This is a genomic window from Bradyrhizobium sp. AUGA SZCCT0169, assembly GCF_018130085.1.
In the GTDB taxonomy this organism is placed as follows: domain Bacteria; phylum Pseudomonadota; class Alphaproteobacteria; order Rhizobiales; family Xanthobacteraceae; genus Bradyrhizobium.
The window spans coordinates 1-56618 of the sequence record NZ_JAFCMC010000036.1; the positions used below are offsets into that span (position 1 = coordinate 1).

The window sequence follows — 56618 nt, forward strand, 5'->3', positions numbered from 1 at the left end:
CCGAAGTGTCACAATATGAATCACACAAAATGCCGATTCGGGAATCCCCGACATCAGATGTGTGCATGCCCTAGGGCGAAGGCCGGGACCCATAGCCACAGGGCATCATGAGTAAAGGAAGTCGTCGACCAGCACCCTTAATCAGAACGGCCGCGGCGTATGGGCCCCGGCTCAAGGCCGGGGCGACAAGAAAAGCTACCGCACCACGCCGGAGGTAAACCCGGCCTTGCGCCGCGGCGGCTTGATGTCTTTTTTCAGGAAGCAATGGCCTTCCTTGCCGGCGTAGCCCGGCCGCGCATAGGTCCAGGCCCGGCACTTGTTGTCGGCGGTGCAGGCGGCCTTGCAGGCGTCGTCGCCGTCCTTGCTCTTGACGTCGAAATTCTTGTAGTCGCCGCCGAAGCGGTCGATCGAGGTTTCGATCACGCTGTTCCTCGGCTCGACCACGCCGGCACCGCGCACCCCGGAGACGCAGCAACTGTCCTGGACGCGCGCCGGAACGTTGCTCTTGAGCCAGCACACCGCGCCGCTGGTCAGGTCGGTCGGATAGTTGAAGCTCCACGACCGGCAACGCTTGTCGCGTTCGCACACCAGCGCGCAGTCGGCCGGATCGCCCGAGATCACCGGCGAGCTCAGATAATCGCCGCCGGGGCGGTCGAAATTGGCCTGCGCCGCGGCCGGGCGCGCGGGTGCTGCCGCCGCCAAAAAGCCGAGCGTCACCAAACACGCCCTGACGAGGCGGCCTATCCCCATATGATTGCTTTCGAATGCGCGCGTTCCGAAGATTGCCATTGGAGCGGCATCAACCTGTACGGCGGATGAACGGCCCGGAAACGCGGCAACGAACCGAGCGTGATGATCCCATCACGCTCTATCCTTTTGTTTGCGCATGATCTTTTCGGAAAAGCCGGCACCCACCCCGCATCAAGCGCGGGGCAGCTTTACCGGATCGCGCGTTAGAAAGCGTATTCCTTGTAGGCCGGTTCCACGGAGCCGCCCCAGGCGCCGTTGAATTTCTCCAGCATCTCTTCGGCCGGCGTGCGGCCGGATTCGAGGATCCGCTCCAGGGGCTCGAGGTGACGGCTTTCGTCGCGGCCGAGATGATCGACATGACCACGCCGCCGCAGGCCCGCATGGGACAGCTTCAGGCATTCCTTCGCGATCTCGAACAGATAGCGGTCGCGGATCCGGGCCTTGAAGCCGAAGCGCGGCACGTCGTCGCGCAGCGCCTGACGCTCCGCCGCCGTCCAGTGCTTCACGAGATCCCATGCCGCGTCCAGCGTGGTGTCGTCGTACAACAGGCCGACCCAGAACGCCGGCAGCGCCGGCAAGCGGCCCCACGGCACGCCGTCGGCGCCGCGCATTTCCAGATAACGCTTCAAGCGCACTTCCGGGAAAATCGTCGAGAGATGATTGGCCCAATCCGACAGCGTCGGCCGCTCACCCGGGAGCGCGTTACTCTTGCCGTCGAAGAAGGCGCGGAACGACGAGCCTGACACGTCGATATAGCTGTCGCCGCGCTTGACGAAATACATCGGAACGTCGAGCGCATAGTCGACCCAACGCTCAAAACCCATGCCGTCCTCGAACGCCCACGGGATCATGCCGGAACGCGCATTATCGGTATCGCGCCAGATTTCGGAGCGGAACGACAGGAAGCCGTTGGCCTTGCCTTCGGTGAACGGCGAATTGGCGAACAACGCGGTCGCGATCGGCTGCAGCGCCACCGATACCCGCAGCTTCTTGACCATGTCGGCTTCGGAAGAGAAGTCGAGATTGGTCTGCACGGTACAGGTCCGATACATCATGTCGAGGCCGTACTGGCCGACCTTCGGCATGTAATTGGTCATGATCCCGTAGCGGCCCTTGGGCATCACAGGGATTTGCGACCGCGACCATGACGGCGTCATGCCGAGGCCGAGAAAGCCGATGCCGAGCGGGGTCGCGATCTCGCGCACCTGCGCCAGATGCGCCATCAACTCCGACTGGGTCTGGTGCACGGTCTCGACCGGCGCGCCCGACAATTCGAACTGCCCCCCGGGCTCCAGCGAAATCGCGCCGCCGCCGGTGACATCGTACAGCCCGATAATGTTACCGCGCTCCATGATCGGCTCCCAGCCGAGCAGGAGCTGCATGCCCTCCAGCAGCGCGCCGATGCCGCGCGCGCCTTCATATGGCACGGGGTGATAGCCCTCGAGCGTGAACGGGGTCTTCTCGTGCTCGGTGCCGATGCGGAACTCCGACGGCGGCTTTACGCCGGCCGCCAGCCACGCCACGAGTTCGTCGCGCGATTGCAACGGCGTCATATCGATTTGGTCACGCGCCATAAAAAACCCGGATCTTTGGCGATTCGACCGAACGCGCCGTGTGGCAGGGAGCATTGCGGACAGCGTTATCCGCAAAAACGATAAGATGAAGGCGTATCATCGGGCGGGAACGCCGTCTCGCACAGCGGCCGCCCTGACCTCGCTGCACGAGCAGCCCAGCCGGTCGAGCAGACCGCAGAGCTTGATGGCGTCGGTGTCGGACAGTTTGGAGCCGACGTGCTTTTCGATCGCGGCGGAATAGGCGCTCCACATTTTCTTTTGCAGCTCGCGTCCCGTCTCGGTGATTTCGACGAACTGGCCGCGCTTGTCGATCTTGCATTCGCGCCGCGCCGCCAGCCCTTCGTCGACCAGCCGGTCGATCAGGCGCGAGGTCGAGTATTGCGGGATCAGCATCTGCTTCTCCAGCTCCACGGGACGCATCTCGCCGGACGGCGCGCGCGACAATTCCAGTAGCGCGTCATACCAGGCGAGCGGCGGGAAGCCCGCCTTCTTCAGATCCTGCTCGACGGCGTCGAGCACCCGGCTCTGCACCCGCATCAGGCGGATCCAGGCGTTGGTCGCCTCGGTCGATGGTTTGCGTTTCATGGTCTGGTCCGTATCCGTCACAGGTCCGTGTCTGTCACAGGTTAGTGTACCGCACTAAATGCAGCTGCATCAATCTTGACTATTACATGCAGATGCATTTAGTCGTTCCGCGGCCCCAAGCCAAGGTTTCCAAAGACAAGAACTTCCAAAGGGAGAAAATCCAATGAAATTGTACTATTCGCCAGGCGCCTGCTCGCTGTCTCCCCATATCGCGCTGCTGGAGGCCGGTCTGCCCTACGATCTGGTCAAGGTCGACCTGCGCGCCAAGAAGCTGGAAAACGGCGACGACTATCTGACGGTCAACCCGAAGGGCCAGGTGCCCGCACTGGCGCTCGACTCCGGCGAATTGGCGACCGAAGGCCCGGTCATCGTCCAGATGATCGCCGACAAGGCCGCGGACAAGAATCTTGCCCCCAGCCGCGACCATGCCGATCGCTACAAGCTGCAGGCCTGGCTCACCTATATCAACAGTGAACTGCACAAGAACCTCGGCCCGCAATTCGCCCCGGCGCTGTCAGATGACGCCAAGGCCTTCTTCAAGGATCGGGTGATGGGCAAGTTTAGGTATGTCGATGGCGAGCTCGCCGGGAAAGACTACCTGATGGGCAAGCAGTTTTCGGTCGCCGACGGCTACATGTTCACGATGCTGTCATGGGCCGAACGGATGAAATGGGATCTCGCCGATCTCTCCAACCTGATGGCCTACAAAGCCCGCGTCGGCGCACGCCCGAAGGTGCAGGAAGCGTTGACCAAGGAAGGTCTGCTCAAGGCGGCGTAAGCGTTTCGATACATAAAATGAGAACGGGGCCGGATCGATGATCCGGCCCTTTTTATTTTCGATTTGATCGTCGATCAACAAAATCGTCCGTGACGTGGCGATCGTCCAGGCAGACCGGAACATTGGCCGGGCTGATGAGTAAGTCTCCGGTCGAGAACGTGTTGCGGGTTCCGACCGCCGGCAGAGTGGTTCCGTAGTGACGGTGCTTTGGTCATCCGGAATCTCTGCGCGAAAAACGTCACAAGAAAATCCCGAAAAAAATCCCGAGAAAAACTCCAGAGGCACCACACCAATGGACAATTGGCTTTCGTACGTCGTCGCCCAGATCGAGCGGATTCCATCCTGGGCGATCCTTGCCGCCATTGCCGGCGTCGCGATCCTCGCGGCGCTGGCGGCTCACCGGCTGGTGTTCTTTTTGCTCGAACGGCAGTTGCGCGACAGCGAACGATTCGCATGGTTGCTGATACTGAAGAAATCGAAGGCACCGTCAGCTTTTGCCGCCGTCATGGCGGCGCTGAGCCTCTCGCTGCAATTGGGTCCGATCAGCGGAACCGCGGCGACCGGACTTACGGCATTGATGCAGATCGCATTCATTACCCTGCTCACATGGCTTGCCATTGTCACGACCGAGATATTCAGCTCCGTCTATCTCGGCCGCTTGCAGAGGGACCTCGAGGAAAACCTGCTCGCGCGAAAGCATGTGACGCAGATCAGAATCCTGACGAGGGCGGCGGTGCTGATTATCGCGCTGATCGGCCTTGCATCCGCGCTGATGAGTTTCGACGCGGTGCGCCAGTATGGCGTCAGCCTGTTTGCCTCCGCCGGCGTCGCCGGCCTCGCCATCGGTCTTGCAGCACGGCCGCTGCTTTCAAACCTGATCGCGGGCGTTCAGATCGCAATGACGCAGCCGATCAGGATTCAGGACAGCGTGATCGTCGAAGGAGACTACGGCACGATCGAGGAGATCAACTCGACCTACGTCGTGGTGCAGCTTTGGGATTGGCGGCGCCTGATCCTGCCGCTGAACTATTTTATCGAAAAGCCGTTCCAGAACTGGTCGAGGGACAGCGAGTCGATCATCGGAAGCGTGATGATCTATGTGGACTATTGCGCCGATGTCCCGGCGATCCGGAAAAAGCTCGAACAGCTCGTGAAGACGATGCCGTTGTGGGACGGCAAAGTGGTCAATTTGCAGGTCAGCGATGCGACGGAGACCTCGATGCAGCTGCGCATTCTGGTCAGCGCGCGAACCGCGGCATCCGCCTGGGACCTCAGATGTCTGGTCAGGGAAGCCTTGATCAGCTTTGTGAGCAAGGAACTGAGATATTCCCTGCCGCAACCGCGCCGACAGATCGCCAGTCACGTCTGGCTTGACGAGGCAAGCCTGGTGCCGGAACACGCGCTGCCGTCGAAAGCCCGGGCCGGGAATGGCTGAAGCGGCGTTTCTGCCGGCGACCGCCGTCGCGCGGATTTCAGGAGCTGATGCGTTCCTTCGCCGTGAAGGTCACGGCTTCGATCTTGTTGCCGTCGAGGTCGCGGACAAAGGCGCCGTAATAATTGGCATTGTATTTTTCCCGAATGCCGGGCGCGCCTTCGTCAGTTCCGCCACTGGCAAGCGCGCTTTCGTGAAATCGCCTGACCGTTTCCCGGTCCGGCGCCAGAAAGGCAATATGGACGCCATTGCCCGGTGTTGCGGGCAAACCGTCAGCCGGGGTTTCAAGACTGAACACGATCTCGGATGCGCCGTAATGAGCGGCCTTCTCGGAAGTTTTGAGAAGCCGGAAACCGATGAGAGACATCAGCGGATCGTAAAACGCCTTGGCCCGCGTGAGGTCATTGGTGCCGACCGAAACATGATGGATCATCGGTGCATTCCCGCGTCGAACTTTTTGGGCCAGCACAGATAGGCGCGAGGCGGCGGGTTGGTTCCAAAAATCCCGTGAGAGAAAACCTGAAGGGCCGGATCGATGATCCGGCCCATTGTTTGTTCGTCATTGCGAGCGAAGCGAAGCAATCCATCTCGCAGCATAACAGATGGATGGATTGCTTCGTCGCTACGCTCCTCGCAATGACGGGGCTTATACCGCAACCGCTCCTACAGCGCGCGAAGCCATCAGAACCGCGCAGGACTGAAAGCCATCGCGTCGGTAAACGTCGCCTCGCCGCTCATCATCTCGGCCAGCAGGCGGCCTGTGGTGGGGCCAAGGGTGTGGCCGTGATGACCATGCCCGAAATGCATCCACAGGCCTTTGTGCTTCGGTGCAGCTCCCACGACCGGCAGCATGTCGGGCATGCAGGGGCGGACCCCGCTCCAGGGTTCGGCCTCCACCGCCGTGCCGAGATCGACAAGCCGCCGTGCCGCCTGTTCCGCCCGTTCGAGCTGGCGCGACTGCGACGACCTTTCCGGTCCCATCAATTCGGCGCCCGACGTAATCCGCAACCCCTTCGCCATCGGCGCCATGGCGTATGCGAATTCGGGGTCGTGCAGCGGCAGATTGAGCCTGCCGCCGCCGGTGAAATGCCGATGGTAGCCGCGCTTGCGCAGCATCGGAAAACGGTAGTCAAACTTTTGCAACAGATCGGGAGACCACGGACCCAGCGATACCACGGCCGCCTCGGCGTCGATCGGGCCATCATCCGACTGAACCGTCCAGCCGGCAGGACTCGGCGCCAACGTGGTCGCATCCCCGTTGACGAAGGTGCCGCCTGCGCGTGTGAACAGATCGGCATAAGCGGATACAAGCCCGCCCGGGTCCGAGACCGTCCATGGGTCGCGCCAGTGAACAGCCCCCGCCCCGGTCTCGTTAAGCCCGGGTTCGGCCGCGGCAAGCTGTGCCGGGCTGATAATTTCCGATCGCACACCGAATTCAGCCGCCAGCGACTCGGCGACCAGCGCCACTTCATCCAGCGCAGCCTGGGTGCGGCGCAGGGAATGATAGCCGCTTCGCTGCACCAGATTGTCCGCGCCGGCTTCCCGGATCAGCACGTCATGCTCGCTTGTCGCGCGTGCGATGATCCGCGCGTAGGCCTGCGATATGCGCTGGTGCCGATCCGGCGCGGAATGCCACCAGTACCGCAGCAAAGGACCAAGATGCCGCGGCAGCCATTTTACGCGGTAATGGACATCGTTGGCGCGCCCCGTTGCGATCGCCGCCAGCGTCGCAAGATCGCGCGGCATCGGATAGGGCCGCACCGCTTCGGCCTGGATGAAGCCGGCGTTGCCGTAGCTGGTCTCGCGGCCGGGCTGATTGCGATCGAGCAGCACGACCGACCAGCCGCGGCGCTGTAACTGCAGCGCGGTTGCAACCCCGACCATTCCGGCACCGAGAACGATAACACTTGGCATTGTCGCGATCACCTTTGCATACGTCAGCGACCTGTCGCCAAGTCCTGCTTCAACTAATCTACGAGCAGCTGCAACAGATCGCGACAGTGGAAAAGGCGCGGATGCCCTGCGCAGAATGACGCTTGACGCTCAAGCCGCGCCGGGTCGCGTGAGCTCGCTCAAAAATCTATTCACAAAATAAGGGCCGGATCGATGACCCGGCCCTTTATTGTTTTGCTCAGAACTTTCAACACGTCGTCCCGGCCTTGAGCCGGGACCCATAACCACGAATGCTCGTGGTGAAAGAACGCTGCCGTTGTGCCCATTCCATAGGACACGGCGTATGGGTCCCGGCTCAAGGCCGGGACGACGATTTCCCTTACGCCGCCAGCTTCTTCGGCGGGAAGCGACCGTAGAACGTCTCGCCCTTGGCCGCCATGTCCTCCAGCAGTTTCGGCGGCGTGAAGCGGGAGCCGTATTTGGCTTCCAGCTTGTGGCAGAGTTCGACGAACTTCCTGGTACCCATGAAGTCGATATAGGACAGCGTGCCGCCGGTGAACGGCGCAAAGCCGAAGCCGAGGATCGAGCCGACGTCGGCCTCGCGCATGTCGGTGATGACGTGATCCTCGACCGTGCGCGCGGCTTCCACCGCCTGCACCACCAGGAAACGCTGCTTCAGCTCCTCGATGTCGAGCGTGTCGGGGTCGAGCTTCTTCGGCTGCAGATCGGCAAGTCCGGTCCACAGGCTCTTCTGACCCTTGCCCTTCTCGGGATAGTCGTAAAAGCCCTTGCTGTTCTTGCGGCCGAGACGGCCCTGCTTCTCCACCAGCTCCACCATCAGTTTCTTCTGATCCGGGTTGATGGAGTTCGGCCCGAGATCGGCCTCGGTTGCCTTCATCACCTTGAGCCCGAGGTCGAGCGCGACCTCGTCCGACAGCGACAGCGGGCCGACCGGCATGCCGGCCATCTTGGCGCAGTTCTCGATCATCGCCGGCGGCACGCCTTCGAGGAACATCTCGTTGCCTTCGGCGATGTAGCGGCCGACGCAGCGGTTGGCGTAGAAGCCTCTGCTGTCGTTGACGACGATCGGCGTCTTGCCGATCATCCGCGTGTAATCCAGCGCGGTGGCAAGCGCGGCATCGCCGGTGTTCTTGCCCACGATGATCTCGACCAGCATCATCTTCTCGACCGGCGAGAAGAAGTGGATGCCGATGAACTTGCCCTGGTCCTTGAATTCCTCGGCCAGCGAGTTGATCGGCAGCGTCGAGGTGTTGGAGGCGAAGATCGCGCCATCCTTCAGGAGCGGCTGCGCCTTGGCATAGGTTTCGGCCTTTACTTTGCGGTCCTCGAACACGGCCTCGATGACGAGGTCGCAGTCTTTCAGCACGCCATAGTCGGCGGTCGCGCTGATGCGCGACATCACGGCGTCGCGGTCGCTTTCCTTGGCGCGGCCCTTCTTGATGAGATCGTCGATCACGGTCTGGGCGTGGCCCTTGCCCTTGTCGGCGCTGGCCTGATCGCGGTCGATCAAGACCACGTCGATGCCGGCGCGCGCGGAGACGTAGCCGACGCTGGCGCCCATGAAGCCGGCGCCGATCACGGCGAGCTTTTTCACCTTGGTCGGCGGCACGTTTGGCGGCCGGCGTGCACCCTTGTTCAGTTCCTGCATCGACAGGAACAGGCTGCGAATCATCGCGGCGGCTTCGTTGGAGCGCAAGATCTGCGTGAAGTAGCGCGACTCGACGCGGAGCGCCGCATCGATCGGCAACTGCAGGCCTTCATAGACGCAGCTCATGATGGCGCGCGCCGCCGGGTAATTGTCGTAGGTCTCGCGGCGGTAGATCGCGTTGCCCGCCGGGAACATCTGCATGCCCGCCTTGGAGAACACCGGGCCGCCGGGAAGCTTGAAGCCCTTCTCGTCCCAGGGGGCGATCGGCTTGCCGCCGCCCTTGATCCAGTCCTTCGCCGCCTTGATCATGTCGGCGGGCGGGACGATGGCGTGAATGAGGTTGAGCGCCTTGGCCCGGGTCAGGTTGATCGCCTCGCCCTTCAGCAGCAGCTGCATCGCATCGGCAGGCTGCACGATACGCGGCACGCGCTGGGTGCCGCCGGCGCCGGGGAACAGGCCGACCTTCACCTCGGGCAGGCCGAGCCGGGTCTTCGGGTTGTCGGCGGCGACGCGGTAGTGGCAGGCCAGGGTCAATTCAAAACCGCCGCCGAGCGCGAGACCATTGATCGCGGCGACCCACGGCTTCCCTGAAATTTCGATATTACGATAAACCTGCGAGAAGCGGCGGCTCTGGTCGAACAGCATCTGGTTGGCGGCCTCTTCGCCCTTGGCCTTGAGCAGATCGGCATATTGATGGGCCATGCCTTCGAGCATCGACAGGTCAGCACCGGCGCACAGCGCTTCCTTGCCCGAGGTGATGACGACGCCCTTGACGGCGGCATCGGCGGTGGTCTGCTTGACGATCTCCTCGAGTTCGGTGGCCGAGGTCTCGTCGAGCACATTCATCGAACGGCCGGGCGTGTCCCAGGTGACGAGCACGATGCCGTCGGAGTCGGTTTCCAGCTTGAAATTCTTGAAGGCCATGTTGGTCGCTCCCAATGCGATTGCTGCGTAGGGTGGGCAAAGGCGCGCTTCGCGCCGTGCCCACCATTTTCATTCGGTGCTTGTGATGGTGGGCACGCTTCGCTTTGCCCACCCTACGAATTGCCGTCGCCTAGACCCGCTCGATGATGGTCGCGGTGCCCATGCCGCCGCCGATGCACAGCGTCACCAGCGCGGTCGACTTGTTGGTGCGTTCGAGTTCATCGAGCACGGTGCCGAGGATCATCGCGCCGGTGGCGCCGAGCGGATGGCCGAGCGCGATCGCGCCGCCATTGACGTTGATCTTGGAGCTGTCGATGTCGAAGGCCTGCATGTAGCGCAGCACCACCGAGGCGAAGGCCTCGTTGAGTTCGAACAGGTCGATGTCCGACTTCTTCATGCCGGAGCGCTCGAACAGCTTTTCGGTGACGTCGACCGGGCCGGTCAGCATCATCGCGGGCTCGGAGCCGATATTGGCAAAGGCACGGATTTTCGCGCGCGCCTTCAGGCCGTGCTTGACGCCGGCTTCCTTGCTGCCGAGCAGCACGGCGCCTGCGCCGTCTACGATGCCGGAGGAATTGCCGGCGTGGTGCACGTAATTGATGCGCTCGACTTCGGGGTGCGACTGGATCGCGACCGCATCGAAGCCGCCCATCTGGCCCATCGCCACGAACGATGGCTGCAACTGGCCGAGCGACTGCATCGTCGTGGTCGGGCGCATGTGCTCGTCCTTGGCGAGGATGGTGAGGCCGTTGATGTCCTTCACCGGCACCACGGAATTCTTGAAGCGGCCCTCGTCCCAGGCTTTCGCGGCGCGCTGCTGGCTCTGCACCGCATAGGCGTCGACGTCATCGCGCGAAAAACCGTATTTGGTGGCGATGAGGTCGGCCGAGACGCCCTGCGGCATGAAATAGGCAGGCACCGCCATCGAGGGATCCATCGGCCAGGCGCCGCCGGAGGCGCCGATGCCGACGCGGCTCATCGATTCGGCGCCGCCCCCGATCACGAGCTCATGCTGGCCGGCCATGACCTGGGCGGCGGCAAAATTCACGGCATCGAGGCCGGAGGCGCAGAAGCGGCTGATCTGGACGCCGGGGACGGCCTGGCCGAGGCCGGCCTTGAGCGCCGCAAAGCGCGCGATGTCGGAGCCGGCCTCGCCGACCGGATCGACCACACCGAGCACGACGTCGTCGACGACGTCGACACCGAGATTGTTGCGCTCCTTCAGCGCTTGCAGCGGCACGGTGGCGAGCGCCAGCGCGGTCACTTCATGCAGCGAGCCGTCGGCCTTGCCGCGGCCGCGCGGGGTGCGAACGTGATCGTAGATATATGCCTCAGGCATGGTTTTCTCCCGTTTCGGTCTCGGCTCTCCTCGAGCCAGACGAATTTTCAGATTATTCCACCGTCATTGCGAGGAGCGTAGCGACGAAGCAATCCATTCTTTCTTTTCGCGGCAAGATGGATTGCTTCGCTGCGCTCGCAATGACGAAAAAGACTTATTGGACGCTTCAGAACGCTTCCGCCGGCAATTCCATGGTGGTCGCGCAGCCGGTCTGGATGCGCGCAAGGTGCACCGTCGTTTCCGGCAGCATCCGCTCCATGAAGAAGCGGCCGGTCACGAGCTTGGTGGTCAGATAGGGCGTGGCGCCAGAGGACGCAATCTTGTCCTGCGCCACCTTAGCCATCCGCGCCCACATATAGGCGAAGGTGACGAGGCCGAACAATTGCATGTAGTCGGTGGCGGCGGCACCGGCATTGTCGGGCTTGGTCAGCGCGTTCTGCATCAGCCAGCCGGTGGCCTGCTGCAGATGGCCGAGCGCGGTCGAGAGCGGCGTCACGAACGGCTTCATCGCCTCGTCGGCGCCGTGCTCCTTGGCAAACGCCCCGACCTCGCCGAAGAACGCCATCACGGCGCGGCCGCCGTCGCGCGGCAGTTTGCGCCCGACGAGGTCGAGCGCCTGAATGCCGTTGGCGCCTTCATACAGCATGGCAATGCGCGCATCGCGCACGAACTGCTCCATGCCGTGTTCGGCGATGTAGCCGTGGCCGCCATACATCTGCTGCGCCAGCACCGAATTCGAGAAACCGACATCGGTCATCACGCCCTTCATGACCGGCGTCATCAGGCCCATGTGGTCGTCGGCCTCCTGGCGATCCTTCGGGTCGCTTGAGCGGTGGGCGACGTCGCTCTTCAGCGCGGTCCACACCACCATGGCGCGGGCCGCCTCGTTGAAGGCGCGGATCGTCAGCAGCACGCGGCGCACGTCGGGATGCACGATGATCGGATCGGCCGGCTTGTCCGGATCTTTGGCGCCGGTCAGCGACCGGCCCTGCAGGCGCTCGCGCGCGTAATTGACCGCGTTCTGATAGGCGACCTCGGATTGCGCGAGGCCCTGCACCGCGACGCCGAGGCGGGCCTCGTTCATCATCACGAACATGCCCTGCATGCCCTTGTTCTCTTCGCCGATCAGCCATCCGGTGGCGCCGTCGTAATTCATCACGCAGGTGGAATTGCCGTGAATGCCCATCTTGTGCTCGATCGAGCCGCAGGACACGCCGTTGCGTGCGCCGAGCGAACCGTCGGCATTGACCAGCACCTTCGGCACCACGAACAGCGAGACGCCCTTGATGCCCGCGGGTGCGCCTTCGATGCGCGCCAGCACCAGATGGATGATGTTGTCGGCAAGATCATGCTCGCCGGCCGAGATGAAGATCTTGGTGCCCGTGATCTTGTAGCTGCCGTCGGCCTGCTTGACGGCCTTGGTGCGGAGCAGGCCGAGATCGGTGCCGCATTGCGGCTCGGTGAGGTTCATGGTGCCGGTCCACTCGCCCGCCACCATCTTCGGCACGAACATCTTCTTCTGTTCGGGCTTTCCGTGCACCATCAACGCCGCGGTCGCGCCCATGGTGAGACCGCCATACATCGAGAACGCCATGTTGGCCGAGCTCTGGAATTCGGTCACGACCTGGCTCAGCGTGACCGGCAGCCCCTGCCCGCCATATTCGGATGGAGCCGACAGCCCGAGCCAGCCGCCTTCGGCGACCTGCTTGAAGGCTTCCTTGAAACCCTTCGGCGTGGTGACGCGGCCGTCATCGTGGCGGACGCAGCCTTCGAGGTCGCCGACCCGGTTCAGCGGCTGCAGCACTTCTTCGCTGAGCTTGGCGGCTTCGCCGAGGATCGCTTCGCGGACATCCGCGGAAGCGTCAGTAAAACCCGGGAGATTGTCATAGCGGTCGATCTGGAACACATCGTTGAGCAGGAACGTGACGTCTTCCACGGGGGCTTTGTAAGTCGGCATGGTGTTCTCCCGGCAGGGACAGAATGAATTGGCGGATACGTTTCAGATGAAGCTTGGCAGGCCAGCGGGCGCTTCAGGGTTCAAAGCCGGACCTTATCCGGTTCCGGACGACGCGGCGTCACTGTTTTGCGAGTTGCGCGCCCATCAGCTGGTGCAGCAGGTTCATCGCCTTGAGCGGCCGCACCATCACCTTGAAATGCGTGATCTTGCCATCCGCGAAGGTGATCATGTCGACGCCGTTGATCACGATGCCGTCGATTTCTTTTTCGAATTCGAGCACGGCGCCATTGTCGCTGCGCCATTCGCCGACATATCTGAATCCCGGGCCGCCCAGCACTTTCTCGGCGCTCGACAGATATTTGAAGGTGATGTCACGCCCGCGCTGCGGGGTATGGACCACGGGACTCTCGAACACCGCGTCGGGGTGCAGCAGATCCCAAAGCGCCGCTTGGTCGTGCGACTTCATGTAGCCGTACCATTTGTCGAGTGCAGTCACGGTCATGATGCGTCTCCGATCGGCTCGATACGGGTTAGCCTAATCTTTATGCATGTTGACGCATATGCAACTTTATGCATAAAGTCAACGCGACAATTTGGTCGGGAGACTGGGCCCCTTCTTCCTTGCATGCGGTTGTTTTCGCGATTTTTGAAAGGGTCGGCGTTTGGCGCTCGGTGACGCAATCCTTGCTTGTCTGACGGAACGGCCGATGTCGGGCTATGAGCTCGCCAAGACGTTCGATTCCTCGATCGGGTTTTTCTGGAAGGCCGACCACCAGCAGATCTATCGCGAACTCTCGAAGCTCAGGGATCGCGGCCATATCCAGGGCCACGAGGTGGTCCAGTCCGGCAAGCCCAACAAGTTGGTCTATACGCTGACACAGGAGGGCCGGGCCGCGCTGCGGCACTGGGGCGCCCGGCCGAGCAGCCCGCCGATGATGAAGGACGACCTGCTGGTTCGGCTGTGCGCGCTCGACAGCTTCGATATCGAGCCCTTGCGCGCCGATCTGATGGCGCGGCTGGAACATCACCGCGACCGCTACGCCCGCTACGAGCGAATTCTGAACAAGCTGTTTCCGGACGGCAAAGCCACCTCCGTCGCCGATACCGGCAAGCTGCTCGGGCTGCGCATCGGTCTGCGCCACGAACAAGCCGTGGCGGAATGGTGCGAAGAGGCGATCGAGACCCTGGCCGCCGTCGCGAAACCTGCTCCGGTCCTGCTGCTCGAAGACACCAGCCGTGAAAGCAACGGCTGAGCGGCAGCGGAACCGCTGTTCGGGTTCCAAAGTTAACTTTAGGGCCGCCCGGTCCCATTCCTTAACCCGTTATTTACCGTAACGCGAAAAAGTCAGGTTCTGAGGCAGACGACCTGCGCGAAATTCGATTGTCTCCAAGGTGGGACGCGCGGGGAGGCTGAAGGCGCAGGAAGCGCCGGAGTCAGAACCGGACGAGAGCATGAATTCGCGCGTATCGTGGAGTGTTGAGGGCATCGATCCGTCGGTCCGCGAAAGGGCCGAAGCGGCCGCGCGGCGCGCTGGCATGTCGCTGAGCGACTGGCTCAATTCCACCATCGGCGATTCCGCCCCGCCAAATTTCCGTGCGCCCTATGACGAGCAGCCGGCGATGCCGAGCGCGGAGAGCCGCGAGGTTGCGGACATTCACCAGCGGCTCGATTCGATCACCCGGCAGATCGACCAGATTTCACGGCCCCCCGCGCGGAGCGACGCGCCCCGAACCGAAGCGCCCCGCGCTGAGCCGACCGTCGCGCGGCAGCTCAATGACGCCATTTCGCGCCTCGATGCGCGGCTGTCGCAGATTTCAAGCCACGCCCCGCGCCAGCCGACGGTGCAGGAGCGGCAGCGCCAGACCGAGATGGTCGAACGCGCCGCGGCGCAGGTCTATCGCCCCTCGCCGCCGCTGAGCCCGGCGTCGTTTGATTCGGCGATCGCCGAAATCGCCGCGCGCCAGAACGAACTGGACGGGGTGCCGTCCCGACAGATGCCGCCGCGCAGCACGCCGCCGATGGCGGCAGGTATGCCGCCGATGGCGCCAAGCGCCCGTGCCATGGCTTATGCGCCACCGATGCCGCCGCCTGCACCGGCGCCCGCACCTGCTCCCATCCCCGCCGGTCCGGATTTTTCGTCGCTGGAACGGCATCTGCTCAAGATCACGAGCCAGATCGAGGCGCTGCAGCGCCCCGACAATGTCGAGCAGTCGATTGCGGCCTTCCGCACCGAGCTTGCCGATATCCGCCGCGCCATTACCGAAGCGATGCCGCGCCAGGCGATCGACTCGATCGAGAACGAAATCCGCTCGCTGTCGCGCCGGATCGACGAAACCCGCCAGAACGGCACCGACGCCAACGTGCTGGCCAACCTGGAGCGCGCGCTCGGCGAAATCTACGACGCGCTGCGTTCCCTCAAGCCGGCCGAGCAACTCGCGGGCTATGACGACGCGATCCGCAATCTCGGCACCAAACTCGACCTGATCCTGCGTACCAACGACGATCCGTCGACGGTGCGTCAGCTCGAAGACGCGATCTCGGCGATGCGGGCGATCGCCTCCAACGTTGCGTCCAACGATGCGCTGGCGCGGGTTTCCGACGATCTGCATGCGCTGTCGGCCAAGGTCGATCAATTGTCTCGCGCCGGCGACAACAGCGAGTCGCTGGCCAGCCTTGAACAGCGCATCGCCGCGCTGACCTCGTCGATCGAAACGCGCGAGCGGCCGGTCGCAAGCGACAATTCCGAATATATCGAAGGCGCGCTGCGCTCGCTGTCCGAACGCCTGGATCGGATCCCGGCCGGCAACGACAACGCCTCCGCGTTCACCCATCTCGAACAGCGCGTGACGTATCTGCTGGAACGCCTGGAGACCTCCGGCGGCCAGGGCGGTTCTGGCGGCGGCAATCTCGGGCGCGTCGAGGAAGGGCTGCAGGACATCCTGCGCCATCTCGAACACCAGCACGCGAATTTGGCCAGGCTTGCCGACAACACCAGCAGCTATGCGGCGCCGCAGCCGATGGATTCCGGCATCGTCGAAGCCGTCAAGCGTGAATTGTCGGACCTCCGTTTCAACCAGTCGGAAACCGACCGCCGCACGCAAGACTCGCTGGAAACGGTTCACAGCACGCTCGGCCATGTGGTCGATCGGCTGGCGATGATCGAAGGCGATCTGCGCGCGGTTCGCGCCGCACCGCCTGCGGCAGCGCCGGCCCCCGCTGCATACGAAGCCCCGACGGAAGCGCCGCGCGCGGCAATGCCGCCGCCCAGCTTTGCACCGCCCGCCTATGTCCCTCAGGCTCAGCCGCAGGCTTTTGCGCCGCAGCCGAAACCGGAATTGCCGAATCCCGCAGCCTTCCAGGAGCATTTTGCCGCCGCGCCGCGCGACTTCCATGCCGCGGAGCCGGTAGCACCGCCGGCCATTCCGCCGATGACGCCGCGCGCCATCAGCGAAATCCTCGAGCCGCACGCAGCCGCGCCGCGCACCGCGATCGCGCCGGAACTGCCGCCGGATCATCCGCTGGAGCCGGGCACACGGCCGGCCGCACGGGCGTCGTCGCCATCGGAGCGCATCGCCGCATCCGAAAGCGTGATCAACGAAATTTCCGCGGCCGCCAAGGAGCCGGTCAGCTCGTCGAGCTTCATCGCCGCCGCCCGCCGCGCCGCGCAGGCCGCTGCCGCCGCGCCCGCCAACGAGAAGGCGGCCAAGGCCGCTGCGAAGGCTAACTCGAAGGCGGCCAAGGTTACCGCCATCGACAAGGGCAAGACCGACGGCAAGGAGCCGTCGAACATCACCTCCAAGATCCGCTCGCTGCTGGTCGGCGCCAGCGTATTTGCGATCGTGCTCAGCACCTTCCAGCTGGCGATGACGCTGCTCGACACCGGCAGCGCGCCGCAAATACCGCAGATGGAATCCACCGATCCGGCGCCGGCCTCAAAAGCCCCGGCCGAGAACAGCGCCAAGCCCGCCATGCCGGCGCCGGCTGGGCCCTCCATGATGTCGCCCGCCCCGATCGGACGGCAATCGAACAACTCCTCCGCACCAAACACGCTGGATGGCGCGCAAGTCGCTATTCCCCAATCCACGATTCCTCAGGCCATTATTCCTCAAGCCGCTTTTCCTCAGACCGCGATCGCGCCGCAGGCGGCGATGTCCATCCCGCCACAAGCGGCGATGTCGCCGATCAATGCCAGCGACATCACCGGCGCGCTCCCGGCCCTGCCGGCCAACGGCAAGCCTGGAATGGTGCAGGTGCCGGCGGGCGAGCAACTGCCCGATGGCATCGGCGGACCGATGCTGCGCGCCGCTGCGCTGAAGGGCGATCCGGCGGCAGCCTATGAAGTCGGCGTGCGCTTTGCCGAGGGCAAGGGCGTGGCAGCCAATCTCGACGAAGCCGCGAAATGGTATGACCGCGCGGCGCAAGCCGGCGTGGTGCCCGCGATCTTCCGGCTCGGCACCTTCTACGAGAAGGGCATGAGCGTCAAAAAGGACGTCGATGTCGCGCGGCGTTACTATCTGCAGGCGGCCGAACGCGGCAACGCCAAGGCGATGCACAATCTGGCCGTGCTCGACGCCGATGGTGGCGGCAAGGGCGCCAACTACAAGGTCGCGTCGCAATGGTTCCGCAAGGCGGCCGACCGCGGCGTCGCCGATAGCCAGTTCAACCTCGGTATCCTCTATGCCCGCGGCATCGGGGTCGAGCAGAACCTCGCCGAATCCTTCAAATGGTTCAGCCTCGCAGCGGCACAGGGCGATGCGGATTCCGGCCGCAAGCGTGACGATATCGCCAAGCGCCTCGACGCCCAGTCGCTGGCGGCGGCGAAGCTCGCGATCCAGACCTTCACGCCGGAGCCGCAGCCCGACGCCGCCGTCAATGTCGCAACGCCGGCCGGCGGCTGGGACCCGGTGCCCGCGCCCGCAACTGCGACCAAACCCGCCGCCAAGCAGGCTTCGACCAAGCGCGCCGCAGCCGTCCGTTAAAGCGGACAGCGATGCCGCTGGCGTCGCGCCGATAATCCTCCATATAAAGCCGTATGATCTGATGGGGCCGGCGGGGCCTCGTACGGCTGTGCAGTGAGGATCGATTGTCTGCCGAAGAGGGCCAGAACGGGGAAAACCGCTTCCGAAGGTCGCCGACCGGGCCGTCGGTCGCGCCGCCGCGCAAGGTGATCGATCAGCCTTCGCTGCCACCTTCTGCCCCGGCTTCTCCCTGGCGATCTCCTCCAGCTCCGCCACCGCAGCCGCCGCAAGCGGCACGCAGCCAATGGCCGGTCGGCTCGATTCTCATCTTCGTTCTTTTGCTTGCCGGCATCGCCATCCAGGCCTATCGCGACCTCTCGCGGCCCGATGCCTGGGATTACTGGAAGGACCAGTATGTCTCGCCGAGCCTGACCTCCTCGGTGGTCGCCAAACTCGATCTCGATGGCGCCGCGCGTGACCGGCGTGCCCTGTTCATCAAGGGCGAGATCGGACCCGGCGCCGCAAGATGGTTCCGCGAGAAATTGGACGAGGCCCAGCTTGCCGCAGGCGACGTGATCCTGATGTCCTCGCCCGGCGGCGATTTGAATCAGGCCGCGATCATCGGCGAGATCATTCGCTCGCGCGGACTGATCACAGCGGTCGGCACCGCCGATGCCGCGGGCCGCGTCAAACCCTCCTATTGCGCCAGCGCCTGCGTGCTGGTCTATGCCGGCGGCAAGAGCCGCATCGGCGTGGCGGGCTCAGGCCTGGGCGTGCACCGGTTTACCACGACAAAGCAAGTGGATGATCCGCTTGCCGAAGCCCAGAAGATATCAGGCGCGGTACTGGGCTATATGACCAAAATGGGGGTTTCGTCGTCGGTCGTGCAGGCGATGTCCGAGACCAAGGACATCCGCTGGCTCGCGCCCAAGGAGGCGCTCGCCATGAACCTCGTCACCGATCAGGTCGGAAGGCCCTGATTGCTGTCGTCCCGGCCTTGAGCTCAGATGCGCAATTGCGCATCGGGGGACCCATACGCCGCGGCCTGCCTTGTTAAACAAGAAAGATAACACTCAGCGCGCAAAACAATTGCGGCCGGTGGCTATGGGTCCCGGCTCAAGGCCGGGACGACGGAAGATTGTTCATCACCCCGCCGCGCATATGTGCAGGTGCGGCAAATAATTGCCTTCCGGGGCATTCTTTAGTCCCCCCTGCCACTGATCTGGGTTATGCAAAGACGCGGCAACCGGTCCGCGTGCCCTGACCCTGCGCGCCAATCGGATTCCACTGCCGGCAAATGCTCGAAACCATGCCCTGAGCGGCCGTTAGGCCACCTCAGCGGCAGACAACGAGAAGCAGACGCGCGTGCAGCTCTACCTTCCGATCGCCGACATTCCGGTCAATGTTTTCCTCATCCTGGCGATGGGCGCGGCGGTTGGTTTCGTCTCCGGCATGTTCGGCATCGGCGGCGGCTTCCTGATGACGCCGCTGTTGATCTTCGTCGGCATCGCGCCCGCGGTCGCCGTCGCCTCGGTCGCGAGCCATATCGCGGCTTCCTCCTTCTCGGGCGCGATATCCTATTGGAGGCGACGATCCATCGATCCCATTCTGGCGGTGGTCTTGTTGACCGGCGGCACCGTCGGGACGGCGCTCGGGGTCTGGACGTTTACGCTTCTACGCTCGCTCGGCCAGCTCGACCTGTTGATCGCGACGTCCTACGTGATCCTGCTGACCACGGTCGGCGGGCTGATGTTCTGGGAAGGCCTGCGCGCGCTGCTGCGGGCCCGGCGCGGCGGCGCGGCGACGATACGCCGCCCCGGCAGCCATGGCTGGATTCACGGCCTGCCGCTGAAGATGCGTTTCAAGCGCTCGAAGATCTACCTGTCCGTGATCCCGGTCGTCGTGATCGGCCTGATCATCGGCTTCATCGGCGCCGTCATGGGCATCGGCGGCGGCTTCATCCTGGTGCCGCTGATGATCTACGTGCTGCGGGTGCCGACTTCGACCGTGGTCGGCACCTCGATGGTGCTGACGCTGGTGACGATGATATTCGCGACCCTGCTGCATGCGGTGACCAATCATCTGGTCGACGCGGTGCTGGCGCTGATCCTGATGATCGGCGGCGTGACCGGCGCCCAATTCGGCGCCCGCGCCGGCCAGAAGATCCGCGGCGAACATCTGCGGCTGCTGCTCGGGCTTCTGGTACTCGCCGTCGGTATCCGCTTTGCCGTCGAACTGGTGATCCGGCCGGCCGATCTGTTCACGATCCGGGAAACGGGAGGCGGGGTATGATCGCGCGCGCCTCGCTGATCGTGGCAAGTCTCGTGCTGGGTGCTGCGCTCGGCAATTCGCCGGCATGCGCCGAGCGGCTGATCGTGTCGGTGTCGAACCACCGCGTCACGGTGACGCCGAATTATTCCGGCGAAGAGCTGGTGCTGTTCGGCTCGGTGGAAAAGGACGCGCAGACGCCGGCCGGCCGCAACAATTACGATCTGGTCGTGACCGTCAGCGGCCCGCGCGCCGACATGGTGACACGGCGCAAGGAACGCAAATTCGGCATCTGGATCAACACCGATTCCCGGCAATTCCTCAAAGTGCCGACCTATCTGGCGCTGTTTTCCAACCGGCCGTTCGACGACATCGCTTCCCCCGAAGTGCAGCGGCGGCAGCAACTCGGGCTCAACAATGTGCTGCTGACCCAGCGCGTCGGTCCTGATTTTGCCGACGTCGTGCCGAACGATCCGTTCCGCAGCGCGTTCGTGCGGCTGCGCACCCAGCACGGGCTTTATCGCGAGGAGCAATCGGCGGTGACGTTCCTGACGCCGACGCTGTTCCGCACCGGCATTCCGCTGCCGGGCGAAGTGCCGATCGGCACCTACGACGTCGAGATCAAGCTGTTCGCCGACGGCGCGCTGGTCACGCGCACCGAAACCGCGTTCGAGATCGTCAAGGTCGGCTTCGAACAGTTCATCGCCAACGCCGCCCACAACAATGGTCTTGCCTACGGGCTGGTGACGGCCTTCATGGCGCTGATGACGGGCTGGATGGCATCGATCGTGTTCCGGAAGGATTAGATGCGAATAGCGAATGGCGAGTAGCGAATAGACTATTCGCCATTCGCTATTCGCCCGCAAAAAACCCGATCCCCATCGCCAGCACGCTGAGCAGCATCGCCGCGGTCGACAGCCATCCGAGCCAATAGAGCGGGCCGCCGACGACAAAGCGCCCCATCACGTCCCTGCGGCGCGCCATGAACATCAACAGCACCATCACGGGAACGGCGAGCACGCCGTTGATGACGGCGCTCCAGTACAGTGCCGAGATCGGATTGATCGGCGTAAAATTCAGCGCGATGCCGATGGCGGCCGACAGCGCCAGCACGGCATAGAACGCGGCGGCTTGCCTGGGCTTGCGGGCGAGCCCGACCGGCCATCGTCGCGCTTCGCCGACGGCGTAGGCGGCGGCGCCGGCCAGCACGGGGATCGCCAGTAATCCGGTGCCGACGATGCCGAGCGCGAAGATCGCTTCCGCGAAGGCGCCGGCGATCGGCCGCAGCGCTTCAGCCGCCTGCGCCGAGGACTGGATGTTGGTCTCGCCTGCGGCATTGAGCGTCGCCGCCGCGGTCACGATGATCGACAGCGCGATCAAATTCGAGAACGCCATGCCGACGATGGTATCGGCGCGGATCCGGTTGAATTCCTTCTGCGCGCCGTAATGCTTCTCGATCAGGGGCCGCTTGCGGGCGTCGACGCGCTGGTCTTCGGCTTCCTGCGAGGCCTGCCAGAAGAACAGATAGGGTGAAATAGTGGTTCCGAGGATCGCGACGATGGTGGTGAAGTAATCCGCGCTCCAGGTGATCTTTGGAATCAGAACGCCCGTGAGCGCTTCGCCCCACGACACCTTCGCGAATGCAAGCGCCGCGACATAGGCGAACAGGCTGAGCGTCAGCCATTTCAGCACCGCGACATAGCGCTTGTAATCGAGGAAGATTTGCGCTGCGACCGACACGACACCAAAGAACACGACATAGACGATGCCGTATCCGCCGATCAGGAGCTTGGTCGCGTCAGCCATGGCGCCGAGGTCGGCGGCGATGTTGATCGTGTTGGCGATGAACAACAGTGCCACCACGATGTTGAGCAGCGCCGGCGAATAATGCCGGCAGACATTGCCCGATATGCCGTGCCCGGTGACGCGGCCGACCCGGGCGGAGATTTCCTGAATCGCCGCCATCAGCGGGAAAGTCAGCAGCATGGTCCAGCCGATGCCGTAACCAAGCTGCGCGCCGGCCTGGCTGTAAGTGCCGATCCCCGACGGATCGTCGTCGGAGGCGCCGGTGATCAGGCCGGGGCCGAGCGCCTTTGCAACATTGCGGAGACGAAACGGCTGATGCGGCTCGGCACTGGTTGCCGGCCTGCTGCTACCGGCATCCTGGTGCGCTTGGCATTTTGAACTCGATCTGTTGCGATCTTCCATGTGTGGATCCAGCCGCGGCGACAACGAACCGGACCGCGATCGGTTCCGACGCGGAACTGGCTTACGCTGGATGCAAGGATTCGATCACGGTCGTGACTCCCGGTTCGAGAATTCGTAACCGCGCTCCAAACCCCAGCGTATCGAAGGAGACGCGCAGATCGTTCGCGTTCTGGCGGAAATGCGCCCAGCCGTCGGTATGAACTGGCACGATCACCGCATCGGCAAACGCGCGCGCGGTCTCGATCGTATCATTGGTGTCCATGGTGAGATGGAACGGCCCGCGGGTCTGCGCCGCGCCCGCGAACGGCAGCACCACGCCCGCCCTATATCGCTTCGCCACCTCGGCGACGCCGTCGAACCAGACCGTGTCACCGCTGATATAGACCGGGCGGCTGCCTGATTTGTTCGACGCCACCACGAAGCCGATCACATCGCCCGACAATGGCTCGATACCGGCCGGGCCGTGACGCGCGGGTGTCGCAGTAATCGTCAGCGAACGGCCGCTGCTGCCGGTCAGTTCGGTGACGTCCCAAGGCGCAAAACCTTCGGCGTTGCCGCCGAGCCGCTTCGCACCAGCCTCCGTCGTCAGCACACGCTTTGCCTTCTTGAGAAATTCGCGGCCGGAATGATCAAGATTGTCGGAATGCTGGTCGTGGCTAAGCAACACGGCATCGACGTCACCGATCGTGTCTGCGGTCACCGCGGGACCAACCAGCTTTTCCAGCTTCACATGCGGCAATTGATAGGCGCCGGGTGCATCGAAGGTCGGATCGGTGAGCAGGCGGAAGCCATCGATTTCAATTAGTGCGGTCGGGCCGCCGACCAGGGTGATGGATAGGGTCATGCCGCACTCCCTTGCGAAGCGGGAGCGGCCACTGCAGCGGGCCGCGTCACCAAATAGATCCCGAGCGCCACCGGAATGATCCCGAGCAGGTCGCGGAATTCGACGTGCTCGCCGAGCACGAGGAAGGCGAACAGCATGCCGAGCGGCGGCATCAGGAAGTGATAGGCGCTGGCAGCGGTTGCGCCGCAAACCTTCAGCAGGTGAAACCACAACAAATAGGCCAGGATCGATCCGCCCAGCACCAGGAAGGCGAATGCGCCGAGCAGCCGCGCGCTCGGCACGATGTCGCTGACGCTGGAAAACGTGAAGGCGAAGGGCAGCAGCGCCAGTCCGCCGGCTAGATTCTGCACGCCATTGCCGACCCACAGGCTGCCCTTCGGCGCCAGCACCTTGAACAGGATGGTGCCGACCACGATCGAAGCCAATGAGGCCAGCGTATAGAGAATGCCGTGCCAGTCGTCGGTACCGACAGACATGCGGTGCCAGACGATGAAGCCGACGCCTGATATGCCGAGCAAGAGTCCTGTCACCTTGCGCCAGGTCAGCGCCTCGCCGAGAAACACCGCGGCGGCGACAGCGGTGAACACCGGATTGGCGCTGACGATCAGCCCGCCGAGGCCGGCGGAAACGGTCTGGAGGCCGGTGTACCCCAGCCCGAGATAGAGCGCGTTGTTGGCGACGCCGAGTACCGCGAACACGACCACGTCGCGCCAGCTGAGCTGCCATCCCTCGTTGCGAAGTGCGGATATGCCGAGGATCAGGACGCCCGCGAGCGAAAACCGCGCCGTGAGCAGGATCAGCGGCGGACAATCGGTGACGCCGATCTTGCCGGCGACGAAGGCAAAGCTCCAGAGCAGGCAGAACAGCGTGATCGTGAGCGGCAGCCAATTGAAACCGGAACGGGGAACGGGAATCGAGGGCGCGAGCGACATGGCAAGATTCCTTTGGAGAGTCTCCTTGGCCCATGATGTAGGCCCGCGCCTTGATATTTAGAAATTAAATGATAAACTTACACTCAGTGGATTTATGAATAGTCACTTCTGAGGAGCGAGACGAGCCATGGCCATGCTCGATCTGGAACTGCTGCGCAGCTTCGTCTCGGTGGTGGATTCCGGCGGCTTCACCCGTGCCGGCGAGCGCGTCCACCGCACCCAGTCGACCGTCAGCCAGCAGATCAAGCGGCTGGAGGAAGACGTCGGCCAGCCGTTGCTCAACCGGAGCGGCAAGGACGTCACGCCGACCGAAGCCGGCGAACGGCTGCTGTCCTATGCGCGGCGGCTGCTGTCGCTGGCGGAAGAGGCCCGCGATGTGCTGACGCGCCCCGGCAGTGAAGGCGCGATCCGGCTCGGCGTGCCCGAAGATTTTGCCGCCTATCGGCTCGCGAAATTGCTGGCGGCGTTTTCACGCTCGCATCCGCAGCTGCGGATGGATGTCCGCTCCGACCAGAGCACTTACCTGAAGCGCGACCTCGAACGCGGCGAACTCGATCTGGCGCTGTTCAAGCGCGCCGCCGGCGAGAAAGTCGGCATCGCGGTGTGGCCCGAACGCGTGCACTGGGTCACCAGCAAGAGCCGGCCGCGCGATACCACGACGGGCTCGGTGCCGCTGATCGGCTTTCCCACCGGCTGCCTGTATCGCTCACGCGCGATCCACGCGCTGGAAAGCGCCGGCCGGCCCTGGCACATGGCCTACACGTCCTCCAGTCTCTCCGGCATCCAGGCCGCGGTTGCCGCCGGCATGGGCCTGAGCATTCTGTCCGAGATGGCGATCCAGGCCGACCACCGCGTGCTGACCGCGAAAGACGGCTTTGCGCCGATCGATCGTACGGAAGTCGCGCTGGTCGCCGCACCGGATGCCAGCCCCGCCACGTTGCGGCTCGCCGATCGGCTGGCGGAGTTTTGCAATACGGTGCAGGCAAAGGCGGCGTAGCTCGCGGCGAACTCGGTGCGCTCCCTCCCCGCGTGCGGGTGTGGGCGTGCGCACCAAGTAATGCATGCCAAATGGTGCGTCGGGATCAGTTCACCTTCATGTTGCCGGCGCCATCGACGTCGCTGGCAGGATTGTATCCGGAGTCGTGCAGGTTCTTGAGGTACACCCGCTGCGAGGGGACACCGGCCGGGGCAGAACCCCCGGCCATGGAAGCGTTGGCGTCGTGCGGGTGGCGGCGCTGCGTGCCAGCCACCCTGGCTCCGGCCCGTGCATTGTACCCACCGTTTTCAAAATTCGCAGTGCTCGCAGCTGCTGGGCCGCCCGGCTCCGCCATCATCTTGCTGGCGGGGGTTGGGACGCCTTTGTTCAGGTAATCGCGATCTGGATACATTGCGCAGTCCGTGCACTGCGCAAATGCCGCGGACGTCGCTGCGGATGTCAGAGCTATCGACATCAAGGATGCCGCAATGAGCGTTTTGTAGTTCATGGTATTTGCTCCATGGTTAAGCGAGTCTCAGTTCGCCTTGATTTTGTAATCGACCTGTTGTCTCGGCGGGACAAGCCCGCTCTCCCGCTTAGGTCTTATGCGTTTTTCGAAACAGTCGATGGACATCGCCGACGCCCTTGGAGTCAGCACCAAGAATCCTCGTTAAGCGGAGGCGAAAGGCAGGAAATCCATGTGCGGCTGGCGATGTTTGGCGAAGAGCTGTTGCGCCGATCAACAATGACTCACCACATAGTGAATTAGCGCTGACTCACTATTTCAAATCTGCGACTGCCGAAATCACGAACGTGTCAACCGTATTACGAAAAGGTAAGTTGGCTCGTATCAACGGTGAGCTACGGTCGCTCTCGTGAATCCGCATGAGCGATTAGCCGCGTCTCGCAGTTCACCTGACAGGAAATGACGAAGCGGTCGTAGAGCGACCGCGGCATCGTCGTTCGCTCAATAACATCGCGACGCTGCGATCGCGTGCAGTCTGTTGTCGCCGAGCACGTGTGCCATCAGGCCCGGTGTCTGGAAGATCTTTGCAAACGCCGGATCGCGAATGCTGAGGCCGCCGGTGTAGGCGCCGAATGCCGGCATCACCGCGCGTTCGCCGTCAGAGGCAAAGCATCGCCGCTCCATCGAACGGCCACGGGTGGCGACGCGCGCCTTGGGATGCAGATGGCCGGCGATTTCGCCGGCAGCGCCCGTTGGCTCATGGCGGAACATGATGTTGCCGATGGCGACTTCGCTGGCGACAACGCCGCCGAGATCGGACGGCAAGGCCGGATCGTGATTGCCTGATATCCAGATCCAGTCGCGCCGCGCCTGCATCGCAGACAGCGCGTCGCGATCGGGCGCCGACAGCCGCTCGTGGGCGTCGCGGTCATGAAAACTGTCGCCGAGCGCGATCACCATGCGCGGATCGTGCCGCGCGATCACGGCGGCTAGCCGGCCCAGCGTCGCCACCGTGTCGTAAGGCGGCAGCAGCACGCCGCGCGCGGCGAAGCTGGAGCCTTTTTCGAGATGCAGGTCGGAAACGACGAGCAGGCGCTGTTCCTGCCAGAACAACGCGCCGGAGAGATCGGCGAGGAAGCTCACATCTGCGATCGAAACTTTCGAAAGCCGCGCCATTTGATCATCGTCCGAAGCTTGCGCCGCTGCCTTCACATTCTATCCTGTCGCTTCCCTGACCAACTCATCGGCGGCTTCCGCCAGCAGCTCGTCGGCCGCTTCGCCATAAACTGACTCGCGGCCGATTTCCAGCATCACCGGCACCGCCAGCGGCGAAACACGGTCGAGTTCCCGATGGATGATTCGGCCCTGAATACGCGACAGCATATCACCGAGCCGCTTGAGATCGAGCAGCCCGGTGGCGGCGTCGGCGCGCGCGGCGCGCAGCAGCACATGGTCGGCCTGGTGCTTGCGCAGTACGTCGTAAATCAAATCGGTCGAGAACAGCACCTGGCGGCGGGACTTTTCCTCGCCGGTGAAGCGCCGCGCGATCAGGCCTGATATCACCGCGCAGGTGCGGAACGTTCGCTTCATCAGCGCGGATTCGGCGAGCCATGCCTCGAGATCGTCGCCCAGCATGTCCGGATCGAACAGCGCGTTGAGGTCGAGCTTGCTCTGGCGGATCATGAACGACATGTCGCCGAGCCCCCACACCGCGACCGCATACTCATTGGCGACGAAGCCGAGCGGCCGCACCCGCGCCCGCTCCATCCGCCGCGTCAGCAGCATGCCGAGCGTCTGATGCGCCAGCCGTCCCTCGAAGGGATAGCAGATCAAATAATGCTTGTTGCCGCGCGGAAAGGTTTCGATCAGCAATTCGCGCACCGCCGGCACGCGCGAAAAGTGCCGTTGCAGCGACAGCCAGTCGCGCACCTGATCCGGCAGCGCGTTCCAGGCTCGCTTGTCGTCGAGCAATTTACGCACGCGCTCGGCGAGATAGGTCGACAACGGAAACTTGCCGCCCATATAGGACGGCACCTTCGCATCCGCATCGTTGGCGCGCGAGACGTAGACCTGGTCCTCGGCGAGCGCCTCGTAGCGCACCACCTCGCCGCCGAACACAAAGGTATCCCCGGCCACCAGTCCCTCGATAAAGTATTCCTCGATCTCGCCGAGCATCCGTCCACCGCGTCCAAGTGCGCCGGTCGAACCGGCACCGCCGCCGCGCGAACGCACCAGCCGGACCTTGAGCATCGGTTCTTCGACGATGGTGCCGACGTTGAGGCGATAGCTCTGCCGCACCCGGGGGTTGGCGACGCGCCAGCGGCCCTGCTTGTCCTGCTTGATGCGCGCGAAGCGCTCATAGGTTTTCAGCGCGTAGCCGCCGGTGGCGACGAAATCGACGACGTCGTCGAAATCGGCGCGCGTCAAGCCAGAGTAAGGCGCCGACGTCAGCACCTCCTCATAGAGTTCATCGGAGAGAAACGGCTCGCCGCAGGCGCATCCCAGCACGTGCTGCGCCAGCACGTCGAGCGCGCCGATCCGCAGCGGCGGGGTATCCTGCGCGTTCTCCGCGATCGCATCGATTGCAACGGCGCATTCCAGCACCTCGAAACGGTTGGCCGGCACCAGCACGGCGCGCGAGGGTTCGTCTAATCGATGGTTGGCGCGGCCGATCCGCTGCATCAGCCGCGAGGAGCCCTTCGGCGCGCCGACATTGATGACGAGGTCGATGTCGCCCCAGTCGATACCGAGGTCGAGCGAGGAGGTGCAGACCACGCCGCGCAATCTGCCGGCCGCCATCGCGTCCTCGACCTTGCGGCGCTGCGCGACGTCGAGCGAGCCGTGATGCAGCGCGATGGCGAGGCCGTCGTCGTTCATGCGCCAGAAATCCTGGAACAGCATTTCGGCCTGGCTGCGGGTGTTGACGAACACCAGCGTGGTCTTGTTGCGCTTGATCAGCTCGTACATTTCGCCGAGCGCATGGCGGGCGCTGTGCCCGGCCCATGGCAGGCGCTCCCGGGTGTCGAGCATCTCGACCGCGGGCGCTGCGGCGCCGCCGGCAACGACAATGTCGGCGGCTTCAATTTTGCGGTCACGCTGCGGCACCAAAAACCGCGCCAAGGATTCCGGCTCGGCGACCGTCGCCGACAATCCGATGCCGCGCATCTCGGGCGCCAGCCGCCACAGCCGCGCCAGCCCCAGCGACAGCAGATCGCCGCGCTTGGAGGTGACCAGCGCATGCAATTCGTCGAGCACGATGCGCTTCAGTGAGCCGAACAGGAACGGCGCATCGTCGGAGGACAACAGCAGCGCCAGTTGCTCGGGCGTGGTCAGCAGAATATCCGGCGGATAGCGCCGCTGCCGCTGCCGGCGCGACACCGGCGTGTCGCCGGTGCGGGTTTCGACCTTGATCGGGAGGCCCATCTCGGCGATCGGCGCCTCCAGGTTGCGCGCGATATCGACCGCGAGCGCTTTCAAGGGCGAGATGTAAAGCGTGTGCAGACCGCCGGTACGCTTGACGCCGCGGCCGGTCGAGATGACGTTTTTCTTAGCGCCCTCGCCTACGACCGGCGGCGGAGCAGACAGTTCCACCAATGTCGGCAGAAACCCCGCCAGCGTCTTGCCGGCGCCGGTCGGTGCGATCAGCAGCGCTGAGCGATCTTCCCGCGCCTTCGCCAATAGTTCCAGCTGATGCTCACGCGGCGACCAGCCGCGCGACGCGAACCATTGAAGGAAGCGCTCGGGCAGCAGCGCGGCCGGCTCGGCCGATATGGCTGGTAGGATTCGGGCTGGCACAAAACAAGAACTAAGCCGTCAGGGCCGCCACGTCGAGGGGTATCAACCTCGCCTCACTCCGTGCGAGGCTCAAATCATCCAAATCGTCATGGCCGGGCTTAGCCGTCCAAAGGACGGCGTCGCTTCCGCTCGCCTATGCCCGGCCATCCACGTCTTGTTCTGCGGTCGTCAAAAACGTGGATGCCCGGGACAAGCCCGGGCATGACGAGTTGAATAGGCCAGGAGAAGGTCAACTACTCCGTCACCGGCTTGTCGGAAATATCCCAATCCTTGCCGTTGAACTGCGAGATGAAGAGCGTCTTCATCGGCGTGTAGTCCTCCGGCGTGTAGCTGAAATTGACGCCGTCGAGGAAATACGGCGAGTGGAAGCCGGCCAGCGTGGTCGCGTGTTTCAGCACGTTGGCGCGGGTGAGATCGTCGCCGCAGCGGCGCAGGATTTCCGCCATCGACGCCACCTGGCCGTAGCCGGCGAAGGCGATGGTGTTGTCGGGATCGACATTGGGCAGATATTTCTTGCGCAGCGCCTCGAACGCCATCACGTCGGGATCCTTTTCCCAGCGCGGCACGCCGACTTCCTTGGCGTAACGGATCGCGACGATGCCGGTGGCGTTCTCGAAACCGGCGGCGCTGAGGATCGAACGTCCGGTCGATCCCGCCGACAGCAATTGCAGCGGCTTCCAGCCGAGCTCGACCACCTTTCGGATCGACTGCGACGACGCCTTGCCGGTCGAGATGTTGTAGAAAACATCCGCGCCCGACTTCGATAGATTGATCAGCTGCGAATCGATGGTCGGCTCGGTCAGATCGTAGCTCTGCTCCATGATCACCTTGGCGGTGCCGCCGGCTTCCTCCAGAACCTTCTTGAACGGCGCCAGGAAATCGCGGCCGAAATCGTCGTTCTGGTAGAGAATGCCGATTTTGGCATTCGGCTTCGTCGCCACGACGTATTTGGCGAGAATGCGCGCCTCGGTCGGATACAGCGGCAGGCCGGCCATGGTCCATTTGAAGTTCTTCGGATCGTTCCATTTCGACGCGCCGGTATTGAGCATCAGTTGCGGCACACCTTTGTTGTTGAGATATTTGTGCACGGCGGTCTGCGGCGCGGTGCCGAGCGAGCCGAACAGCGCCAGCACTTCGTCATTCTCCACCAGCCGCCGCGTCGCTTCCACGCATTTCGGCGCGCTGTAGCCGTCGTCCATGGTGAGGAATTTCACCTTGCGGCCGTTGATGCCGCCCTTTTCGTTCAGCATCTGGAAATAGGCTTCGCCGACCCGGCCGAGCACGCCGTAGAGCGAGCCGGGACCGGAATGCGGCACGGTCTGTCCGAGCTTGATTTCGGTATCGGTCGCGCCAGGATCGTATTTCTTCTCGGCGGCCCAGACGAACGGGGCGGGCAATACGGAAGCCGCGAGGGCGGATAGCGCGGTGGCGCCGAACTCGCGGCGTGTTTGCTTGTTTTTCATTGTTGTTTCTCCCTTTGTTGTTGTCGATGCCTGAATGCAGCGATCTGTCATTCAGGTTGTGCGGATCGAAATTGGCTTCGACTTGCGCTGCGTGAGCCGGTATTCCCGGCAACTTACTGGTCCTGGCCTTCCCATTGGTTGTGAGATTCCGGCTGCTCGTTTCCTTCCGCCATTGCCCGGACTTCGTCGAATGCGGAATGGACATGCTTTTGCACCAGAGCCGCCGCCCGGGTTTCATCCCTGTCAGCAATGGTGGCCACGAACTCCTGATGATCGGCCAGTGAGCGGCGGCGAATGACCGGGGATGAGAAATACTTCTGCCGCCACTGAAAGCTCATCAGGAACAAAGGCGTCAGCGTTCGAACGATGATGGCGTTCTGGCTGGCCGCAGCCATTGCCAGATGAAACTCGACATCTTCATTGGCGACATTGAGTTCAGCCTGCACCCGATCGGCATAATTGGCGACCAACTCGCGCAACCTGTTGAGATCGGCATCGGTCCTGCGCGCGCATGCGAGGCGGATCGCATGGGTTTCAAATATGACGCGGGCCTCGCTCACATCGCGCATGGTGCGCTCGTCAAACGGCAGATCCAGATTGGCCTGGATGACCAGGGAATCGAGCCCGCTGTCTTCGAGCGCGTTGCGCAGGAAAATACCGGACTTCGGCCGTCGCTCGGTCAGCCGAAGCGCATCAAGAACCGCCAACGCTTCCCGCACCGAGCTGCGGGTGACACCAAAGCGGTCCGACAGTTCGCGCTCTGACGGCAGCCGGTCGCCCTTCTGCAATCGGTGATGGCGAATGAACTCGATGGTCCGCTTGACCGCTCGCGATCCTTCGCTTGCTTGCTGTGGCACGGTCATCTGATCCTACCAATCTGGTAGGTCCAGATTGGTATATCCGCGCCGGTTTGTCCAGCCCGCCGCGCGAGGCATGCTTCACGGGTCGAACGGTGCGGGCAGTCAGCCCTTGGCTGCGACCGCGACAAGCCCCGGCACCGGGATGTTGTCCTCGGTGCGTGCCGAGCGATCTTCGAGCAACAGGAATGTGAGGCCGGCCGCTTCCACCGCTGCGCGCACATGAGCCGCCGCGTGGGCATAGCGCAGCCCTGCGCCGAGAATGACGCCTTCGCCGGCATGCGTCTCGGTCGTGAAGGCGAACAGGCCGCCGGCGGCCAGCACGCGGCTTGATTCCGCCAGCACCGACGCGAGATCGGCAACATAGATCATCACGTCGGCGGCCAGGATGAGATCGGCGCTGCTGGCAGGCTGCGCGCGCAGACCTTGCACAATGTCGCCGACTTCAAGCTCCGCATAACAGCTGGTCGCGCGGGCCTGCGCGATCATGCGCGGCGACAGATCGATGCCGATGAAATGATCGACCTCCTTGGCGAAGGCCGTCGCGACGAGCCCGGTGCCGCAGCCGAGATCGATGGCGCGCTTGAAGAAGGCGGGCTTGCGGGCGGCCGCGCGCACCGACAGCACCGCCCTGAACAGCAGGTCCGGGCCGCGATAACCGAGATCGTCCACCAGCGCGGAATTGAACCGCCGCGCGTATTGATCGAACAGCACCTGCACATAGCCTTGCGGCATCGCGGCCAATGGTTCGGCGCCGAGCCGCATCAGCCGCAGGCGGGCGCCATGACGATCATCGGGATCACCGTCCCACGCCTTGCGAAACGCCGTGATCGCCGCATCGCGCTCGCCGAGCGTTTCTCTGATATCGCCGAGCGTGAACCAGGCCGTGACGAAATTCGGCGCCAGATCCGTCGCCTGCAGCAGCAGGTCGGCGGCGCCGGGCAGATCGCCCTTCATTTGCAGGTCGCGCGCAAAATCATAGCGGCGATCGGCCATCAGATCGCCGGAGGTCAGGAATATTCGCGTGGGCATGGGCTCTATGGGGCAGGTAAAAATCGGGGCAATACGCCCTATATAACCAAGATGCGTCCACAAGACATCCTGCTGCCAGCTCCCGCCGGTTTGTGCTGCAAGCCCGGCGGCTTCCATATCGATCCGGTTCGGTCCGTCGAGCGCGCCGTGATCACCCACGGCCATTCTGACCACGCCCGTGCCGGCCATGGCGCGGTTCTGGCGACGCAAGAGACGCTCGACATGATGCGGCTGCGCTATGGCGATAATTTCGCAGGCTCTACGCAGGCGATCGCCTATGGCGAGGAACTCAGGCTCGGCGACGTCAAAATCAAATTCCATCCCGCCGGTCACGTGTTGGGCTCGGCGCAGATTGCCGTCACCTGCAAGGACACCTGCATCGTCGCCTCGGGTGACTACAAGGACGCTTCGGATCCAACCTGCGCGCCGTTCGAAGTGGTGCCGTGCGACGTCTTCATCACCGAGGCGACGTTCGGCCTGCCGGTGTTCCGCCATGGCAACGCAGCCGATGAGGTGAAGAAGCTGCTGGCCTCGGTCGCGCTGTTCCCGGAGCGCGCGCACCTGGTCGGCGCCTACTCGCTCGGCAAGGCGCAGCGCGTAATCGCGCTGCTCCGCGAGGCCGGCTACGACGCGCCGATCTATCTGCATGGCGCGATGGAGGCGATCACGCACTATTATCAAAGCCGCGGCGTTGCGCTCGGCGATCTTCGTCCGGCCAAAGGCATGAAGAAGGTCGATCTCGCCGGCACCATCACGCTGGCGCCGCCGTCAGCGACCTCTGACATCTGGACGCGGCGCTTCCCCGATCCGGTCACGGCGTTCGCCTCGGGTTGGATGCGGGTGCGCGCCCGCGCCCGCCAGCGCGGCATCGAATTGCCGCTGGTGATTTCCGATCACGCCGACTGGGACGGGCTGACCGCGACGATCGAGGCCACCGGCGCCGGCGAAATCTGGGTCACCCACGGCCAGGAAGATGCGCTGGTGCATTGGTGCAAGACCAAGGGCCTCGCCGCGCGGCCGCTCGATCTGGTCGGCTACGGCGACGAGGACGAGCACGAGGCGCCGCCCGCCAAAGAGGCCGAGGCATGAACCGCTTCGCCGAATTGCTGGACCGCCTCGCCTATGAGCCCGGCCGCAACAACAAGCTGCGCTTGATCACGGCGTATTTTCGCGACACGCCCGATCCCGACCGCGGCTATGCGCTGGCGGCACTGACCGGCGCGCTGTCGTTCAAGCACGCCAAGCCCGGACTGATCCGCGACCTGATCACCGACCGCGCCGATCCCGTGCTGTTCGGCCTGTCCTATGATTATGTCGGCGATCTCTCCGAGACGGTGGCGCTGATGTGGCCGAGGGCGGCGTTGCCCGGCCACAACAACCCGCCCCCACCCACGCTTTCCGAAGTCGTCACTACGCTACGCACCCTCGGCAAGACCGAGCTGCCGAAGCAGCTTGCGCGCTGGCTCGATGAGCTCGATGAGACCGGCCGCTGGGCGCTGCTAAAGCTGGTCACCGGGGCGATGCGGATCGGCATTTCGGCGCGGCTCGCCAAGACTGCCGCGGCCAACCTCGGCGGCAAGGACGCCCACGACGTCGAGCTGATGTGGCCGGGATTGAGCCCGCCCTATCTCGACCTGTTCGCCTGGCTGGAAGGCCGCAGCGAGAAACCGGTCAATCGCGATCCGACACCGTTCCGCCCTGTGATGCTGGCGCATGCGATCGAGGATGCGGATTTCGCCAATCTCGATCCCGCCGACTTCATCGCCGAATGGAAATGGGACGGCATCCGCGTGCAGGCGGTGAGCGGCCGCGACGAGCGCGGCCACATCCAGGCGCGGCTCTATTCACGCACCGGGGAAGACATTACGAAGAGTTTTCCGGACCTCGTGCCATCGCTGCATCTGCAAGGATCTTCAAGTTTCGCCATCGACGGCGAATTGCTGGTACTGCGCGAGGGCCGCGTGCAGACGTTTAACGTGCTGCAGCAGCGCCTCAACCGCAAAGTGGTCTCGCCAAAATTGATCAAGGAGTACCCGATTCATTTGCGCGCCTATGATCTGCTCGGCGACGACGAGAACGATCTGCGCGAGCTGCCGTTCATCGAACGCCGCGCGCGGCTGGAGGCGTTCGTCAGAAAGCTTGACGATGCCAGGATTGATCTGTCGCCGACGGTCGCCTTTGACAGCTGGGACGCGCTGACGGCGGCGCGCGCCGATCCGGCCCAAGCCGGCGCCGGTGAGGATGCCGACGCCGTCGAGGGCGTGATGCTCAAGCGCCGCAACGCCGCCTATCTGCCGGGCCGCCCCAAGGGCCAATGGTGGAAGTGGAAGCGCGACCCGCATCTGATCGATGCCGTGCTGATGTATGCGCAGCGCGGCCACGGCAAGCGCTCGTCCTATTATTCGGACTACACCTTCGGCGTCTGGACCTCGGGCGAGGACGGCGAACAGCTGGTGCCGGTCGGCAAGGCCTATTTCGGCTTCACCGACGAGGAGCTGCTGCAGATCGACCGCTTCGTCCGCCGCAACACCACCGAAAAATTCGGGCCCGTGCGCCACGTCGTGCACGAGCCCGACCAGGGGCTGGTGCTGGAAGTCGCCTTCGAGGGGCTGGCGCGCTCGCCGCGGCACAAATCCGGCGTCGCGATGCGGTTTCCGCGCATCAGCCGGCTGCGCTGGGACAAGCCGCCGCGCGAGGCCGACCGGCTGGAAACGCTGGAGCGGATGCTGAAGAGTGACGCCAGCATTACCGCGGCGTAATCCTGCAACCCATTGACGTCTGAAGGCGGGTTCCCCATCTGCTGACCGCTATAGTGGATTCTTGTTTTGACGCGTTTTCTTCACGCGAACCGGTATCCACTTCGCTCGAAAACGCTACAATGCGCGGGCGTGACCCGCAGGAGAGTGAGATGCCCAACGACGTCAGGGATTTGCCGGCCAGCAATGACGGCCTCAACCGCTTTCTCGGCGGCTCGCCGCTGGCGGTGGCATTCCGGCTGATCCTGCTGTCGGTTCTGGTCGGCGTGGTCCTTGCCGCTGTCGGCTTCGATCCCTGGAACATTCTGCACAGCATCCGCATGCTGTTCCAGCGGCTCTGGGATCTCGGCTTTGACGCCGTCAACTGGCTGTGGCGCTACTTCCTGCTCGGCGCCGTGATCGTGATTCCGGTCTGGCTGTTGTCGCGGCTGTTCGGCAGCCCGCGCGGGCGCTAAATCTCCTCGCCAAGGGACCGCAGCCGATGCAACTGCAATTTATCGGCTGCGGCGACGCGCTCGGCTCCGGTGGCCGCGCCAACACCTGTTTCCATGTCACCGGCGCCAGCGTCAATTTCCTGATCGATTGCGGCGCCTCGTCGCTGCTGGCGCTGAAGCGGCTCGGTGTCATCAGCGACGGCATCGACCTGATATTGATCACGCATTTCCACGGCGACCATTTTGGCGGACTGCCGTTCTTCCTGCTCGATGCGCAGTTCACCCGCCGCACCCGTCCGCTCGTCATCGCCGGTCCGCACGGAATCGAGACCCGGCTGACGCAATTGATGGAAGCAATGTTCGAGCATTCCTCAAGGACGAAGCAGCGCTTCGAGCTCTCCGTCGTCGCGCTCGATCCCGAGGAAAGCCGCAGCTTCGGCGCGGTCAAGGTGACGCCCTATCCCGTCGTGCACGGCGAATCCGGCGGCCCGTTCCTGGCCCACCGCATCGAGGCCGAAGGCCGCATCATCACCTACAGCGCCGACACCGAATGGACGGAGACGCTGATCCCGGCCGCGCGCGAGGCCGACCTGTTCATTGCCGAGGCGTATTATTACGACAAGATCGTCAAGAACCACCTCAGCCTGAAAACGCTGGAAGCGCATCTGCCCGAGATCAACGCCCGGCGGCTGATCCTGACGCATATGAGCGACGACATGCTGGGGCGGCTGGGTTCGCTTTCCTATTCCACCGCAAGCGACGGTCTGGTGGTCGAGCTGTAAGCATGCATTTGCCGGCCGCTCCCTCGAAAGTCACGACGGCACAGGTATTTGCCATCGCGGGTCCCGCGATGATCGCGAACCTGACGACGCCGCTGATCGGCATCGTCTCGACCACGGCGATCGGCCGGCTCGGCGATGCCACGCTGCTCGGCGGCGTGGCGGTCGCCTCCGTGCTGTTCGACTGCCTGTTCTGGCTGTTCGGTTTCCTGCGCATGAGCACAGTCGCGTTCACAGCGCAGGCGCTCGGCGCCGGCGACACGCAGGAACTACGCGCCATCCTGCTGCGCGGCTTCATCGCCGCCGGGCTGGTCGGCGCTGCGCTCATCCTGCTGCAGACCCCGCTCGCCAGCCTCCTGCTGGAGGCGATGGGCGGCAGCGAAGGCGTGACGCGCGCGGCGAAAACCTATTTCACGATCCGGATCTGGTCGGCGCCGCTGGCGCTCGGCAATTATGTCGTGCTGGGCTGGCTGATCGGACAGGCCCGCGCCAGGCTGGCGCTCGGCACCCAGATCGCCATCAACCTGATCAATGCGGCAGCGACCGCGCTCCTGGTGCTGGTGCTCGACTTCGGCATTGCCGGCGCGGCGATCGCCGCCGTGATCGCGGAAGCGGCCGGGCTCCTGCTCGGCATACTGATCGCGCGGCGCCTCTCCCAAGGGCAGCCGGCCATCTTGCGCGCCACGCTGTTCGACCGCACCAAACTGATGCGCTTGCTGGCGGTCAATCGTGACATCCTGATTCGCACCGCGGCGTTGATCGCGGCCTTCCTGTTCTTCACCGCGCAGGGCGCCCGCGCCGGCGATCTGACGCTCGCAGCCAATGCGGTGTTGAACAATTTCCTGATGATCAGCGCCTTCTTCCTCGACGGCCTTGCCAACGCCGCCGAACAGCTCTGCGGCCGCGCCTACGGCGGGCGCGACAGACGCGGATTCGCCGGCGCGGTCAAACTGGTCGTGCTCTGGGGTTTTGGCTTCGCGCTCGCCGTCGCCGCCGTCTTCGCCCTGTTCGGTCCCGCGCTGATCGACATCATGACGGCGAGCGCCGACGTGCGGCGCATCGCGCGCGATTATCTGCCGTTCGTGATCTTCGCACCGCTGCTCGGCGTGTTCGCCTTTGCCTTTGACGGGGTCTATATCGGCGCCACTTGGGCGCGCGACATGCGCAACCTGATGCTGCTGTCGCTTGCGATCTTCCTCGGCGCGTGGCTCGCGTTGCGATCGTTCGGCAATGCCGGCTGTGGGGCGCACTATTGGTGCATTATGCCGCCCGCGGCGGCCTGGAAGCGCTGCGTTATCCGGCGTTGTTGAGGAAGTCGTTCGGAGGGTGAGTTCTTCCCTTCTCCCCTTGTGGGAGAAGGTGGCGCGAAGCGCCGGATGAGGGGTTCTATCCTCAAACTCTAATCTTGCCGTGAGGAGAGAACCCCTCACCCGTCTTCGCTTCGCGAAGCCACCCTCTCCCACAAAGGGAGAGGGGAAGATTCATCTACTGCACCGGCCATTCCTCGGCGGTGATGGTCGCGGCATCGGCGCCGACGATTTCCGCAAGCGAATCGCGGCCGGTGCGCAGCAAGGTCGAGGACAGATCGTTCTTGATGTCCTCGACCAGCCCGAGGCCCTTGTAGATCAGCGACGAGTAGAGCTGGATCAGGCTGGCGCCGGCGCGGATTTTTGTGAGTGCGGCACCTCCGCTGTCGATGCCGCCGACCCCGATCAGCGGGAAGGCACCTTCGGCACGCACATAAGTCTCCGCGACCATCCGCGTCGACAGCCGGAACAGCGGCCGTCCCGACAGGCCGCCCTGCTCCTTGGCACGGCCGGATTCGCGCAAGCTCGAGGGCCGCGCCAGCGTGGTGTTGGCCACGACCATGCCATCCACCCGGCGCGAACGCGCGATGTGCACGACGTCGTCGAGTTCGGCCAGACTGAGATCCGGCGCGATCTTGAGCAGCACCGGGGAATCGCCGGCATTCTTGCGCACCCGCTCGCGCGCATCGATCACCCTGGCGAGGAGATCGTCGAGGGCTGCCGATTGCTGCAGATTGCGCAGGCCCGGCGTGTTCGGCGAGGAGACGTTGACGGTGAAATAGCTCGCGACCGGCGCAAAGGTCTCGATCAGCTTGACGTAATCGGCGGTGCGGTCGGCCGAATCCTTGTTGGCTCCGACATTGACACCGATGATGCCGGAGAGATGCGCGCGCGAGGCGAGCCGCCGCAGCACAATCTCCGCCCCGTCATTGTTGAAACCCATCCGGTTGATCACGGCCTCGTCGCGCTCCATCCGGAACAACCGCGGCCGCGGATTACCGACTTGCGGTTTGGGCGTCACCGAGCCGATCTCGACGAATCCAAATCCCAGCCGCAGCAGCGCGTCGGGCGCCTCCGCGCTCTTGTCGAAGCCCGCGGCCATCCCGATCGGATTGGGGAAGTTCAGGCCGAAGGCGCGCACCGCCAGCTTCGAATCATCAGGCTTTGAGCGGATCGGCGGCAACAGCCGCAGACCCTGGATCGCCATGCGATGTGCATCCTCCGGATCGAACCAGCGCAACAGCGGCAGGGAAAAGGCGTCGAAGGCGCGGATCACGGCGCAAGCTCCGGAATGTCATGATGGCCGTCGGACCGCGCCCGCATGTCGAGGATGGCGGTGACGGCGCCGAGATCGAGTTCGCCATAGAGATGCGGGAATAATTCGTCGTTGCGCGAGGGTTCCCAGCGCAGGCTGTCCCCCAGCGCATCGGCGTCGACCGCGATCAAGAACAGCCCGGTCTGGCCGAAATAATGTTTCCGCGCGGTCTCGGCGACCTGGGACGCTGTGGAAAAATGAATGTAGCCGTCGCGCAGATCGTCCGCGCTGCCCCGATAGACGCCTTGCCGCTCGGCCTCGCGCCAGGCCGAGGCGGGGCTGATTTTGTAGATCGTGGGCACTCGCCGGCATTCCCTGTTTGTCGTTGAGTCTCTTGGGATTTTTCCCGGGATTCCGGGTCGGGCGCCGACCGTAAAGGCGGCTGGGGCTGAACTCAAGCGCCGCCGCGCCGTCCGGCCAGCCTGGAATTTGCGGAAAACCCGCGTTTCAGGCAATAATTCCTAAACCCGACTTTGAGTGATCCCATGGCCAAGCCATCCAAAGCCCGCATTCTCACCCACGGCCAGGTCTGGACCGCGCTCGACCGGCTCGCCGAGCGCGCCGGGTTGTCGCCCTCGGGCCTTGCCAAGCGCTCCGGCCTCGACCCCACCACCTTCAACAAATCCAAGCGCATCACGGGCGACGGCCGCGAACGCTGGCCCTCCACCGAATCGGTCTCCAAGGCGCTGGCCGCGACCAATTCCTCGATCGACACGTTTGTGCAGCTGATCGGCGACGGCGCGCGCAGCCAGCAATCAGTGCCGATGCTCGGCCTCGCCCAAGCCGGCAGCGGCGGCCATTTCGACGACAGCGGTTTTCCCGCCGGCAAGGGCTGGGATGAGGTGGCCCTGCCCGCCGCGGGCGACGAGCACGCCTACGCGCTGGAAATATCCGGCGATTCGATGAAGCCCGCCTACCGCGACGGCGACATCATCGTGGTCTCGCCCGGCACACCGATCCGGCGCGGCGACCGCGTGGTGGTGAAGACGAGCGACGGCGAGGTGATGGTGAAGGAATTGAAGCGTCGCACCACCAGGACGCTGGAGCTGCAATCGCTCAACCCGGCGCATGCCGACCGCGCGCTCGACGCCGACGACGTCGAATGGATCGCGCGGATCGTATGGGCGAGCCAGTAGGGTTGTCCCCGGCTCCGGATATCCTACAGGATGTGCTGGAAGATTCCCTTCACATCGTTCTGTGCGGGATGGCTGCGGGGACGGCATCAGCCAAAGCCAAGGCTTACTACGCGCACAAGCAGAACAAGTTCTGGAAGATTCTCTACGAGACCGGGCTGACGCCGGCGCTGCTGCAACCGCAGCAGTATCGAGATCTGCTGCAGCATCGGATCGGCCTCACCGATCTCGTGAAGACGCACTCGGGCATGGACCACCAGATCCCGCTATCGGAACTGCGACTGGATGCGCGATCCCGCCTGAGCAATTCGGTTGCGGTATTCCGGCCGAAATTCCTGGCATTCACGAGCAAGGCGGCCGGACAGGGATTTCTCGGCGGCAAGCGCGATTACGGCGAACAGGCTGAGCGGATCGCCCACACACGAATCTGGATCCTGCCCTCCACGTCGGGCGCCGCGAACGGAAGCTGGCGGCCGGAGATTTGGCACGCGTTTGCGGATGCGGTGCGGGCTGCCACCTTCGTCGTCCCGGCCTTGAGCCGGGACCCATAACCACAAGCGTTAGTGGTGATAAGAAAGTCGTCGAACAGTCTTCTCCAAACGGGAAGCTGCGGCGTATGGGTCCCCCGATGCGCAATTGCGCATCTGAGCTCAAGGCCGGGACGACAGCGGAGAATGTCGCTACGTCGCGTAATCCGGCTCTTTGCGATCGAGCATGCGCTTCAACGCATCGAAGTGCCGTTGTGCCGGGGTCGGTCCCTTGTAGAGACGCTCATCCTTGTATTCGCGCTGGGTCTTCTCCACCACGGGCGCGGGAAGCTGCTTCAGCCTCTGCCCGGTCCACATCGCGTAGATCTGCACCTGCGCAGCGCGCTCGACGTAATAGAGCATGTCGTAGGCCTCGGCGACGGTCGCACCGACCGTCGAGATGCCGTGATTGGCCATGAACAGCACCTGCTTGTCGCCGATCACCTTCGCAAGGCGGGCACCCTCGGCAGGATCGACGGCCGGCCCGGTATATTCGTCGTCATAGGCGATGGCGCCTGATAGCCCGACCTCGGTCTGGCCGATCTCCTTGATGCGGGGATCATCGAGGCGCGTCAGCGCGCTGGCATAGGGCATGTGGGTGTGAAACACCGCTTTGGCCTGCGGCAGCGCCTTGTGGATCGGGGCGTGGATGCAATAGCAGGAGCGCTCGACCTCGCCCTCGCCGCGCTTGACCTCACCGTCATCGACGCCGACTTCCATGAAGGACGAGGCCGTCACCTCGGACCAATGCATGCCGAACGGGATCTGGTAGTAGCGGTCGCTGCGGCCCGGCACCGTGTAGGTCAGATGGTTGAAGATACCTTCGGAAAAACCCTGGTTGAAGGCGAGGCGATGCGCGGCCGCCAGATCGACTCGCGCCTGCCACTCCTCGGCGCTGCTGTCGTTGATCAAGTTCGGCGAAACCCTGAACTGCATGCGTCTGCTCCCAATGTTGCCCGCCTCTCCACGGAGGCTTGATGGCGGATAGTGTAGCGCAATTCGGTGCAGGCCGCGGTTGAAATTGCGGCGGGCCTGCCATCTGGATTTGCGGCTTCTTCTTCCCTGCTTCCTTCTCCCCTTGTGGGAGAAGGTGGCGCGAAGCGCCGGATGAGGGGTCTCTATCCGTAGAGGGAGTTGTGTCCGCGGAGAGAACCCCTCACCCGCCTACGCTTCGCTCCGGCACCCTCTCCCACAAGGGGAGAGGGGAAGAGAAGCGCGCGCCTCTTAAGCCGACCTTGCCAGCGCGCCGTCGATCATGGCCACGGCGTTGGCCAGGCCATACACCGCGACGAACGAGCCGAAGCGCGGGCCTTTTTCCTGACCGAGCAGCACCTGATAGAGCATGTTGAACCAGTCGAGCGAGACGCCCGGCCGGCCATCCTTGCCCTTCTTGACGAGATCGAGGAACGGCTCGCGGCGGCCGATCTCGTAGACCACGTTCTGGATCTCTTCCGCCGTCGACGTCGCCGGCAATTGCGACAGCGCGTCGCGCAGATCCTGCAGCGCCACGCGCTCACCGTCTGTCGGCTCACGGAATTTTTTGGTCGGCGCCACGAAGTCGCGATAATAATTGATGGCGTAGCCGACCAGCGCGTCGAGCTTCGGATGCGTCTGCGGCGTCACGCCGGGCCGATAGCGCCCGATAAAACCCCACAGCGTTTCGGCGTTCTCCGCATTCGACGACGACACCAGCGTCAGCAACAGCTGGAACGTGACCGGCATGTCGGCCTTCGGCGGCTGGCCGGCATGGATGTGCCATACCGGATTTTGCAGCTGCTGCTTGGCGTCCTGCCGCGGCAAGCCGTCGAGGAATTGCTGGTAGTCATCGACATTGCGCGGGATCACGTCGAAATGCAGCCGCTTCGCCGCCTTCGGCTCGCGGTACATGAACAGCGACAGCGATTCCGGCGACGCATAGCGCAGCCATTCGTCGATCGTGAGCCCGTTGCCCTTCGACTTGGAAATCTTCTGGCCCTGTTCATCGAGGAACAGTTCGTAGTTGAAGCCTTCCGGCGGCGTGGCGTCGAGCGCCCGGGTGATCTGGCCCGACAGCTTCACCGAGTCGATCAGATCCTTGCCGGCCATCTCGTAGTCGACGCCGAGCGCGACCCAGCGCATCGCCCAGTCGGCCTTCCATTGACACTTCACATTGCCGCCCGTGACCGGGGTTTCAACCTCCTCGCCGCTGTCGGGGTCGACATAGGTGATCGTGCCGGCGCCAATGTCGCGGCGGATCATCGGCACCTGCAGCACGACGCCGGATGTCTTGCTGATGGGCAGGAACGGGGAATAGGTCGCGCGCCGGTCCGGCCCCAGCGTCGGCAGGATGATCGCCATGACCTTGTCGTAGGCGGCGAGCATCTTGAGCAGCGTCGCGTCGAAGCGGCCCGATGTGTAATAGTCGGTAGAACTGGCAAACTCGTAGTCGAAGCCGAAATGATCGAGGAACGCGCGCAGCCGCGCGTTGTTGGCGGCGCCGAACGAGGGGTGTTCGTTCGAGAATGGATCCGGCACGCGCGTCAGCGGCTTGCCGAGATGAGCCGCCATCATGTCGCGATTGGGGACGTTGTCCGGCACCTTGCGCAGGCCGTCCATGTCGTCCGAGAACGCCAGCAGCCTGGTCTTGATCTTGTCCTCGGTCAGCACGCGAAAGGCATGGCGCACCATGGTGGTGCGCGCGACCTCGCCGAATGTGCCGATATGCGGCAGCCCCGACGGGCCGTAGCCGGTCTCGAACAGCACCTCGTCCTTCGGGCTCTTTTTCAGCCGCGCGACAATCGCTTTGGCCTGCTCGAACGGCCAGGCGTTGGATTGTTCGGCGAGCGCACGCAAATCGCTCGGGCTGGCGGCAAGGTCGATGGTGGACATTTAGACGAGCTTTCTCCGAAGGGCCGGGAAACAGGTTGGTATTATAGACTCGTAGGGTGGGCAAAGCGAAGCGTGCCCACCACAACGTTCAGCGAGTAAGATGGTGGGCACGGCGCAAGCGCGCCTTTGCCCACCCTACGAATCCAAATCCAGCGTCAAAACGGACTGATGGAAAAATAACGCAGCCACAAATCCGTATAGCGGCCTTTTTCCCAGAGCCGGAACAGCGCCCAGTTCAGCGACTGCCGCAGCAGATCGTTGCCCTTGCGGACCGCGATGCCGATGCCCTCGCCGAAATAGCGGCTCTCGACGAATGGCCCGCCCGAGAAGGCGCAGCATTCGGCTGAATCCGTGCCGTTGATCCAGAACGCCAGCGCGATCGCGTCGCCGAAGATGAAATCGACCTCGCTTCGCCGCAGGGCCAGCCGCAGCGCCTCGTCATTGGGGTACGATTTGATCTCGGCGTCGGTGAACATCGCCTTCAGATAGGCCTCGTGCGAAGTGCCGGCGATCGCGCCGATTTTCTTGCCTTCGAGATATTCGGGACGCACCTCCGGCATCACGGCGTCGCGCCGCGACACGAAGCGCGCCGGCGCGCGGTAATAGGGGTCGGTGAAATCGATGCGGGCGCGCAATTGCGGCGTCACCGCCATCGACGCGATGATGGCGTCGCCGCGGTTGCTGGTGATGGCGTCGATCAGGGTCTCGAACCGGCGCATCTGGATGGTGCAAGTGACCTTGATCTCGTCGCACAGCGCGCGCGCCAGATCGACATTGAAGCCGGCCGGATTGCCGTCGGGGCCGGTGAAGTTGAACGGCGGATAGTCGGTTTCGGTCAGGAACCGGATCACGGTCAGGCGCGACAAATCGGGCCGGTCCGGACGCCGCCTGGGGTCCCAAAAACCTGGCACCGCCTGCGGTGCCGCCTCGACCGCGGGCCGGGGCGCGGTTTGTGCGGACGCCTCACCGGGCAGCATAACAGCCAGCGCAGCCGCGATCGAAATCCCGGCCAGCAAGCTGCGGACGGATTTTGGCAATCTGGCGCTTTGTAACAAGGCTGGCTGGTGGGGCATTGCCGGCGTTTTGTTGTGGAATTGGATGGCCTTATAGACCATCCGGCATCCGATGCGAGGCCGTTTTGCGAGGCTCTGGTACGGCTCAGAGATATTTCTTCAGATCGGTCGCAGCTTCCTGGGGTGTCCGTTTCAGGTTGAACGGCGAGACGAAGTGGCCGTCGCGATCCATCAAATAGACCAGCGCGGTGTGGTCCATCGTATAGTCGCCGTCCTTGAGCGGGACCTTCTTGGAATAAACCCGGTAGGCCGACAGCACCTTGGCCACCGCCTCGGGGTTGCCGGTCAGGCCCTTCAGATGCGGGTCGAAGCTGGAGAGATATTCCTTCATCGCGGCCGCGGTGTCGCGCTCCGGATCGACCGAGACGAAAAAGGCGTTGACGCGGTCGGCGTCCCTGCCCATCGCCTTGAGCACTTCGGAAATCTCGAACAGCGCGGTCGGGCACACATCGGGGCAATGGGTGAAGCCGAAGAAGATCAGTGTCGGCCGACCCTTGAGATCCTTGTCGGTCACGGTCTGGCCGGCCTGGTCGGTCAGTTGAAATGGCCCGCCGATCGCGGCCGGCGCCGTGACGGTGCGCAGGCCGCCGAGCGCCCACAGCATGATCAGGAGGCCCACCAGCAGGCTGACGGCAAAGGAGGCGACGATCACCAGCGGGCGGATGCTCCGGTCCATGCGAAAATTCCTTATGTCCGGATCAGAAGCAGGCCGAAATACCGGCGGCGATCATTTCAAAGAACACCGTGGTCCCGTAGTGGAACCAGAGCGCCGCGGCGCCGCACACGGCTAGCCCGCCGAGGCTGGCGGCGCCCCAGACGATCGCGGACGCCACCCTGCCCTGCGGCCGGGGTGCCGCGATCATCCCATGCTGGGTGGAAATCGGCTGAACCATGGCGTTCAGATAGGGCCAGTTCCAGGGCCAGGCAAGCGCCATGGCCGCGCAGCCGATCACGTCATGCGGAGGAATATCTGCTGTTTCAGCGCGACGCCAGGCGATCTCAGGGAGACGCCGGGGCGATCGCGGTGCGACGCTAGGGCGATCGCAGTGCGACGCCGGGATCTCAGCGAGACGCCGGCTTGATCGCGGAGGCCTGGGCGTCGAGATAGCAGGGCCTGAACATCGCCTGCAGTTGCTTGCCGCGCAGGAAGATCATGCGCTGGGTCAGGCCGCCGCGCTGGGCGATCCAGCGCCGGATTGGCGTCGGGTACATCGAATACAGCATCTGGGTGGCTTCCGCGTTGGTGATCGCCCGGCCGTTGGCGCCGAAATCCCAGGCAGCATGGAAACCGAGATTGGCGTGCGAGGTGACGCAGATCCTGTCGTGGGGAACGGCGCCGAGAACGATGGTGCAGGCCGAGGCGCACAGGCCGTCGATGATGACCATCTCGCCGGAACTGCGCAGGCCCTGGTATTTATCGACATAGGTACCGATCCGGCCGCCACGATCGTCGGCGATCCGGACCACCGCCTGGCTCGACACAACCCCTGCCAGCAGCAGCACCGCCGCAAGCAACCCCGTCACCAGCTTCATATCCCAGCCCCAGTCCTGAAACGTCGAACCCGAATCTGATTGTCTTCGTGATGCAAGACTTCGCGAGCGTCGTTCGAGACCGTGATTTTGTCTAGGCGGCTGGAGCCAGTCAAAACAAATTCAAATTAAGTGTTGCAGTGGCGCTGCACCCGATGCGCGAAAAGGTCCCAAACTGGAACAAGTTAACGTTTTCACGGTGGTAGCTTCGCCACAGGCAAGCGGCATTTGCCGTTGACCGCATTGGATCGCGTGGTTTGAATCAATTCGGGTTGGGGGAGGACACGATGGCAGAGGACGCAGACGTAATTGTGGTCGGCGGCGGGTTGGCCGGGCTGGTCGCGGCATGCGAAATCGCCGACGCCGGCAAGCGCGTCATCGTGATCGACCAGGAGGGCGAACAAAGCCTCGGCGGTCAGGCGTTCTGGTCGTTCGGCGGCCTGTTCCTGGTCGACAGCCCCGAACAGCGCCGGCTCGGCATCAAGGACAGCTACGATCTGGCGCTGCAGGACTGGTTCGGCACCGCCGGCTTCGACCGCGACGAGGATTTTTGGCCGAAGAAGTGGGCGGAATCCTATGTCGCGTTCGCCGCGAGCGAGAAGCGCGAGTGGCTGCGCGCGATGGGACACCGTATTTTTCCCGTGGTCGGCTGGGCCGAACGCGGCGGCTATGACGCGATGGGGCACGGCAATTCGGTGCCGCGCTTTCATGTCACTTGGGGCACTGGCCCGGGCATCGTCGAGCCGTTCGAGCGGCGCGCCCGCGAGGCGCAGAAGATCGGCCGGCTGACTTTCAAGTTCCGCCACCGCGTCGATGCGCTCAGTATCACCAACGGCACGGTCGAGGGTGTCAGCGGGTCGATCCTCGAACCCACCAATGTCGAACGCGGCCAGAGCAGCTCGCGCCAGGTCACCGGCGATTTCAGCTTTCGCGCCCAGGCGGTGATCGTTGCCTCCGGCGGCATCGGCGGCAATCATGATCTGGTCCGCCAGAACTGGCCGAAGCGCCTCGGCGAACCGCCGAAATTCATGATCTCCGGCGTGCCCGAACATGTCGACGGCAGGATGATCGGGATCACCGAGGCTGCCGGCGCGCGGCTGATCAACCGCGACAGGATGTGGCATTACGTCGAGGGTATCCGCAACTGGTCGCCGATCTGGCCGCGCCACGGCATTCGGATCCTGCCCGGCCCGTCATCGCTGTGGTTCGACGCGACAGGCAAACGGCTGCCCGCGCCGCTGTTTCCAGGCTCCGACACGCTCGGCCAGCTGCACTACATCATGTCGACCGGTTACGATTATTCCTGGTTCATCCTGACCCAGAGCATCATCAAGAAGGAGTTCGCTCTGTCAGGCTCGGAACAGAACCCCGACCTCACCGGCAAGAGCTGGCGCATGACCATCAAGCGCGCCACCAACAAGGGCGCGCCGGCGCCGGTGGAAGCATTCAAGCAGAAGGGCGCCGACTTCATCGTGCGCGATAATCTCGCCGACCTCGTCAGCGCCATGAACGCGCTCAGCCGCGACAATCTGCTGCAGCTCGATCACATCAAGCGCCAGATCGAGGCGCGCGACCGCGAGATGACGAATCCCTACGTCAAGGATGCGCAGGTGATGAACATCCACAATGCGCGGCGCTATATCGGCGACAAGCTGATCCGCACAGCCAAACCGCATCGCATCCTCGACCCCGAGCATGGCCCGCTGATCGCGGTCAAACTCAACATCCTGACCCGCAAGACGCTCGGCGGCTTCGAGACCGATCTCGACTCCCGCGTGTTCGGCACGGGCGGCGAGACCATCAAGGGGCTGTACGCCGCCGGCGAGGCCGCCGGTTTCGGCGGCGGCGGCGTGCACGGCTACCGCTCGCTGGAGGGCACGTTCCTCGGCGGGTGTCTGTTTTCGGGGCGGAATGCGGGACGCGCGGCGGCGAAGGCGGCGGGATGACAGGGCAAGCAGACCAAAGCCGAAGGACCCGGAAACAAAACCGCGAAAACAACCCCATGCAAAGTAAGGAACCCATTGCCAGGGCTGTTGTTTTGATGCCGAAGGTCATAGCCATACTACTCGCGGCAGCCTTGGTGATGGCCGGGAGCGGCGCGCCGGCCCGCGCCCAGGGCAACGCCGCCGCGCCGGCGCCCTCGCTCGCCAAACTCGAACGCGTGTCGCAATTGTTTGAAAACGAAGTGACGACCGGCAAGCTGCCCGGCGCGGTCGTGCTGATCCAGCAACATGGCAAGCCGGTCTATCTCAAGAGCTTCGGCGTTCGGGACGTCGCCACCAAGCTGCCGATGACGCCGGACACGATCTTTGCCATCCATTCGATGACCAAGCCGATCACCAGCGTGGCGGCGATGATGCTGATCGATGAAGGAAAACTGGCGCTGGCCGATCCGGTGTCCCGATACATTCCGGCATTTGCCGACACGAAGGTCGGCGTGGAATTCAAACCGCGCGACGGCAACCCGGTCCTGCAGCTCGTGCCGCCGATCCGGCCGGTGACGATCGAGGATCTGCTCCGGCATACGTCCGGCATCACCTATGAATACATCGGCAGCGAATTGATCATGAAGGCCTATACGGACGCCAACATCTTTGAGGGGCATTTCAACAACGCGGAATTTGCCGAGCGCATCGCCCGCCTGCCGCTGGCGAGGCAGCCCGGCACACTCTGGCGCTACGGCCATTCCACCGACGTTCTCGGGCGCGTCATCGAAATCGTCACCGGCAAATCGCTCTATCAGTTCCTGAAAGAGCGCATACTCGATCCGCTTGGCATGACCAGCACGAAGTTCGTGCTGCAGGGCGCGGCTGAAGCGGCGCGCATGGCCGAGCCGCTGCCGGGCGATACCGTCCTGCGGATGTCGGGGAAGGAACGGCGCAGGCATCCCGAATGGGAATCAGCCGGCGGCGGCCTGCTTTCGACCATCACGGATTACGCACGCTTTGCGCAGATGCTGCTGGGCGGCGGAAAGCTCGACGGCAAGCAGTATCTCAGCGCGGCCGCGTTCAAGCAGATGACGTCAGATCAGATCGGACCGGGCTCCGGCGTCGGGCGGGATTACTTCTATTTTCCCGGCGATGGCTTTGGTTACGGCTTTGGCCTTGCGGTTCGCGTAGAACCTGGAAATGCCAAGCCACCGCCGGCAGGCTCGATCGGCGAGCTGAAATGGGACAGCGGCAGCGGCACCTATTTCGGCGTCGATCCCAAGCTGGACATGATCTACATCCTGATGGAGCAGACCCAGCTCGAGCGCCAACGCATCACGCCTGCGTTCAAGGCGCTGGTGTATGAGGCGTTTGAAAAGTAGCCGGCTCACCTACATTCGTCATGCCCGGCCTTGTGCCGGGCATCCATGTCTTGGCTTCCGTTAAGCAAGGAGGACGTGGATGGCCGGGACAAGGCGAGCGGAAGCGACGCCGTCCTTCGGGCGGCTAAGCCCGGCCATGACGAGCCTCATTTTTGCGGGCCGGCCTACGCCGCCTTCGCCGCGCTCCTCTCCGCTTCGATCCGCCGCGCCAGCACCCAGCGGAAATAGGTCAGCGCCGCGTCGGCGCCGATTGCGCGCAGCTGATAGTTCGGATCGGCGTCAAACACCTTCTGCTGCGCCTCGATGATCGCCAGATCCTCGTGGAACGCTTCTTCGAGGCTGTGCCGCAGCGACAGCGCGATGTTCGGATTGTCGATGTCGAAATCGTGCAGATAGTTCCAGAAGAAATGCGTCGTGCTTCGCGTTTCCGGGGTCATGAACTGGGCGTTGCGAAATTGCCGCGTGCCTGGAACCTGGGCTCCCTTCTCCGCACCCTGCCCTGCCGGCGCGAACATGGAGTCGAGCAGAAAGATGCCGGGCACCAGCATGCGGCCGATATTGCGGCGGTCCACCTTGTCGGTCTTGTTGGCAATCACCTTGCAGAGATAGGGCGGCGGATCGGCGCTCATGTGCCAGCGCTCGACGCGGAAACCGTCATCGAGCTTTTCGATCGCGACCGGCTTGGTCTTGTAGGCATATTCCTCGGAGCCGCCGAGGGTGTGGGTATGCACGAAGGCAAGGTGCGCGAAATCGCTGAGATTATCGACGATCAGCAGCCAGTTCGCCTTGTAGTACATATACCCCGGCAAACCCCGCCACTTGGGATCGGCGAGCGGCGGATAGTCCACGATCAAATCGGGATCGGCTTTCTCGATGTCGCCCATCCAGATCCAGATCAGATTGTAGCGCTCGACCACGGGATAGCTGCGTACGCCGAGTTTTGGCGGGATGATGTCCTGGCCAGGGATCTGGATGCATTTGCCTGATGGGTCGAACTTCATGCCGTGATACATGCAGCGGATGTCGTCGCCTTCGATCCGGCCCATGGAGAGCGGCGCTGCGCGATGGCAACAGCGGTCGTCGAGGGCGACGACCTTGCCGCTCTCGCCGCGGTACATCACAACCGGCCGCTCCAGGATGGTACGGGGCAACTTCCTGCCGTCGATCAGTTCGTGGTTCCAGGCCGCGACGTACCAGGAGTTGCGAAGAAAGATTCCGTCATCGGTCATGGCATTCCTCCCTGTTGCTTGGTGCGCTTTTCTTTTTCGTTTGTGTCATCTTCTATGGCATCGGCGCCGGTGCGGATATCCGGATTGTCTGGACACACTGTACCGGCCCATGGACAATTGCCCGGATGGATTGGCGCGATTGGGAGCTGTTTTGCGAAGTGGTTCAGCATGGCGGCTTTAGCGCTGCCGCGCGCGTGCTCGGCCATCCCAAATCCAGCCTCAGTGCTGCAGTGCAGCGGCTGGAAAGCAATCTCGGGCTGCGACTGATCGAGCGCACCACGCGGCATTTGCGCCTCACCGACGCCGGCGAGACTATCTATGCGCGGGTAAAGCCGCTGTTCATTGCGCTGCATGATACACATGGCGAAGCGCTGGCGATGAGCAGCACCGTCGCCGGCACGCTCCGCATCAAGTCACCTTACGAATTCGGCGCCAACCACGCCGGTCCGATCGCATGCGAACTGATGGACCGTTATCCGGATCTCGTGATCCGGATCGATGTCGAGCACGAGATCGTCAGTCCGGTGGTCGAGAATTACGACATCGTGTTCGCGATGCTGGAGGCGCCGCTTCCTTCGACGGGGATCGTCATCAAACGGGTTTCATCGCTCGAGCGCGGGCTGTACGCCGCGCCTTCGCTGCTGGAGAAGTTCGGCGAACCGCGCAGCCTTGAAGAGCTCGCCAGACTGCCCGTCCTCACCGGCCCCAACGACGCGCCGTGGGCGCTCACCACGCCTTCTGGGGTAATCGAACATCTGGACGTTCAGAAGGCGCGGCTGGTCAGCTCGAACGCCGACATCAGGTTGCAGGCGGCACTGGCCGGCCACGGCGTGTTGCGGGTGACCGCGACGTTCACCAACAGCGCCGTTGAAGCAGGCACGCTGCGGCGGCTGCTGCCGGATCACATCTGCGAGCCGCTCAACGTGCATGCTTTGCTGCCGGCCCGGCAGTTCGTTCCGGCAAAAGTGCGATGCTTCCTCGATGCGCTGGAAGCGCATGGCCGCGGCAGCGCCGGGGCGGAGGCAGAGGATATCCCATAGAAACAGCTGCACGTTTCAGCAAATCCCGGTGCGCGGCAATTTGCGGAGGCTCCCTTGAGAAGAACGCAGTAGCCCATCGCGCCCTGTCGCGCTAAGGAGGCGCGCCACTTTAAAAAACGGAGAACACCATGTCAGTCCAGCGTTTCGAAACCGGCCCGCGCATGAGCCAGGTCGTCGTCCACGGCAACACCGTCTATCTCGCGGGCGTCGTCGCCAACAATGCAGCCGGCGAAAGCGTGACCAAGCAGACGCAGGACGTGCTCAAGACCATCGACGGCCATCTCGCCAAAGCCGGGACCGACAAGTCGAAGCTTCTGTCGGCCACGATCTACATCACCGACATGAAAACCTTCCCGGAAATGAATGCGGTGTGGGACGGCTGGGTGTCGGCGGGCAACACCCCGGCGCGCGCCACGGTCGAGGCCAAATTGGCGTCTCCGCAATACAACGTCGAGATCATGGTGGTTGCGGCGAAGTGATTTTTCACGGCGCGAGGGCTTGCCTGCCCTCGCGCCGTAATTTTCCTTGATCCGTATCTCATTGACCGCGTTTCCTTGACCTCCGAGGTAATCGAAACACGCGCGCGAACCTTCGATAACAGGTCAGCCGATCCATTCGGCCGCAACGAAGGAGAGCCCCATGACCGACCCGAAGACCATTGCCGCCAGTTACATCGATCTGTGGAACGAGCGAACCCCGGCCCGCCGCCGCGAGATCCTTAGCCAAAACTGGGCCAAAGACGCCCGTTATGTCGACCCCTTGATGAGCGGCGACGGCCACGACGGCGTCGATGCGCTGATCGCAGGCGTGCAGCAGCGGTTTCCGGATTTCAAATTCAAGCTGATCGGCGAGCCCAACGGGTACGGCGACCACGTCCGGTTCTGTTGGGGCCTCGGCCCTGACGGCGCCGACAGCCCGATCAAGGGTACGGATTTCGCCGAGCTGAGCGACGGCCGCATCCGCAGCATCACCGGCTTCCTCGATCAGGTGCCGGCGGGGGCGTGAGCGAAAGGCTGTGCGGCTGCCTGGGCAATCCCAGGTAGCCGCCGACGCGCCCCGAATTATTTCGGGAACCTCTTCCGCCTTGCCGCATCCAACCCCAATACAATGCTATTGGTGGAACCATCATGCGTCCGGTCCACACGCCTCATACTCTGCCCGTCGATGGTGACCTCGACCTGGTCCGCCGGGCGCTGGCCCGCGACGAGACCGCGGCTCGCGCTATCATGCAGGCGAACAACCGCCGGCTCTACCGGCTCGCCCGTGGCATCCTGCGCAATGATGGCGAGGCCGAGGATGTCGTGCAGGAGACTTACGTCCGCGCTTTCACGCATCTGGAGAATTTTCGCGGCGATTCCAGCCTGGCGACCTGGCTGGCGCGGATTGCCATGAACGAGGCGCTGGGGCGCTTGCGCCGGCATCGGCCGGGCGTGGAGTTGTCGTCATTGCCGCAGGGCACGCTCGAAGCCCAGATCATCCAGTTTCCCCGCGCGGCCGCAGACGACCCGGAAAAATCCATGGCCCAACGTGAAATTCAGCATGTCGTCGAACACGCCATCGACGAATTGCCGGAACCGTTCCGGCTCGTCTTCATCACCCGGGTGATCGAGGGCATGAATGTCGAGGAGACCGCCGAGATTCTCGGGCTCAATCCTGTGACCGTGAAGACGAGGCTACATCGCGCCCGCGTCATGCTGCGCGACAATGTCGAGAAGAAGATCGGCCCTGTCGTGATGGACGCGTTTCCGTTTGCCGGCAGGCGCTGCGAACGGCTCACCGAAGCGGTGCTGAACCGGCTCGGCTTTATCTGATTTTTTCGGGAACCTCCGGCCACCTGCGTCATCCAACTCCTGTGCAATCAACTTGAAAGCCGATCGCTCGCGTCGGCGCCACAGGAGTGTCACACCATGTTCGTTCGATTGAGCGCGGCGATTGCCGCATTGAGCCTTTTGGGCGGCGCCGCACTGGCGCAGGGCGCAAAGCCCACCGACCCGCAGATCGCGCATGTCGCCTACACCGCAGGCGTCATCGACATCGCCGCCGGCAAACAGGCCATCACCAAGGCCAGCAACAAGGACGTCAAGGCGTTCGCGGAAGGCATGGTGCGCGACCATGAAGCCGTGAACAAGCAGGCGCTCGACCTCGTCAAGAAGCTGAAGGTGACGCCCGAGGACAACGACACCAGCAAGACGCTGTCGAAGCAGGCCGCGGACAAGCTGGCCGAACTCGGCAAGCTGAAAGGCGCTGACTACGACAAGGCCTATATCGCCAACGAGATTGCCTACCACAAGGCGGTCAATGGCGCGCTTGAGACACTGTTGATCCCGTCAGCCAGCAATGCCGAGCTGAAGAGCCTGCTGCAGACCGGCCTGAAGCTGTTTCAGGGCCACCAGCAGCATGCCGAACACGTCGCCGCCGGCCTGAAGTAACGGAGACTGCCATGCTGCCGAGACGCATTTTTCTCATCGTGACCGCCCTGCTATCGGGCGCCATCGCCGTCCCGGCGCATGCCGCAACCATACAGATCGTGATGGACAATCTCGTGGTGTCGCCGGCGCAGGTAACCGCCAGGGTCGGCGACACCATCGAATGGATCAACAAGGATATCTTCGCTCACACCGCCACCGCGCGAAACGGCGATTTCGATGTCGCCATGCCGCCGAAGAAGACCGTGACGTCGGTGCTGAAGAAGGCCGGCACGGTCGAATATTACTGCCGCTTCCATCCCAACATGAAGGCGGTGCTGACGATCGCGCCGTAAGCCGGCAACCTCTTTAGGTCAACGTCCCTCGCTGCAGCACCATCGCGAGCCGCACCGCGACGGCCGCCTGCCAGACCGGATAGAGCACCGAGGTGAGATCGAGATCGAGCGCGCTGTCGGCCGCCATCAGCGTGCCGGCCAGCGTGCCCGTCAGCAGCATCCGCATCCATAACGCCGCATCGCGCGGCCCGGCCGGCAACAGCGCGATCGCCAGCGCCATCAAGCCGGCGCCGACGAAACCGCCGGCGAGGCCCGCCAGCACATTGCGCATCATCTTGGAGGCGCCATAGGCCTGCAGATCGATCCAGATCGCGGCGTTCACCGCGCAGACAAAAGCGACCATGGTGACAATGCCGGCAAGCAGCGCCGCCCAAAGCGGATTGGCGCTGCAGCGCCGAACCACGAAGAAGACGAGCACGGCAAACGGCACCGCCACCAGCGCCATGCGCAGATTGCCGGAACCGCCGGTGAACTTGTCGATCAGTTGCGGCGTGAGCGGCGTCAACAGGCCCGACAGCAGACCGCCGGCGGCGATGACAAGCAAATTGTTGCGGGAGGTGTTGTCGGCAGCGATGGCCTGGGTCAACGCGTTCGCCTCCATCTCTGCGGCACAGCAATGTAGCACAATAGTACTTGTGATTGTAGTCGCGCACAGCGCGAGGCCGGTTCACAAATAAAAGCCGCGCCAACCCGAAGGTTGACGCGGCCATGGCCGTTCTGTTGCCAGGTGGACCAACCCCGAACAGGTTACGCCGCGAGGCGCACTTCGTTCAATGCAACGTTATCGTTTGCATTTAGGTTTTTGACCCGATAACGGCGGTATCATGCCGAGCACAATTCCGAACTTCTTTGCGACCATCGATCCTGGTTCGCCCCCGCCATAGCAGCCCTGGGATCTTGCCTTGCGGCAGAATCGATCTCATGTGGAGCATGATCTTTTCGGATCGTGCTGTCGATGAGACCTTTAAGCTCAAGCTGCTAGGGTGGAGGCGCCGGGTACTGCCCCCGGGTCTGCCCGCAGTCCATTCAGAGTTTCAGCGCCATCGTCTTGCGACGAAGCGGTTGTACGCGGGATTGGCGGGGAAAGATAGGGTGGTGTCGACGATGGCTCTGGATCAGGCGTTGGCATTGAAACGCGCGAAGGATTGGAGGCCTATGCCCCACCATTTCGTGAATTCTTCTCACGAAGGAAGTCTTCGACATTCAAGTCACCGCCTTTGCCCGCATCGAGCGAACTGATGCCTTTGTCAATTTCACCACGAAGCGAATTGAGACGCTCCATGCGCGACAACAGCCTGCGGCCGATCTTTTCCTGATTGGCGTCCGGCAGCCGCAAATTTGCGCAATCGCTTGTTCGATCATTTTGGCCATGGATGGAACCCAACCCATTCCAATTCGCGGAGCTGGAAAGGTTGGAGCGGGCGAAGGGAAGCGAACCCTCGTATGCAGTTTGGGAAGCATTTTTTGCACCCTTATCCGTCAATAGGTTACACGGATTTGGCTCTTTTTTGGCTCCGATTTTAAGGGGAATGATTGCGCACTATGATGCCCGCGTCCTCCCAAGCCGCTGAAGGAAGGATTTTCAGAATGAGTTCTCCGAATACCTGGCGTTCCCGGTAAGGCGATCTCGTCGATACGCCGAGCTCACGGCCTTTAACGCTCGGACCCAAGCAATGGGCAAAAGCCGTCAGAACTTGCTTTTGCTTCGTTCGGCGTTTTTCCAGTACCACCGCCAAACTTCACGCGTACGCCATCTGGATAGAGATAGCGACAATTGTAGGAGTAGAAGCCGCCCATGCTCGCATGGTATTCCGTTGTCGATCCAACAAAGATGCCGCGCGTTAGTCCGTATCCG

52 protein-coding genes, 1 other RNA gene and 1 pseudogene (1 of these 54 running past the window's edge) are annotated in these 56618 nt (G+C 63.5%); 23 read left to right on the forward strand and 31 right to left on the reverse strand.

The genetic code is table 11. The annotated features are described in order from the left end of the window. Window positions 1–195: 195 nt before the first annotated feature. The 3 genes from JQ609_RS28415 to JQ609_RS28425 form a co-directional block, all read right to left on the reverse strand. Window positions 196–750, reverse strand: coding sequence for a PAN domain-containing protein (locus tag JQ609_RS28415; RefSeq protein ID WP_212276148.1), 555 nt, complete (start codon window positions 748–750; stop codon window positions 196–198). A gap of 203 nt (window positions 751–953) precedes the next feature. Continuing rightward, a complete protein-coding gene (locus JQ609_RS28420; RefSeq protein ID WP_212211265.1) occupies window positions 954–2324 on the reverse strand; it encodes a glutamate--cysteine ligase in 1371 nt (456 codons plus the stop codon). Between the two features lie 96 nt (window positions 2325–2420). Continuing rightward, window positions 2421–2909 carry a MarR family winged helix-turn-helix transcriptional regulator gene (locus tag JQ609_RS28425; protein WP_212211267.1) on the reverse strand — a complete coding sequence of 163 codons (489 nt, stop codon included), beginning with the start codon at window positions 2907–2909 and terminating at the stop codon, window positions 2421–2423. Between the two features lie 163 nt (window positions 2910–3072). On the opposite strand from JQ609_RS28425, the gene gstA reads away from it, so the two are divergent. Together gstA and JQ609_RS28435 are read left to right on the forward strand one after the other, a co-directional pair. Next, on the forward strand, window positions 3073–3687 hold the full coding sequence (gene gstA / locus JQ609_RS28430) for a glutathione transferase GstA (protein WP_212276149.1): 615 nt from the start codon (window positions 3073–3075) through the stop codon (window positions 3685–3687). Between the two features lie 292 nt (window positions 3688–3979). Beyond that, entirely contained in the window at window positions 3980–5122 is a 1143-nt protein-coding gene (locus JQ609_RS28435) for a mechanosensitive ion channel family protein (protein ID WP_212211271.1), read from the forward strand. A 37-nt stretch (window positions 5123–5159) separates the two neighbouring features. On the opposite strand, the gene JQ609_RS28440 is transcribed toward JQ609_RS28435, so the two are convergent. The 6 genes from JQ609_RS28440 to JQ609_RS28465 form a co-directional block, all read right to left on the reverse strand. Continuing rightward, a complete protein-coding gene (locus JQ609_RS28440) occupies window positions 5160–5552 on the reverse strand; it encodes a VOC family protein (protein WP_212276150.1) in 393 nt (130 codons plus the stop codon). A gap of 248 nt (window positions 5553–5800) precedes the next feature. Next, window positions 5801–7033, reverse strand: coding sequence for an FAD-binding oxidoreductase (locus JQ609_RS28445; RefSeq protein ID WP_212211274.1), 1233 nt, complete (start codon window positions 7031–7033; stop codon window positions 5801–5803). A gap of 358 nt (window positions 7034–7391) precedes the next feature. Further along, window positions 7392–9605 carry a 3-hydroxyacyl-CoA dehydrogenase NAD-binding domain-containing protein gene (locus JQ609_RS28450; RefSeq protein WP_212276151.1) on the reverse strand — a complete coding sequence of 738 codons (2214 nt, stop codon included), beginning with the start codon at window positions 9603–9605 and terminating at the stop codon, window positions 7392–7394. A gap of 130 nt (window positions 9606–9735) precedes the next feature. Continuing rightward, window positions 9736–10944 carry an acetyl-CoA C-acetyltransferase gene (locus JQ609_RS28455; protein ID WP_212211278.1) on the reverse strand — a complete coding sequence of 403 codons (1209 nt, stop codon included), beginning with the start codon at window positions 10942–10944 and terminating at the stop codon, window positions 9736–9738. A gap of 166 nt (window positions 10945–11110) precedes the next feature. Further along, on the reverse strand, window positions 11111–12901 hold the full coding sequence (locus JQ609_RS28460; protein WP_212276152.1) for an acyl-CoA dehydrogenase C-terminal domain-containing protein: 1791 nt from the start codon (window positions 12899–12901) through the stop codon (window positions 11111–11113). Between the two features lie 118 nt (window positions 12902–13019). After that, window positions 13020–13403, reverse strand: a complete 384-nt coding sequence (locus JQ609_RS28465) for a nuclear transport factor 2 family protein (RefSeq protein WP_212276153.1) — start codon at window positions 13401–13403, stop codon at window positions 13020–13022. Between the two features lie 160 nt (window positions 13404–13563). On the opposite strand from JQ609_RS28465, the gene JQ609_RS28470 reads away from it, so the two are divergent. The 5 genes from JQ609_RS28470 (at window position 13564) to JQ609_RS28490 (ending at window position 20934) form a co-directional block, all read left to right on the forward strand. Continuing rightward, window positions 13564–14154 (forward strand): PadR family transcriptional regulator, encoded by a 591-nt coding sequence (locus tag JQ609_RS28470; protein WP_212036714.1) that lies wholly within the window; start codon window positions 13564–13566, stop codon window positions 14152–14154. A 199-nt stretch (window positions 14155–14353) separates the two neighbouring features. Then, on the forward strand, window positions 14354–17881 hold the full coding sequence (locus JQ609_RS28475; RefSeq protein ID WP_212276154.1) for a tetratricopeptide repeat protein: 3528 nt from the start codon (window positions 14354–14356) through the stop codon (window positions 17879–17881). A 104-nt stretch (window positions 17882–17985) separates the two neighbouring features. Continuing rightward, a complete protein-coding gene (locus JQ609_RS28480) occupies window positions 17986–18840 on the forward strand; it encodes a hypothetical protein (RefSeq protein ID WP_212276155.1) in 855 nt (284 codons plus the stop codon). A 385-nt stretch (window positions 18841–19225) separates the two neighbouring features. Next, window positions 19226–20152, forward strand: a complete 927-nt coding sequence (locus tag JQ609_RS28485) for a sulfite exporter TauE/SafE family protein (protein ID WP_212276156.1) — start codon at window positions 19226–19228, stop codon at window positions 20150–20152. Further along, window positions 20149–20934, forward strand: a complete 786-nt coding sequence (locus JQ609_RS28490) for a TIGR02186 family protein (protein WP_212276157.1) — start codon at window positions 20149–20151, stop codon at window positions 20932–20934. Before JQ609_RS28485 ends, JQ609_RS28490 begins: the two co-directional genes overlap by 4 nt. Before the next feature lie 46 nt (window positions 20935–20980). Here JQ609_RS28490 and JQ609_RS28495 read toward each other — a convergent pair whose 3' ends face one another. The 3 genes from JQ609_RS28495 to JQ609_RS28505 form a co-directional block, all read right to left on the reverse strand. Next, window positions 20981–22336, reverse strand: a complete 1356-nt coding sequence (locus tag JQ609_RS28495) for an NRAMP family divalent metal transporter (protein WP_212276158.1) — start codon at window positions 22334–22336, stop codon at window positions 20981–20983. Between the two features lie 61 nt (window positions 22337–22397). After that, on the reverse strand, window positions 22398–23180 hold the full coding sequence (locus tag JQ609_RS28500) for an MBL fold metallo-hydrolase (protein ID WP_212276159.1): 783 nt from the start codon (window positions 23178–23180) through the stop codon (window positions 22398–22400). Continuing rightward, window positions 23177–24112, reverse strand: coding sequence for a DMT family transporter (locus JQ609_RS28505; protein WP_212276160.1), 936 nt, complete (start codon window positions 24110–24112; stop codon window positions 23177–23179). The genes JQ609_RS28500 and JQ609_RS28505 overlap by 4 nt, the downstream gene beginning before the upstream one ends. Window positions 24113–24245: 133 nt before the next feature. Between JQ609_RS28505 and JQ609_RS28510 the strand changes: the two genes are divergently transcribed. Beyond that, window positions 24246–25109, forward strand: a complete 864-nt coding sequence (locus JQ609_RS28510; protein WP_212276196.1) for a LysR substrate-binding domain-containing protein — start codon at window positions 24246–24248, stop codon at window positions 25107–25109. 85 nt (window positions 25110–25194) lie between these two features. On the opposite strand, the gene JQ609_RS28515 is transcribed toward JQ609_RS28510, so the two are convergent. The 6 genes from JQ609_RS28515 to JQ609_RS28540 form a co-directional block, all read right to left on the reverse strand. Beyond that, entirely contained in the window at window positions 25195–25596 is a 402-nt protein-coding gene (locus JQ609_RS28515) for a hypothetical protein (protein WP_212276161.1), read from the reverse strand. 459 nt (window positions 25597–26055) lie between these two features. Next, window positions 26056–26730: a ligase-associated DNA damage response endonuclease PdeM gene (pdeM, locus tag JQ609_RS28520; protein WP_212276162.1), complete on the reverse strand. Its 675-nt coding sequence runs from the start codon at window positions 26728–26730 to the stop codon at window positions 26056–26058. A 39-nt stretch (window positions 26731–26769) separates the two neighbouring features. Continuing rightward, complete coding sequence (locus JQ609_RS28525; protein ID WP_212276163.1) at window positions 26770–29349, reverse strand: ligase-associated DNA damage response DEXH box helicase; 2580 nt, start codon at window positions 29347–29349, stop codon at window positions 26770–26772. A 233-nt stretch (window positions 29350–29582) separates the two neighbouring features. After that, window positions 29583–30812, reverse strand: a complete 1230-nt coding sequence (locus JQ609_RS28530) for an ABC transporter substrate-binding protein (protein WP_212276164.1) — start codon at window positions 30810–30812, stop codon at window positions 29583–29585. A 113-nt stretch (window positions 30813–30925) separates the two neighbouring features. Next, window positions 30926–31675, reverse strand: coding sequence for a FadR/GntR family transcriptional regulator (locus tag JQ609_RS28535; RefSeq protein ID WP_212211305.1), 750 nt, complete (start codon window positions 31673–31675; stop codon window positions 30926–30928). A gap of 99 nt (window positions 31676–31774) precedes the next feature. After that, window positions 31775–32701, reverse strand: a complete 927-nt coding sequence (locus JQ609_RS28540; RefSeq protein WP_212276165.1) for a class I SAM-dependent methyltransferase — start codon at window positions 32699–32701, stop codon at window positions 31775–31777. Between the two features lie 51 nt (window positions 32702–32752). Between JQ609_RS28540 and JQ609_RS28545 the strand changes: the two genes are divergently transcribed. The 5 genes and pseudogenes from JQ609_RS28545 to JQ609_RS28565 all read left to right on the forward strand — a co-directional run bounded on the left by JQ609_RS28545 (window position 32753) and on the right by JQ609_RS28565 (window position 38000). Next, window positions 32753–33790 carry a ligase-associated DNA damage response exonuclease gene (locus JQ609_RS28545; protein ID WP_212276166.1) on the forward strand — a complete coding sequence of 346 codons (1038 nt, stop codon included), beginning with the start codon at window positions 32753–32755 and terminating at the stop codon, window positions 33788–33790. Next, entirely contained in the window at window positions 33787–35460 is a 1674-nt protein-coding gene (locus tag JQ609_RS28550; RefSeq protein ID WP_212211314.1) for an ATP-dependent DNA ligase, read from the forward strand. Before JQ609_RS28545 ends, JQ609_RS28550 begins: the two co-directional genes overlap by 4 nt. A gap of 149 nt (window positions 35461–35609) precedes the next feature. Continuing rightward, a complete protein-coding gene (locus tag JQ609_RS28555; protein WP_192735422.1) occupies window positions 35610–35912 on the forward strand; it encodes a DUF6460 domain-containing protein in 303 nt (100 codons plus the stop codon). 26 nt (window positions 35913–35938) lie between these two features. Beyond that, window positions 35939–36673 carry an MBL fold metallo-hydrolase gene (locus JQ609_RS28560; protein WP_212211321.1) on the forward strand — a complete coding sequence of 245 codons (735 nt, stop codon included), beginning with the start codon at window positions 35939–35941 and terminating at the stop codon, window positions 36671–36673. A gap of 2 nt (window positions 36674–36675) precedes the next feature. Next, window positions 36676–38000, forward strand: a pseudogene (locus JQ609_RS28565) (MATE family efflux transporter). 155 nt (window positions 38001–38155) lie between these two features. Here JQ609_RS28565 and JQ609_RS28570 read toward each other — a convergent pair. Next, the gene (locus JQ609_RS28570; RefSeq protein WP_212276167.1) at window positions 38156–39253 is read right to left on the reverse strand and encodes a quinone-dependent dihydroorotate dehydrogenase; all 1098 of its coding nucleotides are present in this window, start codon (window positions 39251–39253) and stop codon (window positions 38156–38158) included. Beyond that, window positions 39250–39594, reverse strand: a complete 345-nt coding sequence (locus tag JQ609_RS28575; RefSeq protein WP_211997920.1) for a DUF952 domain-containing protein — start codon at window positions 39592–39594, stop codon at window positions 39250–39252. Before JQ609_RS28575 ends, JQ609_RS28570 begins: the two co-directional genes overlap by 4 nt. A gap of 183 nt (window positions 39595–39777) precedes the next feature. On the opposite strand from JQ609_RS28575, the gene JQ609_RS28580 reads away from it, so the two are divergent. Further along, on the forward strand, window positions 39778–40428 hold the full coding sequence (locus JQ609_RS28580) for a helix-turn-helix transcriptional regulator (protein WP_212276168.1): 651 nt from the start codon (window positions 39778–39780) through the stop codon (window positions 40426–40428). Further along, entirely contained in the window at window positions 40395–40976 is a 582-nt protein-coding gene (locus JQ609_RS28585) for a mismatch-specific DNA-glycosylase (RefSeq protein ID WP_212276169.1), read from the forward strand. The genes JQ609_RS28580 and JQ609_RS28585 overlap by 34 nt, the downstream gene beginning before the upstream one ends. 129 nt (window positions 40977–41105) lie before the next feature. Here the strand turns inward: JQ609_RS28585 and JQ609_RS28590 are convergent, their stop codons facing one another. The 6 genes from JQ609_RS28590 to JQ609_RS28615 all read right to left on the reverse strand — a co-directional run bounded on the left by JQ609_RS28590 (window position 41106) and on the right by JQ609_RS28615 (window position 46426). Further along, complete coding sequence (locus JQ609_RS28590; RefSeq protein WP_212276170.1) at window positions 41106–41888, reverse strand: class II aldolase/adducin family protein; 783 nt, start codon at window positions 41886–41888, stop codon at window positions 41106–41108. A gap of 288 nt (window positions 41889–42176) precedes the next feature. Continuing rightward, the gene (locus JQ609_RS28595; RefSeq protein WP_212276171.1) at window positions 42177–43820 is read right to left on the reverse strand and encodes a lysine--tRNA ligase; all 1644 of its coding nucleotides are present in this window, start codon (window positions 43818–43820) and stop codon (window positions 42177–42179) included. Window positions 43821–43975: 155 nt separating this feature from the next. Next, complete coding sequence (locus JQ609_RS28600; RefSeq protein WP_249128531.1) at window positions 43976–44797, reverse strand: transporter substrate-binding domain-containing protein; 822 nt, start codon at window positions 44795–44797, stop codon at window positions 43976–43978. A gap of 181 nt (window positions 44798–44978) precedes the next feature. Next, entirely contained in the window at window positions 44979–45569 is a 591-nt protein-coding gene (locus JQ609_RS28605) for an SCO family protein (protein ID WP_212276173.1), read from the reverse strand. 22 nt (window positions 45570–45591) lie between these two features. Then, a complete protein-coding gene (locus JQ609_RS28610; protein ID WP_249128532.1) occupies window positions 45592–45828 on the reverse strand; it encodes a hypothetical protein in 237 nt (78 codons plus the stop codon). A gap of 127 nt (window positions 45829–45955) precedes the next feature. Then, complete coding sequence (locus tag JQ609_RS28615) at window positions 45956–46426, reverse strand: hypothetical protein (RefSeq protein WP_212276174.1); 471 nt, start codon at window positions 46424–46426, stop codon at window positions 45956–45958. A gap of 284 nt (window positions 46427–46710) precedes the next feature. On the opposite strand from JQ609_RS28615, the gene JQ609_RS28620 reads away from it, so the two are divergent. Then, the gene (locus JQ609_RS28620; protein ID WP_212276175.1) at window positions 46711–48369 is read left to right on the forward strand and encodes an FAD-binding dehydrogenase; all 1659 of its coding nucleotides are present in this window, start codon (window positions 46711–46713) and stop codon (window positions 48367–48369) included. Between the two features lie 137 nt (window positions 48370–48506). Continuing rightward, entirely contained in the window at window positions 48507–49733 is a 1227-nt protein-coding gene (locus tag JQ609_RS28625) for a serine hydrolase domain-containing protein (protein ID WP_409411203.1), read from the forward strand. A 164-nt stretch (window positions 49734–49897) separates the two neighbouring features. Here JQ609_RS28625 and JQ609_RS28630 read toward each other — a convergent pair whose 3' ends face one another. Beyond that, window positions 49898–50962, reverse strand: a complete 1065-nt coding sequence (locus JQ609_RS28630) for an aromatic ring-hydroxylating dioxygenase subunit alpha (RefSeq protein WP_212276177.1) — start codon at window positions 50960–50962, stop codon at window positions 49898–49900. 125 nt (window positions 50963–51087) lie between these two features. Here JQ609_RS28630 and JQ609_RS28635 point away from each other — a divergent pair, with 125 nt between their 5' ends. From JQ609_RS28635 to JQ609_RS28660, 6 genes are all read left to right on the forward strand, one after another. Beyond that, window positions 51088–52002, forward strand: a complete 915-nt coding sequence (locus JQ609_RS28635; RefSeq protein WP_212276178.1) for a LysR family transcriptional regulator — start codon at window positions 51088–51090, stop codon at window positions 52000–52002. A gap of 128 nt (window positions 52003–52130) precedes the next feature. Continuing rightward, window positions 52131–52481 (forward strand): RidA family protein, encoded by a 351-nt coding sequence (locus tag JQ609_RS28640; protein ID WP_192735438.1) that lies wholly within the window; start codon window positions 52131–52133, stop codon window positions 52479–52481. 160 nt (window positions 52482–52641) lie between these two features. Then, a complete protein-coding gene (locus tag JQ609_RS28645; RefSeq protein WP_212276179.1) occupies window positions 52642–53007 on the forward strand; it encodes a nuclear transport factor 2 family protein in 366 nt (121 codons plus the stop codon). A 122-nt stretch (window positions 53008–53129) separates the two neighbouring features. After that, entirely contained in the window at window positions 53130–53813 is a 684-nt protein-coding gene (locus tag JQ609_RS28650; protein WP_212276180.1) for an RNA polymerase sigma factor, read from the forward strand. 96 nt (window positions 53814–53909) lie between these two features. Next, on the forward strand, window positions 53910–54431 hold the full coding sequence (locus JQ609_RS28655) for a DUF4142 domain-containing protein (protein WP_212211359.1): 522 nt from the start codon (window positions 53910–53912) through the stop codon (window positions 54429–54431). An 11-nt stretch (window positions 54432–54442) separates the two neighbouring features. Further along, window positions 54443–54763 carry a cupredoxin domain-containing protein gene (locus JQ609_RS28660; RefSeq protein ID WP_212211360.1) on the forward strand — a complete coding sequence of 107 codons (321 nt, stop codon included), beginning with the start codon at window positions 54443–54445 and terminating at the stop codon, window positions 54761–54763. Between the two features lie 13 nt (window positions 54764–54776). Here the strand turns inward: JQ609_RS28660 and JQ609_RS28665 are convergent, their stop codons facing one another. The 4 genes from JQ609_RS28665 to JQ609_RS28680 all read right to left on the reverse strand — a co-directional run. After that, on the reverse strand, window positions 54777–55349 hold the full coding sequence (locus JQ609_RS28665; RefSeq protein WP_212276181.1) for a hypothetical protein: 573 nt from the start codon (window positions 55347–55349) through the stop codon (window positions 54777–54779). A 118-nt stretch (window positions 55350–55467) separates the two neighbouring features. After that, window positions 55468–55857: a transfer-messenger RNA gene (gene ssrA, locus JQ609_RS28670) on the reverse strand. 59 nt (window positions 55858–55916) lie between these two features. Further along, window positions 55917–56246 carry a hypothetical protein gene (locus JQ609_RS28675; RefSeq protein WP_212276182.1) on the reverse strand — a complete coding sequence of 110 codons (330 nt, stop codon included), beginning with the start codon at window positions 56244–56246 and terminating at the stop codon, window positions 55917–55919. 170 nt (window positions 56247–56416) lie between these two features. After that, a protein-coding gene (locus tag JQ609_RS28680) for a hypothetical protein (protein WP_212276183.1) crosses the window boundary here: on the reverse strand, window positions 56417–56618 show its 3' portion. The gene runs 59 nt beyond the window's last position; 202 of the gene's 261 nt are visible here — the last part of the coding sequence; its start codon lies off the right edge, out of view — the gene reads right to left on this strand; its stop codon occupies window positions 56417–56419.

What these genes read in the sequence shown, in the direction of transcription:
- JQ609_RS28415 (WP_212276148.1), bottom strand. Translation starts at nt 750, where the DNA reads ATGGGGATAGGCCGCCTCGTCAGGGCGTGTTTGGTGACGCTCGGCTTT.
- JQ609_RS28420 (WP_212211265.1), bottom strand. Translation starts at nt 2,324, where the DNA reads ATGGCGCGTGACCAAATCGATATGACGCCGTTGCAATCGCGCGACGAA.
- JQ609_RS28425 (WP_212211267.1), bottom strand. Translation starts at nt 2,909, where the DNA reads ATGAAACGCAAACCATCGACCGAGGCGACCAACGCCTGGATCCGCCTG.
- gstA (WP_212276149.1), top strand. Translation starts at nt 3,073, where the DNA reads ATGAAATTGTACTATTCGCCAGGCGCCTGCTCGCTGTCTCCCCATATC.
- JQ609_RS28435 (WP_212211271.1), top strand. Translation starts at nt 3,980, where the DNA reads ATGGACAATTGGCTTTCGTACGTCGTCGCCCAGATCGAGCGGATTCCA.
- JQ609_RS28440 (WP_212276150.1), bottom strand. Translation starts at nt 5,552, where the DNA reads ATGATCCATCATGTTTCGGTCGGCACCAATGACCTCACGCGGGCCAAG.
- JQ609_RS28445 (WP_212211274.1), bottom strand. Translation starts at nt 7,033, where the DNA reads ATGCCAAGTGTTATCGTTCTCGGTGCCGGAATGGTCGGGGTTGCAACC.
- JQ609_RS28450 (WP_212276151.1), bottom strand. Translation starts at nt 9,605, where the DNA reads ATGGCCTTCAAGAATTTCAAGCTGGAAACCGACTCCGACGGCATCGTG.
- JQ609_RS28455 (WP_212211278.1), bottom strand. Translation starts at nt 10,944, where the DNA reads ATGCCTGAGGCATATATCTACGATCACGTTCGCACCCCGCGCGGCCGC.
- JQ609_RS28460 (WP_212276152.1), bottom strand. Translation starts at nt 12,901, where the DNA reads ATGCCGACTTACAAAGCCCCCGTGGAAGACGTCACGTTCCTGCTCAAC.
- JQ609_RS28465 (WP_212276153.1), bottom strand. Translation starts at nt 13,403, where the DNA reads ATGACCGTGACTGCACTCGACAAATGGTACGGCTACATGAAGTCGCAC.
- JQ609_RS28475 (WP_212276154.1), top strand. Translation starts at nt 14,354, where the DNA reads ATGAATTCGCGCGTATCGTGGAGTGTTGAGGGCATCGATCCGTCGGTC.
- JQ609_RS28490 (WP_212276157.1), top strand. Translation starts at nt 20,149, where the DNA reads ATGATCGCGCGCGCCTCGCTGATCGTGGCAAGTCTCGTGCTGGGTGCT.
- JQ609_RS28495 (WP_212276158.1), bottom strand. Translation starts at nt 22,336, where the DNA reads ATGGAAGATCGCAACAGATCGAGTTCAAAATGCCAAGCGCACCAGGAT.
- JQ609_RS28500 (WP_212276159.1), bottom strand. Translation starts at nt 23,180, where the DNA reads ATGACCCTATCCATCACCCTGGTCGGCGGCCCGACCGCACTAATTGAA.
- JQ609_RS28505 (WP_212276160.1), bottom strand. Translation starts at nt 24,112, where the DNA reads ATGTCGCTCGCGCCCTCGATTCCCGTTCCCCGTTCCGGTTTCAATTGG.
- JQ609_RS28510 (WP_212276196.1), top strand. Translation starts at nt 24,246, where the DNA reads ATGCTCGATCTGGAACTGCTGCGCAGCTTCGTCTCGGTGGTGGATTCC.
- JQ609_RS28515 (WP_212276161.1), bottom strand. Translation starts at nt 25,596, where the DNA reads ATGAACTACAAAACGCTCATTGCGGCATCCTTGATGTCGATAGCTCTG.
- pdeM (WP_212276162.1), bottom strand. Translation starts at nt 26,730, where the DNA reads ATGGCGCGGCTTTCGAAAGTTTCGATCGCAGATGTGAGCTTCCTCGCC.
- JQ609_RS28530 (WP_212276164.1), bottom strand. Translation starts at nt 30,812, where the DNA reads ATGAAAAACAAGCAAACACGCCGCGAGTTCGGCGCCACCGCGCTATCC.
- JQ609_RS28535 (WP_212211305.1), bottom strand. Translation starts at nt 31,675, where the DNA reads ATGACCGTGCCACAGCAAGCAAGCGAAGGATCGCGAGCGGTCAAGCGG.
- JQ609_RS28540 (WP_212276165.1), bottom strand. Translation starts at nt 32,701, where the DNA reads ATGCCCACGCGAATATTCCTGACCTCCGGCGATCTGATGGCCGATCGC.
- JQ609_RS28545 (WP_212276166.1), top strand. Translation starts at nt 32,753, where the DNA reads ATGCGTCCACAAGACATCCTGCTGCCAGCTCCCGCCGGTTTGTGCTGC.
- JQ609_RS28550 (WP_212211314.1), top strand. Translation starts at nt 33,787, where the DNA reads ATGAACCGCTTCGCCGAATTGCTGGACCGCCTCGCCTATGAGCCCGGC.
- JQ609_RS28555 (WP_192735422.1), top strand. Translation starts at nt 35,610, where the DNA reads ATGCCCAACGACGTCAGGGATTTGCCGGCCAGCAATGACGGCCTCAAC.
- JQ609_RS28560 (WP_212211321.1), top strand. Translation starts at nt 35,939, where the DNA reads ATGCAACTGCAATTTATCGGCTGCGGCGACGCGCTCGGCTCCGGTGGC.
- JQ609_RS28580 (WP_212276168.1), top strand. Translation starts at nt 39,778, where the DNA reads ATGGCCAAGCCATCCAAAGCCCGCATTCTCACCCACGGCCAGGTCTGG.
- JQ609_RS28585 (WP_212276169.1), top strand. Translation starts at nt 40,395, where the DNA reads ATGGATCGCGCGGATCGTATGGGCGAGCCAGTAGGGTTGTCCCCGGCT.
- JQ609_RS28590 (WP_212276170.1), bottom strand. Translation starts at nt 41,888, where the DNA reads ATGCAGTTCAGGGTTTCGCCGAACTTGATCAACGACAGCAGCGCCGAG.
- JQ609_RS28595 (WP_212276171.1), bottom strand. Translation starts at nt 43,820, where the DNA reads ATGTCCACCATCGACCTTGCCGCCAGCCCGAGCGATTTGCGTGCGCTC.
- JQ609_RS28600 (WP_249128531.1), bottom strand. Translation starts at nt 44,797, where the DNA reads ATGCTGCCCGGTGAGGCGTCCGCACAAACCGCGCCCCGGCCCGCGGTC.
- JQ609_RS28605 (WP_212276173.1), bottom strand. Translation starts at nt 45,569, where the DNA reads ATGGACCGGAGCATCCGCCCGCTGGTGATCGTCGCCTCCTTTGCCGTC.
- JQ609_RS28610 (WP_249128532.1), bottom strand. Translation starts at nt 45,828, where the DNA reads ATGGCGCTTGCCTGGCCCTGGAACTGGCCCTATCTGAACGCCATGGTT.
- JQ609_RS28615 (WP_212276174.1), bottom strand. Translation starts at nt 46,426, where the DNA reads ATGAAGCTGGTGACGGGGTTGCTTGCGGCGGTGCTGCTGCTGGCAGGG.
- JQ609_RS28620 (WP_212276175.1), top strand. Translation starts at nt 46,711, where the DNA reads ATGGCAGAGGACGCAGACGTAATTGTGGTCGGCGGCGGGTTGGCCGGG.
- JQ609_RS28625 (WP_409411203.1), top strand. Translation starts at nt 48,507, where the DNA reads ATGGCCGGGAGCGGCGCGCCGGCCCGCGCCCAGGGCAACGCCGCCGCG.
- JQ609_RS28630 (WP_212276177.1), bottom strand. Translation starts at nt 50,962, where the DNA reads ATGACCGATGACGGAATCTTTCTTCGCAACTCCTGGTACGTCGCGGCC.
- JQ609_RS28635 (WP_212276178.1), top strand. Translation starts at nt 51,088, where the DNA reads ATGGATTGGCGCGATTGGGAGCTGTTTTGCGAAGTGGTTCAGCATGGC.
- JQ609_RS28640 (WP_192735438.1), top strand. Translation starts at nt 52,131, where the DNA reads ATGTCAGTCCAGCGTTTCGAAACCGGCCCGCGCATGAGCCAGGTCGTC.
- JQ609_RS28645 (WP_212276179.1), top strand. Translation starts at nt 52,642, where the DNA reads ATGACCGACCCGAAGACCATTGCCGCCAGTTACATCGATCTGTGGAAC.
- JQ609_RS28650 (WP_212276180.1), top strand. Translation starts at nt 53,130, where the DNA reads ATGCGTCCGGTCCACACGCCTCATACTCTGCCCGTCGATGGTGACCTC.
- JQ609_RS28655 (WP_212211359.1), top strand. Translation starts at nt 53,910, where the DNA reads ATGTTCGTTCGATTGAGCGCGGCGATTGCCGCATTGAGCCTTTTGGGC.
- JQ609_RS28660 (WP_212211360.1), top strand. Translation starts at nt 54,443, where the DNA reads ATGCTGCCGAGACGCATTTTTCTCATCGTGACCGCCCTGCTATCGGGC.